49 protein-coding genes and 1 pseudogene (2 of these 50 cut by a window edge) are annotated in these 57,671 nt (G+C 52.6%); 42 read left to right on the top strand and 8 right to left on the bottom strand.

Annotation, left to right across the window (positions count from 1 at the left end; translation table 11 throughout):
• Positions 1–801: the 3' portion of a Gfo/Idh/MocA family protein gene (locus tag ACFQI7_RS02935; RefSeq protein WP_218096902.1), read on the top strand. Its footprint begins 204 nt before the window's first position; only the last 801 of its 1,005 coding nucleotides appear in the window; its start codon lies beyond the left edge, outside the window; its stop codon occupies positions 799–801.
• Here ACFQI7_RS02935 and ACFQI7_RS02930 read toward each other — a convergent pair.
• The gene (locus tag ACFQI7_RS02930; RefSeq protein WP_218096901.1) at positions 798–1,709 is read right to left on the bottom strand and encodes an AraC family transcriptional regulator; all 912 of its coding nucleotides are present in this window, start codon (positions 1,707–1,709) and stop codon (positions 798–800) included. The two genes, ACFQI7_RS02935 and ACFQI7_RS02930, sit on opposite strands and share 4 nt — an antisense overlap.
• A gap of 115 nt (positions 1,710–1,824) precedes the next feature.
• On the opposite strand from ACFQI7_RS02930, the gene ACFQI7_RS02925 reads away from it, so the two are divergent.
• The 4 genes from ACFQI7_RS02925 (at position 1,825) to ACFQI7_RS02910 (ending at position 5,975) form a co-directional block, all read left to right on the top strand.
• Positions 1,825–2,850 (top strand): Gfo/Idh/MocA family protein, encoded by a 1,026-nt coding sequence (locus ACFQI7_RS02925; protein ID WP_218096900.1) that lies wholly within the window; start codon positions 1,825–1,827, stop codon positions 2,848–2,850.
• Between the two features lie 37 nt (positions 2,851–2,887).
• Positions 2,888–4,222 (top strand): ABC transporter substrate-binding protein, encoded by a 1,335-nt coding sequence (locus ACFQI7_RS02920; protein ID WP_218096899.1) that lies wholly within the window; start codon positions 2,888–2,890, stop codon positions 4,220–4,222.
• A gap of 636 nt (positions 4,223–4,858) precedes the next feature.
• On the top strand, positions 4,859–5,749 hold the full coding sequence (gene rpoD, locus ACFQI7_RS02915) for an RNA polymerase sigma factor RpoD (protein ID WP_218096898.1): 891 nt from the start codon (positions 4,859–4,861) through the stop codon (positions 5,747–5,749).
• A 130-nt stretch (positions 5,750–5,879) separates the two neighbouring features.
• Positions 5,880–5,975 (top strand): YjcZ family sporulation protein, encoded by a 96-nt coding sequence (locus ACFQI7_RS02910; RefSeq protein WP_230414599.1) that lies wholly within the window; start codon positions 5,880–5,882, stop codon positions 5,973–5,975.
• 99 nt (positions 5,976–6,074) lie between these two features.
• Here the strand turns inward: ACFQI7_RS02910 and ACFQI7_RS02905 are convergent, their stop codons facing one another.
• Positions 6,075–6,203: a hypothetical protein gene (locus tag ACFQI7_RS02905; protein WP_268966794.1), complete on the bottom strand. Its 129-nt coding sequence runs from the start codon at positions 6,201–6,203 to the stop codon at positions 6,075–6,077.
• A 3-nt stretch (positions 6,204–6,206) separates the two neighbouring features.
• Positions 6,207–6,278, bottom strand: a pseudogene (locus tag ACFQI7_RS02900) (zinc-ribbon domain-containing protein); the annotation flags it as partial.
• 532 nt (positions 6,279–6,810) lie between these two features.
• On the opposite strand from ACFQI7_RS02900, the gene ACFQI7_RS02895 reads away from it, so the two are divergent.
• The 16 genes from ACFQI7_RS02895 (at position 6,811) to ACFQI7_RS02820 (ending at position 26,589) form a co-directional block, all read left to right on the top strand.
• Positions 6,811–8,124, top strand: coding sequence for an ABC transporter substrate-binding protein (locus ACFQI7_RS02895; RefSeq protein WP_218096896.1), 1,314 nt, complete (start codon positions 6,811–6,813; stop codon positions 8,122–8,124).
• Between the two features lie 117 nt (positions 8,125–8,241).
• Positions 8,242–8,781 carry a MarR family winged helix-turn-helix transcriptional regulator gene (locus ACFQI7_RS02890; RefSeq protein ID WP_218096895.1) on the top strand — a complete coding sequence of 180 codons (540 nt, stop codon included), beginning with the start codon at positions 8,242–8,244 and terminating at the stop codon, positions 8,779–8,781.
• Positions 8,782–8,816: 35 nt separating this feature from the next.
• Entirely contained in the window at positions 8,817–10,547 is a 1,731-nt protein-coding gene (locus ACFQI7_RS02885) for an ABC transporter ATP-binding protein (RefSeq protein ID WP_218096894.1), read from the top strand.
• Complete coding sequence (locus tag ACFQI7_RS02880; RefSeq protein WP_377516594.1) at positions 10,540–12,399, top strand: ABC transporter ATP-binding protein; 1,860 nt, start codon at positions 10,540–10,542, stop codon at positions 12,397–12,399. The genes ACFQI7_RS02885 and ACFQI7_RS02880 overlap by 8 nt, the downstream gene beginning before the upstream one ends.
• Before the next feature lie 69 nt (positions 12,400–12,468).
• Positions 12,469–12,861, top strand: a complete 393-nt coding sequence (locus ACFQI7_RS02875; protein WP_218096893.1) for a hypothetical protein — start codon at positions 12,469–12,471, stop codon at positions 12,859–12,861.
• A 323-nt stretch (positions 12,862–13,184) separates the two neighbouring features.
• Positions 13,185–13,625 (top strand): DUF1641 domain-containing protein, encoded by a 441-nt coding sequence (locus tag ACFQI7_RS02870; protein WP_218096892.1) that lies wholly within the window; start codon positions 13,185–13,187, stop codon positions 13,623–13,625.
• A 31-nt stretch (positions 13,626–13,656) separates the two neighbouring features.
• Positions 13,657–14,835 carry an NAD(P)/FAD-dependent oxidoreductase gene (locus ACFQI7_RS02865; protein WP_218096891.1) on the top strand — a complete coding sequence of 393 codons (1,179 nt, stop codon included), beginning with the start codon at positions 13,657–13,659 and terminating at the stop codon, positions 14,833–14,835.
• Positions 14,836–14,951: 116 nt separating this feature from the next.
• Positions 14,952–15,695, top strand: a complete 744-nt coding sequence (map, locus tag ACFQI7_RS02860; RefSeq protein WP_218096890.1) for a type I methionyl aminopeptidase — start codon at positions 14,952–14,954, stop codon at positions 15,693–15,695.
• Between the two features lie 196 nt (positions 15,696–15,891).
• Positions 15,892–16,770, top strand: coding sequence for a C40 family peptidase (locus tag ACFQI7_RS02855; protein ID WP_218096889.1), 879 nt, complete (start codon positions 15,892–15,894; stop codon positions 16,768–16,770).
• Positions 16,771–16,966: 196 nt separating this feature from the next.
• Positions 16,967–18,262, top strand: coding sequence for a Gfo/Idh/MocA family protein (locus ACFQI7_RS02850; protein WP_218096888.1), 1,296 nt, complete (start codon positions 16,967–16,969; stop codon positions 18,260–18,262).
• Between the two features lie 380 nt (positions 18,263–18,642).
• Positions 18,643–19,491 (top strand): hypothetical protein, encoded by an 849-nt coding sequence (locus ACFQI7_RS02845; protein WP_218096887.1) that lies wholly within the window; start codon positions 18,643–18,645, stop codon positions 19,489–19,491.
• Positions 19,492–20,114: 623 nt separating this feature from the next.
• Complete coding sequence (locus ACFQI7_RS02840) at positions 20,115–21,344, top strand: PucR family transcriptional regulator (RefSeq protein WP_218096886.1); 1,230 nt, start codon at positions 20,115–20,117, stop codon at positions 21,342–21,344.
• Positions 21,345–21,458: 114 nt separating this feature from the next.
• Complete coding sequence (gene ald, locus ACFQI7_RS02835) at positions 21,459–22,571, top strand: alanine dehydrogenase (protein WP_218096885.1); 1,113 nt, start codon at positions 21,459–21,461, stop codon at positions 22,569–22,571.
• A gap of 27 nt (positions 22,572–22,598) precedes the next feature.
• Positions 22,599–23,798, top strand: a complete 1,200-nt coding sequence (gene alr, locus ACFQI7_RS02830; RefSeq protein WP_218096884.1) for an alanine racemase — start codon at positions 22,599–22,601, stop codon at positions 23,796–23,798.
• Between the two features lie 37 nt (positions 23,799–23,835).
• Positions 23,836–24,837 (top strand): serine hydrolase domain-containing protein, encoded by a 1,002-nt coding sequence (locus ACFQI7_RS02825; RefSeq protein WP_218096883.1) that lies wholly within the window; start codon positions 23,836–23,838, stop codon positions 24,835–24,837.
• A 492-nt stretch (positions 24,838–25,329) separates the two neighbouring features.
• Entirely contained in the window at positions 25,330–26,589 is a 1,260-nt protein-coding gene (locus ACFQI7_RS02820; protein WP_218096882.1) for an ABC transporter substrate-binding protein, read from the top strand.
• 109 nt (positions 26,590–26,698) lie between these two features.
• Here the strand turns inward: ACFQI7_RS02820 and ACFQI7_RS02815 are convergent, their stop codons facing one another.
• Positions 26,699–27,625 (bottom strand): phosphotransferase family protein, encoded by a 927-nt coding sequence (locus ACFQI7_RS02815; RefSeq protein ID WP_230414598.1) that lies wholly within the window; start codon positions 27,623–27,625, stop codon positions 26,699–26,701.
• Positions 27,626–27,656: 31 nt separating this feature from the next.
• Positions 27,657–28,493 (bottom strand): AraC family transcriptional regulator, encoded by an 837-nt coding sequence (locus tag ACFQI7_RS02810; protein WP_218096881.1) that lies wholly within the window; start codon positions 28,491–28,493, stop codon positions 27,657–27,659.
• 155 nt (positions 28,494–28,648) lie between these two features.
• On the opposite strand from ACFQI7_RS02810, the gene ACFQI7_RS02805 reads away from it, so the two are divergent.
• From ACFQI7_RS02805 to ilvD, 13 genes are all read left to right on the top strand, one after another.
• Positions 28,649–30,004: an ABC transporter substrate-binding protein gene (locus tag ACFQI7_RS02805; RefSeq protein ID WP_218096880.1), complete on the top strand. Its 1,356-nt coding sequence runs from the start codon at positions 28,649–28,651 to the stop codon at positions 30,002–30,004.
• Positions 30,005–30,036: 32 nt separating this feature from the next.
• Positions 30,037–30,918 carry an endonuclease/exonuclease/phosphatase family protein gene (locus ACFQI7_RS02800; RefSeq protein ID WP_218096879.1) on the top strand — a complete coding sequence of 294 codons (882 nt, stop codon included), beginning with the start codon at positions 30,037–30,039 and terminating at the stop codon, positions 30,916–30,918.
• A gap of 200 nt (positions 30,919–31,118) precedes the next feature.
• Entirely contained in the window at positions 31,119–31,748 is a 630-nt protein-coding gene (locus ACFQI7_RS02795) for a hypothetical protein (RefSeq protein WP_218096878.1), read from the top strand.
• A complete protein-coding gene (locus tag ACFQI7_RS02790) occupies positions 31,733–32,533 on the top strand; it encodes a hypothetical protein (protein WP_218096877.1) in 801 nt (266 codons plus the stop codon). The genes ACFQI7_RS02795 and ACFQI7_RS02790 overlap by 16 nt, the downstream gene beginning before the upstream one ends.
• A 100-nt stretch (positions 32,534–32,633) precedes the next feature.
• Positions 32,634–34,583: an ATP-dependent DNA helicase gene (locus ACFQI7_RS02785; RefSeq protein ID WP_218096876.1), complete on the top strand. Its 1,950-nt coding sequence runs from the start codon at positions 32,634–32,636 to the stop codon at positions 34,581–34,583.
• 375 nt (positions 34,584–34,958) lie between these two features.
• A complete protein-coding gene (locus tag ACFQI7_RS02780) occupies positions 34,959–36,296 on the top strand; it encodes an ABC transporter substrate-binding protein (protein WP_218096875.1) in 1,338 nt (445 codons plus the stop codon).
• A 56-nt stretch (positions 36,297–36,352) separates the two neighbouring features.
• Positions 36,353–37,240, top strand: a complete 888-nt coding sequence (locus ACFQI7_RS02775) for an AraC family transcriptional regulator (RefSeq protein WP_218096874.1) — start codon at positions 36,353–36,355, stop codon at positions 37,238–37,240.
• A 41-nt stretch (positions 37,241–37,281) separates the two neighbouring features.
• Positions 37,282–38,772: a CehA/McbA family metallohydrolase gene (locus ACFQI7_RS02770; protein WP_218096873.1), complete on the top strand. Its 1,491-nt coding sequence runs from the start codon at positions 37,282–37,284 to the stop codon at positions 38,770–38,772.
• A gap of 10 nt (positions 38,773–38,782) precedes the next feature.
• Positions 38,783–41,029, top strand: a complete 2,247-nt coding sequence (locus ACFQI7_RS02765) for an extracellular solute-binding protein (RefSeq protein WP_230414616.1) — start codon at positions 38,783–38,785, stop codon at positions 41,027–41,029.
• A gap of 167 nt (positions 41,030–41,196) precedes the next feature.
• On the top strand, positions 41,197–42,537 hold the full coding sequence (locus tag ACFQI7_RS02760) for a GH39 family glycosyl hydrolase (RefSeq protein ID WP_218096871.1): 1,341 nt from the start codon (positions 41,197–41,199) through the stop codon (positions 42,535–42,537).
• 45 nt (positions 42,538–42,582) lie between these two features.
• Positions 42,583–44,097, top strand: coding sequence for a M81 family metallopeptidase (locus ACFQI7_RS02755; protein WP_218096870.1), 1,515 nt, complete (start codon positions 42,583–42,585; stop codon positions 44,095–44,097).
• Positions 44,094–44,855, top strand: a complete 762-nt coding sequence (locus ACFQI7_RS02750; RefSeq protein ID WP_218096869.1) for an SDR family NAD(P)-dependent oxidoreductase — start codon at positions 44,094–44,096, stop codon at positions 44,853–44,855. The genes ACFQI7_RS02755 and ACFQI7_RS02750 overlap by 4 nt, the downstream gene beginning before the upstream one ends.
• A 37-nt stretch (positions 44,856–44,892) precedes the next feature.
• Complete coding sequence (ilvD, locus tag ACFQI7_RS02745) at positions 44,893–46,629, top strand: dihydroxy-acid dehydratase (protein WP_218096868.1); 1,737 nt, start codon at positions 44,893–44,895, stop codon at positions 46,627–46,629.
• 153 nt (positions 46,630–46,782) lie between these two features.
• On the opposite strand, the gene ACFQI7_RS02740 is transcribed toward ilvD, so the two are convergent.
• From ACFQI7_RS02740 to ACFQI7_RS02730, 3 genes are all read right to left on the bottom strand, one after another.
• Positions 46,783–47,805 (bottom strand): phosphotransferase, encoded by a 1,023-nt coding sequence (locus tag ACFQI7_RS02740; RefSeq protein ID WP_218096867.1) that lies wholly within the window; start codon positions 47,803–47,805, stop codon positions 46,783–46,785.
• A 6-nt stretch (positions 47,806–47,811) separates the two neighbouring features.
• Complete coding sequence (locus ACFQI7_RS02735) at positions 47,812–48,960, bottom strand: glycosyltransferase family 4 protein (protein WP_218096866.1); 1,149 nt, start codon at positions 48,958–48,960, stop codon at positions 47,812–47,814.
• A 375-nt stretch (positions 48,961–49,335) separates the two neighbouring features.
• Complete coding sequence (locus ACFQI7_RS02730; protein WP_218096865.1) at positions 49,336–49,491, bottom strand: hypothetical protein; 156 nt, start codon at positions 49,489–49,491, stop codon at positions 49,336–49,338.
• Between the two features lie 269 nt (positions 49,492–49,760).
• On the opposite strand from ACFQI7_RS02730, the gene ACFQI7_RS02725 reads away from it, so the two are divergent.
• From ACFQI7_RS02725 to ACFQI7_RS02690, 8 genes are all read left to right on the top strand, one after another.
• Positions 49,761–50,495: a YheC/YheD family protein gene (locus ACFQI7_RS02725; protein WP_218096864.1), complete on the top strand. Its 735-nt coding sequence runs from the start codon at positions 49,761–49,763 to the stop codon at positions 50,493–50,495.
• A gap of 219 nt (positions 50,496–50,714) precedes the next feature.
• Entirely contained in the window at positions 50,715–52,787 is a 2,073-nt protein-coding gene (locus ACFQI7_RS02720; protein WP_230414597.1) for an acyltransferase family protein, read from the top strand.
• Between the two features lie 86 nt (positions 52,788–52,873).
• Positions 52,874–53,872, top strand: coding sequence for a zinc-dependent alcohol dehydrogenase family protein (locus ACFQI7_RS02715; protein WP_218096863.1), 999 nt, complete (start codon positions 52,874–52,876; stop codon positions 53,870–53,872).
• 35 nt (positions 53,873–53,907) lie between these two features.
• Positions 53,908–54,555 (top strand): HAD family hydrolase, encoded by a 648-nt coding sequence (locus ACFQI7_RS02710; RefSeq protein ID WP_218096862.1) that lies wholly within the window; start codon positions 53,908–53,910, stop codon positions 54,553–54,555.
• 18 nt (positions 54,556–54,573) lie between these two features.
• The gene (locus ACFQI7_RS02705) at positions 54,574–54,903 is read left to right on the top strand and encodes a DUF1904 family protein (RefSeq protein ID WP_218096861.1); all 330 of its coding nucleotides are present in this window, start codon (positions 54,574–54,576) and stop codon (positions 54,901–54,903) included.
• A gap of 72 nt (positions 54,904–54,975) precedes the next feature.
• The gene (locus ACFQI7_RS02700; protein WP_218096860.1) at positions 54,976–55,440 is read left to right on the top strand and encodes an NUDIX hydrolase; all 465 of its coding nucleotides are present in this window, start codon (positions 54,976–54,978) and stop codon (positions 55,438–55,440) included.
• A 391-nt stretch (positions 55,441–55,831) separates the two neighbouring features.
• A complete protein-coding gene (gene aroC, locus ACFQI7_RS02695; protein ID WP_218096859.1) occupies positions 55,832–56,887 on the top strand; it encodes a chorismate synthase in 1,056 nt (351 codons plus the stop codon).
• Between the two features lie 261 nt (positions 56,888–57,148).
• A protein-coding gene (locus tag ACFQI7_RS02690) for a phosphotransferase family protein (protein WP_218096858.1) crosses the window boundary here: on the top strand, positions 57,149–57,671 show its 5' portion. 281 nt of this gene lie beyond the right edge of the window; 523 of the gene's 804 nt are visible here — the first part of the coding sequence; the start codon lies at positions 57,149–57,151; its stop codon lies off the right edge, out of view.

Below are 57,671 nucleotides of genomic sequence, written 5' to 3'. Positions count from 1 at the left end.
GATGTCGTATGCCTGGCGACGCCGAGCGGCGTGCATCCGCAGCAAACGATCATGGCGGCGCAAGCCGGCAAGCATATCGTCTGCGAGAAGCCGATCGCCATTCGGCTGGACGACGTGGAGCGGATGATTTCGGCATGTGCCGAGGCCGGCGTTCAGCTGGCTACGATTTTCCCGAGACGGGTATCGCCGGCGGCTATCTACGTGAAGCGGCTGCTAGACGATGGCAAGCTCGGCAAGCTGAGCCTGTGCTCGGGTTACGTCAAGTTTTACAGGTCCCAAGCGTATTACGACAGCGCCGGCTGGCGCGGAACCTGGGCGATGGACGGCGGGGGAGCGATGATGAATCAGGGCATTCATACGATTGACCTGCTGCAGTGGCTAGCCGGACCGGTCCGATCGCTCTTCGGTTACGCCCGTCCCGTGCTGCGCAATATTGAAGTGGAAGATACGGCCGTCGTCAGCCTGCAGTTCCAAAGCGGTGCGCTCGGCTCCATCGAAGCGACGACGACGGCTCACAAGCAGCCCGATCACCGGATCATCATCCACGGTGACCGCGGAACGGTCGAATTGACCGGCGACGAAGTGACGGCGCTGGCCATCGACGGGGAGCAGCTTGAACTCCCGCAGTTTGCTCCGTTCCAGGTTGTTCCGGACGGGCATGCCGTGCTCATTCGGGATATGGCGCTGGCTATCCGCGATCGCCGCCGGCCGATGATTACGGGTGAGGACGGCAGGCACGCGCTGGAGATCATTCTCGGCACCTACGAGTCTGAACGTTCCGGGCAGCCCGTTCGCTTCTAACCGGGAATGTTTCGGCTGAAGCCGCGCGAAAGCATTTTGCCGTATTCCGAAGGGGTCATCCCGGTCGTTTTCTTGAACTGCCGCGAGAAGTAATGCACGCTGCTGTAGCCGAGCAGCTCTGCGATTTCCGTCAAGTTGTATTCCTCCTCGCGGATGAACGTTTTGGCTTTATCGATTTTGACGCGGTTCATGTATTCGATGACGCCGCAGCCGACGCCCGACTTGAACAATATGCTGAGCTGCGTGCGGCCGATGCCGAATCGGCTGCACAGCTGCTCCAGCGTCGGATTTTGCGCCACATAACGCTCCATATAAGCAATGACCTGATCTAAAGTGGACGCTTGCGGATGATCCGTCGATGCCGGCGCCTGAGGCACGATCGGTTTAATATCCGTATGAGCGTAGCCTTCACGAATCAGCTCGATCAGTAAAATCTCCAGATAATTGACAAACAATTGTTCGCTTCCGAATGGCGCATTCGCTCTCGGATGCAGCCTCGCTTTGCTCCCTTTCGGACCCGGTCCGAAAGCGTTTACGCTTTCCTGCATAATTTGCTTCAGCAAGGATCTCTGCATATCGTTCAAGTGGAAAAGTTTGGTCGTTTGGAAAAATTGGATCGCCGGCTGGGCGCACTCGAAGGTAATGACGAATACGTTGGGAGCGATTTTCCCGTTGCTCTTCGCGTTATGAAATTCATTCGGCTCGTGAAAGAGCAGGTCACCCTGCTTCAAATGGAAATGACCGCAATCGGTATCGATCAGAATCTCGCCTTTGTCGACGTAGAACAGCTCCCAGAAATCGTGCTTTTCACCGTGATACAAGTAATTTTTGGCCAACTCGAAGTAATAGCACGTAATTAATTTCTCGATCACGATGGACGGCGTAACGGCGTAACGGGGAAAATCCATTCATGACCACCCTTTCCATAAAAATATGTATTTGTTTTCGACAAGGATGCGCTAATTCCTGTGTGATTCATTTTGAAATTTTAATATTTCGTAAAAAATGGGGAGGAATGAACCGATGCTGAACGTCGGTCTTGTCGGAATCGGCTATATGGGCCGGATGCATCTGCGCAACTACATGCGCCTGACGCAAGAAGGGTATCCGGTCCGAGTGACGGCGATTTGCGATAAAGATGTCAAGAAGTTTCAAGGCGTGTTTGCCGAAGGGGATGTGAAGCTTCCGGGTACCGATATCGATTTCCGTCCGTACCAGTTGTACTCCGATATGGAGGAGATGCTGGACAAGGAACGGCTCGACGTCATCGACCTGACGCTGCCTACGTTTTTGCACGCGCCTCTGACCGTCGCCGCGCTCGGCAAAGGCGTTCACGTCCTGTGCGAAAAGCCGATGGCGCAGGATGCGGAGGAAGCGAGAACCATGGTGGAGGCGGCAAAACAATCCGGGGCCAAGCTGATGATCGCGCAGGTGCTGCGATTTTGGCCTGAATACGAGTACTTGAAGGAAACCGTCGACAGCGGGCGATACGGGCGCGTCATTTCCGCTTCCTTTTTCCGGGGCGGCACGCCGACGAAGCATACGTATGAAAATTGGATGCTGCGGTCCGCAACGAGCGGCGGCGGGCTTCTGGATATGCATATTCACGATATCGATATGGTGTACTGGCTGTTCGGCAAGCCGGACGCGGTATCTACGCTGTCGATCGACGTGCTGGATGAGTGTTCGTTCGATGCGATGTCCACCAATTATTTTTATTCGGATTCGAAGGTCGTCAACTCGCAGGTCGACCGGGTCATGTGCGGCGAATTCGGGTTCCAAATGAGCTACCGCGTCAATTTTGAACGGGGAACGCTTGTATACGAAAAAAGAGAGCTCCGCGATTATCCGCATAACGGCAAAGCCTTCGTGCCCGAGCTGTCCAAAGATTCCGGGTATTACCGGGAAATCAAATATTTCCTTGAAGCGGTTCGGTCGGGCTCGCCGGTGGAGCGTGCATTGCCGGAGCATACGCTGGATTCGCTGCTTCTCGCGGAAGCGCAAAGACATTCAGCGCTGCAGCGCGGCGCCGTAGTGACGATTGCGTGAGCAGGCAATAAACTATATCGAATTGGGGATGGTTCAAATGGTAAAGACAAAGATTACAAGGAATGTCACGTTGTCGGCCGCATTGTCCTTAACGATGCTGTCGGGCTGCGCGGGCGGTTCCAGCGGAGCTGCGCCTGGAGCAGATCCGGGGGATCATGCGAAAAAATCGGATAAACCGGCGGAGCTCGTATTTTATTCGTCCAACGGCGACCCGGCGGAGAGCTTCAACTATCGTTTCGGCGATTCCCTGCGCAAAAAATTCCCGAACTATACGTTCAAGTATATCCAAAGTGCCAAAGGATCAACGCTTCCTGAGCTGATCACGGCCGGTACGAAGTTCGATATTTTCTTCATCTCGACAGGCAACTATGAACAGATGATGCTTGATAATAACTTGCAGATCGATATGGACCCGCTCGCCAAAAAGCATAACGTCGACTTAAGCCGGCTCGAACCGACGGTCGTCGAATCGATCAGGCAGTCGTCGGGCGGTAAACTGTACGGCATTCCGGTACACACGAACAATATGGTGCTGTACTATAACAAAGCGATTTTCGATAAGTTCGGCGTACCGTATCCGAAAGACGGCATGACATGGGACGAAACGCTGGCTACGGCCAAAAAGTTGACGATGATCGACAACGGCGTGCAATACATGGGCTTTTCGACTTCGCCCAACCATATTCTTCGGATGAACCAGCTTTCCATCCCGAATGCGGACTTGGCGACCAACGCGCCGACCATCAATAAGGACGAGCGCTGGAAAACATTTTTCCAAACTGTGTTCCAGGAACCTTATCAGGACTTGGGGTATCAGAAGCGAATTGCCGAAATGAAGAAGATCGCCGACTTCAACGTATTCATGAAAGATCAGACGCTGGCGATGTACGCTTATTTGTCCAGTCTCGTCTACGTGCTGCCGGAAGATTTGAAGAAAATGAATTGGGATATGGTGACGCTGCCTACGTTCAAAGATAAGCCGGGGATCGGTTCGCAATCGTACCCGTTCTACTTCGGCATTACCCGGTTGTCGCAAAATCAGGACGAGGCGATGGAAGTGCTGAAGTATATGATCTCCGACGAATTCCAGACCGAGCTGGCAAAGAAAGGCATTATGCCGGTGCTGAAAAACGAATCCGTCCAAAAGCAGCTGGGCCAAGATTCGCCGTTCAAGGATAAAAACTTCAAAGCGGTATTCCTGAACAAATTCGCGCCGATTCCGCCGAAAGCGCCGTACGATGCAACCCTTGTCACCAACTATGCCAAGTACGCGGATCAGTTGATGAAGCAAGGGGCGGACATTAACACGGCGCTGCGCAAAGCGGAGGAAGATTCGGTAAAAACCATTGAAACCTATATAAAGAGCAAATGATACTACCATACCGGCTGCCGGGAAGCAGCCGGTATTTTTTTGCCGCAATGGTCCGGAGGACGATTTATTTAACGATCTGAACAGCCTGCTATGAAACATTTCTCTTATTTTCATCGTCTAATCGTTTGGTAGAACATGTGTTTCATCAGAATGAAAGATAGAAGAAAACGATCGGGTTGAAGGGGGCGCCGCGTGTTCATAGAATAGATTGTACCGAGAAACAAGGAATTCAAACATGCGCATCGAATAATTAATAAATATACGGCGGTTTTCTTTGACAAATTTCGATAAGGCAGCCTAGGGACGATGTTCTATGTGTTCGCGAACCGATGTCTGCGGCACCGACACGAAGGGATAGGATACGGGTGGCGCGGTCCGGATTCTGGCATCCAGGCTTCGGGAGTTATCGGCTGGGAACGGTGCGCTGCATAAATAGCAAGAGCCGTCCTGCAAAAAATGCAGAAAGGCTCTTGTATAATAAATTAAGTTATGGTAGAATTTCAAACGCACATATTTTTTGGCTAGCCACTTCATATAATATCATGTCAGTGAATATTTGTCAAGTGGAAATCAGGTTATCATAAGAACAAACAGTGATTGCCGCTCATTGTTTACAAATAAAAGGGGGTTGCTACGGTGAATGATCAAGAGCACGATAAGCTTCAGGCCCAGGACGATCTGATTTTGCCGCCAGGGATTGCAACGAACGATCCCGTACGCATGTACTTGAAGGAAATCGGCCGCGTTCAGCTGCTTACCGCAGAGGACGAGATTGATTTGGCGAAGCGGATCGCGGAAGGGGACGAGGAGGCGAAACGCAGATTGGCCGAAGCGAATTTGCGGCTTGTTGTGAGCATCGCCAGAAGGTATGTCGGCCGCGGCATGCTGTTCCTGGATTTGATTCAGGAAGGCAATATGGGGCTGATCAAAGCGGCCGAAAAGTTCGACCATACGAAGGGCTTTAAATTCAGCACCTACGCAACTTGGTGGATTCGTCAAGCCATTACCCGCGCCATCGCCGATCAAGCGAGAACGATTCGGATACCCGTACATATGGTGGAGACCATCAACAAATTCGTACGGGTAACCAGACAGCTGGTACAGGAGCTTGGGCGCGAGCCTTCGCTAGAAGAAATTGCTAAAGAGATGGAGCTCAGTCAGGAGAAAGTTAGGGAAATTATGAAAATCGCGCAGGAGCCGGTTTCTCTCGAGACGCCGATCGGAGAGGAGAACGATTCGAATTTAGGCGATTTTATCGAGGATCACGAAGCGTTGGCTCCAGCGGACGCCGCGGCTTACGAGATGCTGAAAGAGCAAATCGAGGATGTGCTCGACACGCTTACGGAGCGGGAGGAGAATGTGCTGCGTCTTCGTTTCGGACTTGACGACGGCCGGACGCGCACGCTGGAAGAAGTAGGGAAAGTATTCGGCGTTACCCGCGAACGGATTCGCCAGATTGAGGCAAAGGCGCTTCGCAAGCTGAGACATCCGAGCCGGAGCAAGCGGCTGAAAGATTTCATGGATTAACAACCGCACGGACCGCAGGAGCGGAGCGAAATGCGGTTCATTTATAAATTGCGAGCGACCGTGACAGGAGCACAGGCATAATGACCCTTCCGCCATATGCTATCGTATAAGGATTGTGGAGGTGAACATAATGAGCTGTGTAGGAGGTCTTGGTTTTACTAGCACAGGTGTTATCCTTGTACTTTTTATCCTTTTGGTTATCGTTTCTCAAGCGTTTTTAATCTAGTTTCGAACGGCAATGCGTATACCCCCTGGTCGAATGGCCAGGGGGATTTATGCGCGTACGAAGGGGTGGCTCTGGCCGCCCCTTTCGCGTTGCCTGCTATTATTTGAACACGAGCACAAGCGCAATGATGATAATAACGATCAGCACGATCCAAACTGTCAGACCGGCTTTTCCCCGACGGTTGCCGCTGCCCTCCTTTGTATTGCTTCCATCCGAGCTGTTTCTCACGGTACCGCAATACCTGCAAATATAAGCGTTCTCATCGAGCTTTTGATTACAATTCGAACAAAATTTCCCCTCCATCTTGCTTCACCCGCAATCTGATGAGATTTTTGTTAAATGTAAATCATTTGTAAATTTTATGTGAAAAATGATTCGTTATTAATCCCGCTTTGAGATCGGACAAAGGTTTAAACATCGATAATGCATATAAAATTTAGGTTTACTAACTATTCGATTGTGTAATGCAGTCGTGGTTCTATTAACGAATAAAAACAGAGGGGTCATATTTTCTATCGTAATGAAGTCGCTTACAGTGTCTTTATATGTACGATAAATGAAACTGTAATTGACAACTAATTGATTGTTTTTCTAATATTAAACTATGGTTCATGAAGATTGTGTAAACCGCATCTGTTCGTAACGGTTCATCTCCTACATGCGCATCCAGAGCAGTCACCCCCCGTTAAGTCTTCCAGCAATAAATCGATTTCTTCTAGGTTGTTCCGTTTCCGCTGTTCCCTCACGTTTGACCAACGGCATATCCGTTATCTCCGTTCAGGAGTGCGATGGGCCTTCACATATATACATTTCTACAAAAGAAGGGTGTATTGAAATGGCGAAAAAAAGCTCTTATTTGCTGCTTGCAGGCATGATGTCTGTCGTTGCGCTCTCCGGGTGCGGTGGACAGGGTGAAGGAAAGGGGACTGCGCAAGACGTCCAGGATAAGAAAAAAGATCCGTATACGATGACCATTTATACGAGGGGCGTTTCGTCGGAGGAATTTGACGACAGGTTCAGAAAGGCGATCGAGAAAAAATTCCCGCATATTACGTTCAAATACATTATGGCGGGAACGGGGACGCAAATTACGGACCTGGTGTCGCAGGGTACGATTCCTGACATAATGCGCATTGACGTCCCTTCCATGAATACGGAATATATCGACGTCGGGCTTGCTTACGGTCTGGGCGATCTGATCAAGAAGTACAATTACAACCTGAAACGGTTTAATTCCGTATTCATCGACGAGATGATCAATGCCGGACGGACAGGCGAGCTGTACGGATTGCCGGTACCGCCATATTTTCCGATGGTGCTTTATTACAACAAGGAGCTGTTCGACCGATTCGGGGTTCCGTATCCGAAAGACGGCATGACTTGGGATGAAGTGTACGAGATTGCGAAAAAGATGACCCGTGTCGACGGTGAAGTGTACCGCGGCTTCAGTGCCAGCACGAATGCGATGCTGCGCGACAATCCTTTTTCGCTTCCGATATTGGACCCCGCGGCGGATAAGCTGGCGGACCCGGAAAAGTGGACCCAGATTTTCAATAACTACTTGCGGTTTTACCAAATTCCGAACAATGTCATGGAGAAAACGGCGACGCTTGAAGGCAATGCGTTCGGCAAAGGAAAAGTCGCGATGATGGCCGGGCAGCAAAATATATATTTTATTATTCCGCCGGAAGTGAACTGGGACATGGTAGCCTACCCTACGATGACCGGTGCACCCAAGCTTATGGGGCAGCGCGGTCCGGCTTATTGGTCGATTACAAAGCAGAGCCAGCATAAGGAAGAAGCGTTCGAGGTCATTATGGAAATGCTGTCTGACGAAATACAAATGGAGGACTCGAAGAAAGGAATCGCAACGACGCTGGTGAATCCCGATATTAAGAAAATGCTCGGAAAGAGTCACCCCGTCTTTAGTACGAAAAATATGAACGCGGTCAACTTCTACGAGCCGACGGCTCCTACGCCGAAGCGCAAGCCGGAGCTCGTCGATATCCCGGGCCGTACGCAAGAAGCCGCGGTTCTAGATGCGTTCACGAGCGTGGTCACGAATCAGGCGGACGTGAACAGCGCTCTAAGACAGGCGGAAGAGAAGCTGAAAAAGGCGATCGAGGCCGAGAGGGCAGCGAAGAAATAAATACAGGGGATGACGCCGTGAATTCGGACGTCATCCTTTATTTGTAAATCAGAATTGACGCAAAATGGATGGACAATTACAATATACTTTGACGACTAATTAAAAAAGGAGGAGAAAATGGACATTCATCAAACCCATTCACTGGAGCTTGTATTTCATAAGGTCGCGAGGATGCACAGCCATGCCGTGCATGCGCTGCTGTCGGGCAAAGAAGTGTACCCCGGACAGCCCCCGCTGCTGAAGGCGCTCATGGAACGGGACGGGCAAAGCCAGAAGGAGCTTGCGGAGCGAATGAACATAACGCCGGCGACGCTGACGGTCATGCTCGGCCGCATGGAAAGGACGGGAATGGTCGCGCGCAAGCCGGATGAAGCGGATCAGAGAGTGTCCAGGGTGTTTATTACCGAAAAGGGCCGGCAGGCGCTGGACAGTCTGGAAGAAACGCAGAAGCTGATGGAGGCCACCTGCTTTGCCAATTTTACGCCCGAGGAGCAAATCATCTTCCGCCGGCTGCTGCTGCAAATGTTCGATAATCTCAAGCGGGCTGATTTCAGGCAGGAGGAACGCGACGACATGCCTCAAGACGAGTCGAAGGGGCATGGACGGAAACACGGCAAGCACGGCGGCCATCCGAAACGGCATCGTTCGAGAATATGATTAGCCGACTAACTAAAGAGGTGAAGAAAACGTAGATGTGGAGACTGCTGACGAAGTATTTAAAACCTTATTGGAAGGCAACGTTATTGGCACCGCTCTTGATGCTCATCGAGGTGTACATGGATTTGCTGCAGCCGAAGCTGATGGCCAGTATCGTTGACCATGGCGTACTTGCCGGGGACCTGGCGCACATTCAATCAACGGGCGCACAGATGCTCGGCGTCGCTTTGATCGGGCTGGTCGGGGGCGTAGGCTGTACCGTTTTCTCCAGTATTGCCTCGCAGCATTTTGGAGCGGATGTCCGCAACGATTTATTTCAGAAAGTGCAAACGTTCTCTTTTCGCAAACTGGAGCAATTCAAAACCGGCTCGCTCATTACGCGGCTGACGAACGACGTGTCGCAAGCCCAGATGTTCGTGCAAATGCTGCTGCGGGTTATGGTGCGGGCGCCGCTGCTGTCGGTCGGCAGCTTGATTATGGCTTTTACGATCAGCATCAAGCTGGCTGTCATTCTGATTATCGTCATCCCGATTTTGTTTGCTGTTTTGTTCGTTATTATCCGAAAAGGTTTTCCGTTATTTTCCATAGTTCAGAGCAAGCTTGACGGGGTTAACAACGTGCTTCAGGAAAATTTGTCCGGCATTCGCGTCGTCAAAGCGTTCGTTCGCTCCGATTACGAGCGCGGGCGGTTCGGCGCCGCCAACGATGATTATATGGCCATTGCCGTGAAAGCGAACATCGTCATGGCTTCGATGATGCCGATTATGCTGTTTTTGCTGAATACCAGCGTTGTCGCGGTGCTCTGGTTTGGCGGTCATCGCGTTTGGGACAATTCGATCCCGGTCGGGGACCTCGTGGCGTTTATTAACTACGTGACGCAAGTGTTGTTTTCGATGCTGATGGTCGGCATGATGATGATGAACATTTCCCGGGCGAAAGCGTCTTCCGATCGGATTCAGGAAGTGCTTGACGCGGATTCGGAAATCAAAAACAAGGAGCATGCCAAGGAGAACGCGGTCGAATTCGGACGCATCGTCTTTGACGACGTATCGTTCGCTTACGACGAAGACGAGGTGCTGCGCCATATAAGCTTTCAGGCCGAACCGGGCCAAACGGTGGCGATCCTCGGGGCGACCGGCTCCGGGAAGTCGTCATTGATCGGTCTTATCCCGAGACTGTACGAGACGACCGAGGGCCGGGTGCTGATCGATGGAACCGATGTGAAGGACATGAATATGCGCAGCTTGCGGAGCCGGATCGGCATGGTGCTTCAGGAAGCGATCCTGTTCAGCGGCACGATCCGGGACAATATCGCCTTCGGCAAGCCGGATGCGACGCAGGAAGAAGTGGAAGCGGCGGCGCAAGCGGCCCAGGCTCACGAATTTATTATGAAAATGCCGGACGGCTACGACACGGTTATCGGCCAGAGGGGGATTAATTTATCCGGTGGTCAAAAACAGCGAGTATCGATCGCAAGAGCGCTGCTGATCGATCCGGTCATTCTGATCCTGGACGACAGCACCAGTGCGGTCGACATGGGTACGGAATCGAGGATTCAAAAAGCATTGAAGGCGCAAATCCGCAGAAGCACCAGCCTCATTATCGCCCAACGCATCTCCTCCGTACTCGAAGCCGATAAAATCATCGTGCTCGACGAAGGGGCCATCGTCGCGGAGGGCACGCATCGGGAGCTGCTGCAAAGCTGCGGCGTTTATCAGGAAATTTACAGATCGCAGCTTGGAAAGGAGGACGTTCTCAATGTCTGATGCCAGAAATGCGAATCATGGCGGCGGCCAGGATCGGCCGGCAAGCCCGCCTCCCATGTTCGGACCGGGGATGGGCGGAGGGCCGGGCCGGGGGATTATGCCGAAAGTCCGCCCCAAAAATACGAAAGAAACGTTGAAGCGGTTATGGACGTACCTCAGCCGGCAGCGAAAAGGCTTGATCACCGTGTTTATCATCACGGCGCTGAATTCCGGACTCGGCTTGGTCGGGCCTTATTTGATCGGTACGGCCGTCGACCGATATATTATACCGAACGATTATTACGGCTTGCTCTGGCTATGCTTCGCCTTGTTCGCCGTCTACGCATTCAGTTCGATTACTTCCTGGGTTCAAGCGTACGTCATGGCCAAAGTGTCGCAGCGCACCGTATGGGTGATGCGTAACGACATGTTCGCCAGGCTGCAAAAGCTGCCGCTCCGTTTCTTTGACACCCGAACGCACGGGGAGCTTATGAGCCGGACGACGAACGATATCGAGAATGTGGCCAGCTCGCTCAATCAAAGCGTAACGCAGCTGTTCTCCAGCGTGCTCACCGTCGTCGGTTCGCTCGCGATCATGTTGAGCCTGAATATTTGGCTTACATTGCTCAGCCTGATCACGATACCGATCGTTATGATCGTCACGCGCAAAATTGCCGCGAACACGAGAAACTTCGTCTCCGGACAGCAGAAGCAACTCGGCGAGCTGAACGGGTATATTGAAGAGACCGTTTCGGGTCAAAAGGTGCTCACGACGTTTTGCCGCGAGGAGAAAGCGGTCGCCGAATTTAGCGAGATCAACGCAAGGCTCAGAAGTTACGGGACAAAGGCACAAATCTATACCGGACTGATGGGCCCGGTCATGAACGTCATCAATAACTTCGGCTTCGCGGTTATTGCTTGCGGCGGCGGCTGGATGGCGCTCATGAGCATGACATCTGTCGGAGTCGTCGTCAGCTTTCTGAATTATTCCAAGCAGTTCGGCCGCCCGATCAACGAGCTGGCAAACCAGTTCAATATGATCCAGACGGCGATCGCCGGCGCCGAGCGCGTATTCGAGGTGATGGACACCGCGTCGGAGTACGAAGACGAAGCGGGCGCCAAGAAGCTGACGCATGTGAAAGGCGAAGTGCGTTTTGACCATGTCGCTTTCGGCTATAAAGCGGATATTCCGATCATTAAAGATCTTTCCTTTACGGCAAAGCCGGGGGACACGATCGCGTTGGTCGGTCCGACAGGCGCAGGGAAGACGACGATCGTCAATTTGCTGACCCGGTTCTACGATATTGACCGGGGAACGATCACGATCGACGGCGAGAACATTCGTCATATGGAAAAGGACAGCTTGCGAACGAAGCTCGGCATCGTGCTGCAGGACGCTTATGTCTTCTCCGATACGATACGTGAAAATATTCGTTACGGCCGGCTGGATGCAACCGATCAGGAAGTGGAAGCCGCGGCGAAGCTGGCCAATGCGGACGGGTTCATCCGGAAGCTGTCTCATGGCTACGATACGGTACTCACGGCCGAGGGCGGCAATCTAAGCCATGGACAACGGCAACTGCTCACGATTGCAAGAGCGATATTGGCCGATCCGGCCATCCTGATATTGGACGAAGCGACGAGCAGCATCGACACGCGGACCGAGATGCATATCCAAGAAGCGATGAATACGCTGATGAAAGGACGCACCAGCTTCGTGATCGCTCACCGTCTGAGCACGATCCGGGAAGCCGACATGATCCTGGTCATCAACGGCGGAGAAATTATCGAGCGGGGCACGCACCTGGAACTGCTGGAGAAGCGCGGATTTTACTACGAATTGTATACAAGCCAGTTCAAGCGTGTAGGTTAACCGCGCCCCCGAGTCAAAAATGGAATCGAATATTGGAATACGCCGCTGTTTCGAGATCCGATCAACGACGTGACGGCCGATCCGACACTGATCTGGAACAGGAAGGAGCAGCACACGAGCAGCAATGAGTGGGATTGGGAGTACCGGTCGGTGCTCCCGCTCAGCTCTGCGCGACCGGCAAGCTCGGCTGCGACGGAATCGGCCGCTATCGAATCCGTCTTTTGCCCGGTGAATGATACGAATAAATTTGCAAAGATGGTAAAAACTACGAGGGTACATCCAGAAAAAGAGATTAAATCGATGGAGAACAATGATATCGAATTGCAGGTAACGGCAAAAAATGAGCTCTATGACAACCGGAACATCGTCGAGGATGGCAAAGACGTGATCAACGACTCGGAAGAGGACGCGATTGCCGCGATCAAAGGCCATATCGAAAAGCAGGATCAGGAAGGGCTTTAAATAAGCGTTAGCCGGCGAAACGAACGCCAATCCATAGATCCCTTTCGCGGACAGAGGATTCTCGGTAACGACCTTCCGAAGCGGTCGGTCGAGGGGGTCTTTGGAATATTTCATAAAATAACTTTTTATAAATGAAAGCGATACCATGTAAAAAATTTGCTTTGACTTTTTTTTGGAAAGGTTTAGAATAAATGAGTCAGAATAGAACGCCTAACTACAGATATTATTCTTGTCTTTAATGTGAATATAATCACAACAACGAAGAGGAGTATAGTATTGGGTTGTAGGTACTAACATTGTTACACGCAAAGGAGGCTTTTTTCATGTCCGAAACATCAACGCAACAACCGGCAAGCGTAGAAGCCGCGGCAAAAAACGTACGCGGTGAATTGGACGTGCTCGATCAGCTGCTCAAGCCCGAGGTTCAAAAATCTCTTACCGAACTGGTAGAGCAACTGCCTAAGCTCGCTGAAATGGTGACCCTGATGACGAAAGCGTACGACTTGGCGCAAACGGTTGCGAACGACCGTGTGCTCATCGACGATCTGAAAGGCGGACTCGAAGAATTCGTGAAGCCGATCGGCGAGAAAGCCAAAGGCATCGCGGCAGCAGCGGTGGAAGCAAGCGACCGCGCTCAGAGCGAATCGACGACCATCGGTTTGTTCGGTATTCTCAAAATGCTCAAAGATCCTCAGGTCCAAAGCACGTTGCGTTTTACGCAAGCTTTTTTGGCAGTCATGGCGGAGCGTCAAAATCAGCGCTAATCCGTAAGCAGAACTAGAATGGAGGATAAGTATGGCTAAGCAAATTTTAATATTAGGCGGCGGCTACGGCGGTTTGTTGACTGCTTTGACGACACGCAAACATATATCGGCGGATGAAGCCGCCATTACCGTAGTCAACCGCACTCCGTATCACCAAATCGTAACGGAACTGCACCGTCTTTCCGTCGGCGGTTTGAACGAAGGCAACGTGGCGCTCCCTCTGGACAAGCTGCTGCGCGGCAAATCGGTCGATTTGAGAATCGGTACCGTTCAATCGATCGATCTCGCGAAAAAGAGCGTGGAGCTGGAAGGCGGCGCACTGCTCGGCTACGATACGCTGGTTATCGCGATGGGCAGCGAAACGGCGTTCTTCGGAATCCCGGGTCTGGAAGAGCACAGCTTCACGCTGAAATCGGTTGAAGACGCGAACAAAATCCGCGCGCACGTGGAAGCGCGCATCGAAACTTACGGCAAATCGAAAGACAAAGCGGACGCCACTTTTGTTATCGGCGGCGGCGGTCTTTCGGGCATCGAGCTGATCGGCGAGCTTGTCGACACGCTGCCAGCCGTGTGCCTGGAAAAAGGCGTCGACTTCCAAGACGTTTCCCTGTACTGCGTAGAAGCGGCGCCTTCGATTTTGGCCGGGTTCTCCGCAGACCTGGTGGAGCGTGCCAAATCGAGTCTGGAACAGCGCGGCGTAAAGATCCTGACCGGCGTAGCCGTAACGGAAGTGCAAGGCAAGAATGTCATCCTGAAAGACGGAACGACGATCGAAGCGAACACGCTCGTATGGACGGGCGGCGTTACGGGCAACACGGTCGTAGCGAACTCGGGCATCGAAGCCGTTCGCGGACGGGCAACGGTCAACGAATTCCTGCAATCCACTTCTCATCCTGACGTATTCCTGGCCGGAGACAGCGCGGTCGTTATGTCGCCGGAAGGCCGTCCTTACCCGCCAAGCGCGCAAATCGCATGGCAAATGGGCGAATCGATCGGCTTCAACTTGTACGCGTCGTCCAAAGGGCTGCCGATGAAGCCGTTCAAACCGGTATTCTCCGGTACGCTCGCCAGCCTGGGCCGCAAAGACGCGATCGGTACGATCGGCGGCAGCCAGCTGAAACTGAAAGGTACGCCGGCTTCGCTCATGAAGGAAGCAAGCAACGTGCGGTATCTCACTCATATTAACGGGCTGTTCTCATTGGTGCATTAATATAAACGGCGAGTCCCCTTCGGGGCGGGAGGAATATCGCATTCCGCCGCACGGAGGGGATTTTTCCTATCCTGATTACGGATAGGAGCGGGCTGGAAAGGAGCTTGTGCGAACGTATGATTACAATTAAAACGCCGCAGGAAATCGGATATATGCAAGAGGCCGGCAAAATTCTCTCTTCCTGCCACAGGGAATTGGAACGCTTGATCAAGCCGGGGGTCACGCCGATGGAAATCGATCGGTTTGTGGAAACGTACTTGGCCAAGTCCGGCGCAACGCCGGAGCAAAAAGGATACAACGGTTACCCGTTCGCGACCTGTGCTTCGGTGAACGACGTTATCTGCCACGGGTTCCCGAATCACACGCCGCTCAAAGACGGGGATATCGTAACGATCGATATGGTCGTCAATTTGAACGGCTGGCTGGCGGATTCCGCTTGGTCGTACGCCGTAGGAAACGTCTCCGAGCAGGCAAGCCATTTGCTGCGCGTGACGAAGGAATCGCTGTTCAGAGGGATTGAGCAGGCGATCGACGGCAACCGGATCGGCGATATCTCCCATGCCATTCAGACGTATGCCGAAAGCGAAGGCTTGTCGGTGGTGCGCGATTTCGTAGGCCACGGCATCGGGCAGAAGATGCACGAGGAGCCGCAGGTTCCCCATTACGGACCGGCGGGGAAGGGGCCGAGGCTCAAGGAAGGAATGGTCATCACGATCGAGCCGATGCTCAATACGGGAACGTTCCGCACGAAACTGGATGACGATGGGTGGACGGCCAGAACGTTTGACGGCGGATTGTCGGCGCAGTACGAGCATACGATTGCCATTACGAGCAACGGTCCGGTCATCATCACGGAATAGAACGAATGTTCTTGTTCCGGCTTTGAAAGCGATTTTCAATATTCGTAAAATATATCGCCAAATAGGATGAAAGCCTATAACGACAGCCGGTTTCGCACAATGCGGAACCGGCTGTTTGCCGCCTGTGTCCGCTTCCATAAATTGCGTGATGAATTGATTTCCTAAGAAGGTTACAATTTCATCAGGAGGGGATTTAATGAAAAAGTTTATTAGTTTAGTATCAATGACGGCACTAGCATTGACCTTATCGACATCCGCATTTGCAGCGCAGGGCACAGTTGACCGATCTGTAAACTTCCGTTCGGCTCCTTCCACGGACAGCAGCGTCTATAGTTTGTTGAAGCCGGGAACCACTTTTGAAATCATCGATGACGTGAATCAGTACTGGGTAAAAGCGAAGGTGAATGGTAAGGTCGGGTACTTATCGACCAATTACATAAGCGAGAAATCGTCATCTGGTACTTCCGGGGCTACGGGAACCGTCAGCCGCTCGGTCAATTTCCGCTCAGGGCCATCAACGGATAGCAAAGTGTACGGCTTGTTAAAAGCCGGATCGAAGTTTCAAGTACTGGAGAAAGTGAACTCGTACTGGCTGAAAATTTCAGCAGACGGTAAAGTGGGTTATGTGTCAACCGATTACGTCACTACCTCGGGCACACCGGCACCGTCGAATCCGTCTACGTCGCAGCCTGGCGCGGGCACTGCCGATCGAATCATTCAACAAGCAAAAAAATTGCAGGGCGTCACGCGTTATGAGTTTGGAGTGAATAAAGCCCCGAACGTCATGGATTGCTCCGCGTTTACGAAATATGTTTTCGGAAAAGAAGGCGTAGAGCTTAGGTGGGGAACTCGATATCAGAAGGACGCCGGGAAAGCCGTATCGAAATCGAATTTGCAAAAAGGCGACCTCGTCTTTTTTGGGACAAGCAGTAAAGACGACATCAATCATGTAGGGATCTACATGGGCAACGGCCAATTCATTCACAATGCGCCATCTACGGACGGGGTTACGATCTCATCGCTTACATCAGGCTACTGGAAAGACAAGTACATATCCGCCCGTCACGTATTATAAACCGCATAACCGTCATTATTCCAAGCCCGGCAGCTATGCCGGGTTTTTTCAAATTTGGTGAGCTGGAACGCATTTAAAGACAATTTAAAGATATGTCGTTAACCGTGTGATTCCTTATAATAAAATACAGGATGCATACAAGCTGGGAATAAGCACTCCCGGCCGCAACGAATACGTCGTCCCACGGAGGTCTTACATGGAAACGAACCGTTCCAGCAATAACCCGATTACCGCCATCATCGTCGGCGCCGGTCATCGCGCGGTGCTGTACGCATCTTATGCGAACTCGCATCCGGAAGAGCTGCAAATCGTCGGCGTTGTCGACCCGGATCCCATCCGGCGCAAGCAATGCGCGGAAAAATTCCATATTGGAGCAGACGCGGTATTCGAAAGTATCGAGCAGCTGACGAGCCGCGGGAAAATCGCAGACGCCGTCATCAACGGCACGATGGACGCGCAGCACGTGGAAACGTCGCTTCCGCTGCTGCGCGCCGGATACGATATTTTGCTCGAAAAACCGATCGGTACGTCCGCCGAAGAAATCATGGAGCTGCATGATTGCGCCCGCGCCCACGGCCGCAAAGTGATGATCTGCCACGTGCTGCGTTATGCGCCATTTTATGTAGAGATCCATAAGCGGCTCGCTGCCGGGGAAATCGGCGATATCCAGAATATGCAGACGACGGAGCTTGTCAGCTACCATCATATGGCGATGGCGTTTGTCCGTGGCAAGTGGGGCAGCAAAGAGAAATGCAAGTCTTCGATGCTGATGGCCAAATGCTGCCACGATCTTGATTTGCTGACCTGGATGATGCGCGGCGTCGTGCCGGAGAAAGTGAGCAGCATGGGCGGCTTGACGTATTTTCGGCCGGAACGCGCGCCGGAAGGGGCGGGTACCCGATGTTTGCTCGACTGCCCGATCGAGGCATCCTGCGTCTACTCGGCCAAAAAGCACTATGTCGAGCAGGGACTGTGGAAATCGTACGTGTCGCCGCACTACCATCTCGGGGTTCGATGGACGGAGGAGCAGCTCATTGAGTCGCTCCGTACCGATAATCCGTACGGCCGCTGCGTATGGAAATGCGATAACGACGTAGTCGACCACCAATCCGTGGTTGTGCAGTTCGCCGACGGTTCGACGGCGACCCACAATATGGTCGGCGGCGCGTCAAAGCCCGGCCGACGCATCCATATCATCGGCACGGAAGGCGAGATCGAGGGTTTTATGGAAGACGGCTATTTCATCGTCCGTCATCCGGATGCCCGCCGCGGTCACGAATATACCGAAGAACGCGTGGAACTCAACGTCAGCAAAGATATGCACGGTGGGGGCGATTTGCGGCTCGTTGCCGATTTCGTACGCGTCTTGCGCGGAGAGACGCCGTCGATATCCTCGACCGCGTTGGAACAATCGATTTACGGCCACTTGATCGGATTCGCGGCGGACCGGGCGATGGAGTCCAATCGGGTAATGGACATCCCGCGGCTCTAGGATTTGTTAATTATAATTGCCAAACTTAGGATTTCTTGATTTGCTGCATGATGCAAGCAGGAGGCCTTGCGGCAAGCAGCACCTTTCACATTCGTATGCGAAAGCATGCGTATGAGAAAGGTGCTTTTATTTTTTATACATTGAAAAAAGTTGAGGTAATTTAAACGTGGATGAAATGTAACATCGGACTTGCACTCTATGAAACGGCAAGTAAGGAAGCAGGCAAAAAGACCCATGAGAATATGTATTATTAGAACTATAAAATCGATACAAATGCGATCGTGGATCGATCTAAATTACTAATAAAATAGTTGACTTGATACATTATGTATCATAATATAGGGGTAAATGTATCTAATCTAACGATAAGGAGATGTGTCATGAAACGGATTTTGTGGTTAATGCTGACTTTCATACTATGTACAACGATATTCGCTTCGACAGTTTTTGCGAAAGATGATAAGGGTGGAAACAGCGGACAATCGGGCACGACGCTGTCGGCTGCAGTAACAGGGGAAGGGTTCCGAATTAAAAAGCAAGTACATGATTGGAACATTACGAAATCAGTTAATATTTCACGTCCAGTTATTGAACGTAATAAAACCTTCACTCTTTTATATACGCTTCAAGCCATCCGGTTCCTTGTGTCAACTAAGGAACAAGTCGGTGTACGCGGGACAGTTACTGTGACGAACGGCGGAGGAAAAGCAACCGAAAACTTAAAAATAGTATCGTCTTTGGAGAATATTTCCGGAACAACGGTTACAATCGTACCGACGGACCAACTACAACCAGGTCAAACTCAAATGTATCCGATAGAAATTTTACTAGCCGACGGCAATGCGTCTTCTTATAAGCTTAATACGCAAATCACCATCACGAACCACTCGGGGAGTCTGGGGACGCCGAAGGGTCCGAATCCGAAGCAGGGTGGAATTAACATTCCCATCAATGTTAAGGTGGAAACGGTAGACGCGACCGCAACAATTACCGATGTTGCCGTATGTCCGGCAGGGTTTACTTGTACTCCCAGCGACAATGGACCGTGGACATTGAATGATAGCGGCACAATTAGCTACTCAACGATGGTTACCAATATTTCGGCACCGTCTTCCAGATTATTCACGCTTACGAATACAGCAACCTTGACAGAAAGTACTTCGAATCAGCTAAGACCTGGAACTGCAAACTCGTTGATCTTTACGGGGTGCGGTTGTACTAAGCCATAAGATTTAAAGAAAAGAGAGGGATATTGATGGATCAATTAGAACATAAAATTACTAAGAAGAAGTACAAAAAACCTTCAATCCTAATGCACACGCATATCGTATTTGAAACCGCATTATCGAATTGTTGTCCGGCTTATGACGAAAACAATAATCTTATATACGTATGTCTAAATCCGGATGGCACATGGAGTCCGAAATAGGAACAAACGGGGAAAGCCTATACCCATCCCGCCCCACGCACAAACGTATGGGTTTGCACACAAAAGGACCTAGCGGAGATCTTTCCGCTAGGTTTTTCTTATAACATCAGAATGTATAAGTTTTCAGCGAAGCTGAACCATTCTGATGGTTCAAAAAAAACTGCTTTGACATACTCAGATAGGAGTTTTTGTTATAACCGATAAATTATCACGTCAACACGTTAATGTTGTATGATTATAGCGAAAAATCAAACATCCGAAGCTTGAGCCATCAAGCTTTTTTGGTCGTGAGCCGTGTAAACGGCCGGAGACGCTTGTCGAGCGTACGGATCAGGTCTTGTACAGCGTGCCGAGATGCGGTATATTTTTATACGAAATTTTTGTGCGTAATCGTATTTTAACAGGCAGGGAGCCGGCGAATTTATGACCGAGAAAGATCCGTTTGACCGGAGTTTTGATAGTTTCACCGAATTGGCGGACACGCTGTACGAAGTGCTCGGCTGTCCAGTAACGATCGAGAATGCTGCTCATCAGTTGATCGCATACAGCTCGCATAGCCCTCAGACGGATGCGGCGCGGATCGCTACGATCGTCGGCCGCCGCGTTCCGGAGAAAGTGATCAGCACATTGTGGGAGAGCGGGGTCATCAAGCAGTTGACGGAAAGCGACGATCCTGTTCGCATCAGCGCCGTGTCCGAAGTCGGGCTCGGCGACAGGGTGGCCGTCTCGATCCGGAATCATAACGACGTGCTCGGCTACATTTGGGCGTTGGAGGAACAAGGCGTGCACAACCCGCGCCTGTTTCCGCTGCTGAAGAAAGCGGCCGAAGCTTCAAGAACGCTGCTGCTGCAGCTGCAAATCCAGAAGCGCAAAGAAGAGGAGAGCCAGCAATCGTTTTTTTGGCAGCTGCTCACGAGCGGTCTTGCGTCGGGATGGCTGATCCGGCAAAAAGCGGAGCAGCTGCATATTGTGCTCCCGCCGCAGTATCGCGTCACCGTATTTCAATTCGAATCCGATGTGACCGGAAAAGCGTACCGTGAAATCCAGTATATGATCTCCGTGACGCAAAGCGTAAAAATTGTGTTTCATGCGCTGAACGGCAGGCATTTGGTACTGCTCGCGTCGACGTCCGACGCCGAACAAGCGTCAACCCGCTTTAACGCGTTCATCGAAACGTTCATTTCTCAGATGGAGGAGAGATTCAGCGTGTATCCGATCCGGGGCGCCTGCGGCAGCCGGCATCATGATTACACGATGGTCGAGAGCAGCTACCGCGAGGCGCTAGCGGTATTGAAGCTCAAACCGCGGTTTCGGCAGCTCCAGCATACGCATCTGTACGAGGAGTTGGGTTTTTACCGCTATTTGCCGGTAATGGCCGAGGTTACGCATGACGATACGTTCGAACAGCGGTGTCTGCATAGGCTGAGCACGTATGACCGGGAACACAACAATTGTCTGCTGGATACGCTGGACGTTTTTCTAAACAACGACAGCAACATTAAAGATACGGCCGACGCGCTTCATATTCATATCAACACGCTGAATTACAGACTGAAGCGCATAGCGGAAATCGGTGGCATCGATTTGAAAAATACAGATCACAAAGTCTCGCTCTACCTCGCTTTGAAAATGAAAAAACAGTCGGACGGGTAGCATTTCGTTAAAATCCACAAAGGAGTCGGCAACTTTTGTCATTTTTACACGAAGCGTTCCGTTTCCTCGCGTTCTATACTTTTGAAGTAAAGAACAAACGAGGGGGATACTTCCATGAGAATCGGATTGCCGAAGGAAATCAAAAACAACGAATATCGCGTCGCATTAACGCCGGCCGGCGCTGCGGCATTCGTGCGCAGCGGCCACGAAGTATGGGTGGAACAGGGAGCCGGAGCAGGGAGCAGCTTCCCTGACAATCAGTATGCGGCAGCCGGTGCGAAACTCGTTGAGAAAGCGGCCGACGTGTGGGCAAGCGCCGATATGATCATGAAAGTGAAGGAGCCGCTTCCTTCCGAATACGCGTACTTCCGCAAAGGACTTGTCTTGTTTACGTACTTGCATCTTGCGGCGGAGCCGGCGCTCGCTCGCGCGTTGACGGACAAGCAGGTGACCGCAATCGCTTATGAGACGGTGGAGTGGAACCGCACGCTCCCGCTGCTCGTACCGATGAGCGAGATTGCCGGCCGGATGTCGGCGCAGATCGGGGCGCAATTCCTCGAGAAGTCCCGAGGCGGCAAAGGACTGCTGCTCGGCGGCGTGCCCGGGGTCAGCCGCGGCAAAATTACCATCATCGGCGGAGGCGTCGTCGGCATCAACGCGGCCAAAATCGCGCTTGGGCTCGGCGCCGATGTCAGCATTATCGACGTGAACCCGGAACGGCTTCGTTATTTGGACGACATCTTCGGTTCCTCGATTCAAACGCTGATGTCCAATTCGTCGCAAATCGCGGAAGCCGTTGCGGGGTCCGACCTGGTCATCGGTGCGGTGCTCATTCCGGGCGCCAAAGCGCCGAAGCTGGTCACCGCGGACATGATTCAGGCCATGAGCCCGGGTTCGGTGATCGTAGACGTCGCCGTGGACCAAGGGGGCATCTTCGAAACGGTAGACCGGATCACGACGCATGACGATCCTGTGTTTGTGAAGCATGGGGTGCTTCATTATGCCGTCGCCAACATGCCAGGAGCGGTGCCGAGAACTTCGACGCTGGCGCTGACGAACGCAACGCTTCCTTACGGGCTGGAAATCGCCGGACGGGGCGTGACGGAAGCGATAAGGAGCAATGCGGCTTTGCGCACTGGGGTCAACGTGATGGGCGGAACGATAACGCATGCGACGGTAGCCAAAGATCTCGGATACGTCTTCGTCCCTGTCGATCAAGCGGGATAAGCGCTTAAGGCGAGGGTGAGAGACGGTATGCTGGAGAGCAGTTACAGAGACACATGGGCAGAAATATCGCTCGATGCGATATATCGCAACGTTACATTATTTAAGCGGAAACTTGAGCCTTCCTGCAAGCTGATGGCTGTCGTCAAGGCGGACGGCTACGGGCACGGCGCGGTGGAAGTGGCGCGGACGTCGATGGAGGCCGGAGCCGACTATTTGGGCGTTGCGTATGTGGACGAGGCGCTGCAGTTGAGGGCGGCCGGCATCGGCCATCCGATTCTTGTCCTCGGCTACACCCCGCCGCGCTCCGTTGAAGCCGCCGTTAAGCACGGCATTGCAATAACCGTCTGCTCGCAAGATGTGCTGGAGCAGGCAGTTGCTTCCGCGCAGCGTTGGAAACGGACGGCCGTCATCCATATCAAGATCGATACGGGGATGAGCAGACTTGGCGTAGGCACGTATGAGGAAGCGGCAACACTGATCCGCGAAGCGTCGCGTTCACCGGCGGTCGTGGTCGAAGGGTTGTTCACGCATTTTGCGGACGCGGATAACATTGCGGACGACGCTTACACCCGCAAGCAGTTCGGACAATTTACAGCCTTTGTCCGGGAGCTTCTCAGCGATGGCCTTGCCGTACCGCCGCTTCGTCATTGCTGCAACAGCGCGGCCGCGCTCCGGTTTCCGGACATGCATCTGGATATGGTCCGCATTGGTATCGGCCTGTACGGTTTGCCGCCGTACGATCAAGCGGATGAAGAAGCTGCTAATCCCTTGGAGCAGGCACTTCATCTGAAGAGCCGCATCATCGCGCTGCGAACGATTGCGCCGCGGCAGCCGGTCAGTTACGGCTGCACCTTCCGCTCGGAGCAGGAGCGATTGATCGCGACGATTCCGGTCGGATACGCCGACGGCTTGTCGCGGGCGCTGTCCAATCAAGGCCGCGTGTACGTTCGCGGAGCCTGCACGCCTATTGCAGGCACAATCTGCATGGATCAGACGATGCTAGACGTTACGGACGTCCCCGGCGTAGCCGAAGGGGATGAAGTGACGTTATTCGGCGGGTCGGGGCCGGCGTTCGTATCGCTCGGCCAGGTGGCGGCAACCATGCGAACGATTCATTATGAGGTAGCATGCTTGCTAGGCAAAAGAGTTCCGCGTCTGTATATGCGGCACGGGAAACCGGTTCGTGCCGCAAACGCGCTTTTATATACGGAAAGCTTGTCGATTTAAGCTTGTCTTTTGATCTAAGCGAGAGGAGCGTGCATGATTGCGAACGGAACAATTATCGGCGCATTTTGCCGACTATGTGAAGGAACAGCAGTACAGCGGCGTCATTGCCGTCGCCCGTGCCGGTGAAATCGTATTTCAGCAAGCCTACGGAACGGCCAATTACGAGCATCGGGTTCCGGTGCGCACGGATACCAAGTTTTACATTGCCTCGATCACCAAGCCGATGACGGCGATGGCCGTACTGATGCTGAAGGAAGCGGGCAAGCTGGAACTGAATCAAAGCGTTCGCGCCTGCCTGCCGGAAGTAACGCAAGTTGATGAGCGGATCACGCTTCACCAGTTGTTGACCCATACATCGGGTCTCCCGGATTTTGAGCTGTTGGGGGATTTTCAGGTGCAGAAGCAAAAGCTGCTTTACCGCGATCAGCACATTTTGGAGCTGGTCGAAGGGCTGCCTCTTGACTTTGAACCGGGTACCGGCTGGAAATATTGCAACACCGGCTACAATCTGCTCGGCATGGTCATCGAGCGGACGTCCGGCACAAGCTACAGCGACTTTCTTCGAGCACGGATATTGGAACCGCTCGGGATGAACGATACGGGGTTCGGGAAGGCGCAAACCATCGTCGCCGGCCTGGCATCGGGGTATACCCAGTCCGAGGGAACGGACGGGCGCCTCGTCAAAGCGACCTACTTTGAAATCGAAAATTTCAAAGCTTCGGGCCACATGTATTCGACGGCGGCGGATTTGCTGCGCTGGGAGGAGGCGCTGCGCACGACGCGGCTGGTGAGTGCGGACACGCTTGCGCTCATCTTCTCGCCGCATGCGCCGGCTAGCCCGGGCCGTCATTACGGCTACGGCTGGTCGATCTACGGGAACAGCTTCGGGCACGGCGGCTGGCTGCCGGGATATTGGTGCAAATTCAGACAGTATCCTGCCGAGCGACTGACCGTCGTTATGCTCAGCAACCATGATCATACGAAAGAAAACGACATACTCGACCGGACGTTCCGTCTTTGTTGCGACAGTAAGGATTAAGCGAAAACTTGCGGTTTATTGAAATATTACATCTTTTCAGCGTTAACTGGAATGGCGATCTCCAGGCTTATACGCACAAATATGTAACTTCATCGAAAAGCTTCGATTCAGAAGCTTTTTTTTGTTTTTGTCACTTTGCATCGGAAAACGGTTACACCTATTGGATTGTATGGTAATATATTACTCGAATGAACAAATGGTATAAAATGAGCGAATGTTCATAATGAAATTCCGCACATCAAAGATCGACCCGATATATGGTTTAACCAAGTTACGATAGCCTGAAGCGGGGACGCTTTGGGAATGTCCGACCGGGGGGGAGATGCGAAAAAAACGACCGCGCTGTGCGGATTGTACGTTCATCCGGGTTTGCCCCGTCATGCGAGAAGCAAGGGGTATGGTATGGTTGGAAATCGAAACGATCATGGGGAGGAACCATATGAACAACAATTAAAACCAATGGCATGGCTGCCTAGCCTCGTCATGTTGTAATTGGCCGGGTGTGCACCTGCAAAGCAGGAAGAAGTAACCCAAGCTGCGGATTTCGATCAAACGGTATCTACGCAACCGGTCACGTTAAAGCTGCTTGTCAATGCGGTAAGACTGTCGGATCTCGAGTTTCAAACGATTTTTTATGAACCGGTGAAAAAGAAATATCCGCACATTACACTTGAGAAGGTTACGGGGAAATTGGATCAGCTCATCGTTTCCGGCAATGTTCCCGATTTGATCGTATCCGATAACGATTGGCATATGCGGCTGCAGGACGCGGATCTTCCGATGGATTTAACCGATTTGGTCTCCAAATCAAAACTCGACCTGCGCAAGTTCGTACCGGAGACGATTCAAGCGGTGCGTAATCTCGATCCGAAAGGGAAGGAGCTGCAAGGGATTCCGTACAGCTTGAATGCAGGAGCGTTATTTTACAACAAAGACCTTTTCGGCAAGTTCGGCGTTCCTTATCCGAAGGACGATTTGCTATGGAGCGATGTGCTCGAACTGTCCCGCAAGCTGACCCGAATGCAGGACGGCGTGCAATATATCGGTTGGGACCCACGATATCCCGATGTGTATGTAAGCCCATACACGCAGCCATTTGTAGATCCGAAGACGAATAAAGCACTCGTTGACATACCGCTTTACAGGAAGACGCTCGAATTGTTCCAGAAAGTGTACGAGCAGCCGGGTTTTGTATCGGGGAAGACGTACGCGTACGGTCCGGAAGGATTTATTGGAGAGAAAAGAGTGGCGATGATGGCGGATTGGGCGTCCAAACTGATCAGCGACTTCCTTCAAGCGGAAAAGGATGGCGTGGCTTCGAATTGGGATATGGTCACGATACCGAATTTCGAAGATAAAGCCGGAAAAGGACGTCACACGTTGACCGATATTTTGCTCATTACGAAAAACAGCCCTTATAAAGAACAAGCAATGCAGGTGATCCAGCTTGTAACGTCCCGAGAACAGCAAATGGCGATGAGCAGAAGCTCGAGGGTCACCGTGCTAAACGACCCGGAGGTTATCAAGGCATTCGGCACGGATAACCCGTCGCTCAAAAGCAAAAATACGGCAAGCATCTTCAAATACAAATCTTCTCCGGTTGCGCAGCCGAACCGCTACGATAAAGAAGTGCAAAATCTGATTCGCGCCATGCGCAAGGAAATGGCCATCAATAAAAAGGACATTAACACGGTTCTCAGGGAAACGCAGGAGGCCGCCGACAAAAAAATCGCCGAATTGATGAAGCAATAACGCGCCACGGCCCATGACCATGCCCGGTTAAGACAGAAGACTGCAGCGGAACACATTCCGAAGCAGTCTTCTTTGTTATTGTATGAGAACGCAAGGGATGAGGCCAACGTCACTTTCCCTCTGTTCGTTTAAGGAGGCTGGCCGTGTATAACTCCAGCCGCTCCTCCATCAGCCTGTCCGTCAGTCCGGTCACGCCGAATGCCGTCCAGCCTTCATCGACGGTGGGCGGTCCGAACAGCGTATCCACCACGGAGAGCAGATCCCAATACGGATCGTAGCGGAATGCCGGCCCGGCGTACCGCTCATACGCGGACAGGAATGCGTCGGCTGCTTCTATGCCAAACAGCTTCGCCAAATCGACCCGGCAATGGCCAATGTCGATCCCGGCCGGTCCTTGGCAAGCGTTCACCCAATCGACGACGCCGCTGACGGCACCGCCGCTCCACAGCACATTCGCCGGATGGTAATCGCGGTGAATGAAGCAAGGCTTCGTTTCGGGACGAGGCCCTCTCACGATTTCGAAGACGGCGCCCCACATCTCGGGTGCGTTCGACCATGCCGGGATTTCCAACGAGTCCAGGTCGATGTACGTGAAATAGTTCCAACTGAAGCGGTCTGCTTCCACCGCATGAATGTTCACGAGCGTTTGCGCCAATCCGTCCAGCCACGGTTCCATCCGCTGAGGGTTAAGGTCCACCGATCCTTCTAGCAATGTCATCAGTACGGCCGGTATGCCGCACTCGCTTCCCGATATGTCATAAGCGACGATTTGCGGCGTGTTCAGGCAGGTCTTGGCCGCCCAACGGAGACTTTCCGCCTCGTGCCAAGCCGCATCCGGCTCTTCCTGCAGCCATTCCTCGTTATCGAGCTGACGCAGCACGTAATCGGTTACCTTGTCATTGAATTGCAGCGAGATGCAGTGGATGGTCGACGAGGTTCCGCCATGCAATTGACGAATCGACACAACGGCGGCATGTGGATTTACGGACCGGACAACCCATTGCAGGAGCCGGTCGGGGAGTTCGTTTTCAATCATGAGGTATGTATTCCATTCCTTTCCATATAAACTATTTGTCGCGCGCCGACAGCTGCATCTCCCGAATGTTGCTGCGGAATACCGCCGGGGTGACGCCGTACTTTTCCTTGAACGCCTTATGAAAAAACGTATAGCTCCGGAAACCGCAGCTGTCGGATATTTGCCCGAGCGTCATGTTCGTATAGTTCATCCGGTCCACCGCTCCCGTGAGGCGTATATCCATCGCATACTGGATCATTGTTTTTCCGTAGCTTTCCTTGAACAAGTGGGCGGCCCGGGAAACGCTAAGACCGACGTATTTGGCCACTTCTTCGACCGTGAACGTTTCGATCGCATGCGCTTCGACGTAACGCTTCATGCGTGCAGCCATGTAAGGCTTATGGTATGCAGGACTCGTCTCGGAGATGATCCGTTCCAGGTACAAGCATAGCGCACGCATCAGATGGGAGATCAGCTCGAAATTATCTTCCTTGATTCGGCATTTTTCCAAAATAATTTGCTTCCACAAGGACAATATCGCATCATTCGGCTCGATCTTCACGCGCCACGGCTTCTCGGTGCCGTTCCACCACGCATCCAGCCATTCTCCCTGCGCGAACATATAATAGTCCCCGCTGATGATTCGCGGAGTCTCCTCCAAAGCCGTGTTTGCCGCTTCCTCTTCAATCCGCAGCTCGTATACGGTACCGGGCCGAAGCAGCAGCAAATCGCCGGGCACCAGTTTGTATTCGCGGCCTTCCACGATCACGGTGCAAGTTCCTTCCGTCTGCAGCCGAATCAAGTAACTGCTCAGACCCGGGTCGGCGTGAGACTGGTAGAATCGTTTCGTATGAAAGGTGCAGCCGCAGAGCAGCACTTCCGGTTTCATGCAATCACCCTAAATTAATAGCAGAATAGTTGATATATTTTATACTATCGATTATTTACCGGCAACGCAACGTTCATTTAGAATGAACCTAAGCTTGAAACGCATTACAGTATCACGAATGCAGCTAAATGAACACGAACATGGGGGAATCAAAGATGAAATCGGTCCAAAAAACATTAGGGATGTCGCTTGCGTTAGTCATGCTCGGCGCATCGCTTGCCGGGTGCGGCAGCACCGCAGAAAAGCCGAAGGAAGAAGCCGCCGCTCCTGCGGCGAGCGACCCGGCTTCCGATAAGCCGGTGGTTACCGAGCCGATCACTTTAACGTTTTATCGTTTTTACGCCGGTCTTAGCGACAAGGAGTACGATCAATATTTTGTGCAGCCGCTGCAAAAGAAATATCCGAACGTCACGCTCAAGTTCATTTACAGCGGACTGACCGGCCCGTTGTCGGCGGAGAATATTCTCGTCTCCGGCGAAAATCCGGACCTGATCTATACGAGCAACTATTCGCTGCCGATCTTTAAACAATTGAAAATGCAGGAAAATTTAACGCCGATGATCCAGAAAACGAAGTTCGATATGAAGCGTTTCGACCCGGCGATTCTGGAAGCGTTAAGCAAATACAGCGATGACGGCAACACATACGCCGTTCCGTTTTCCCTGAACTTTGCGCCTCTGTTTTACAACAAAGATATATTCGATAAGTTCGGCGTGCCGTATCCGAAAGATCAATCCACTTGGGACGACATCATCGCCTTGCAGAAACAGCTAGTACGTATGGATAACGGCGTTCAATTCCGCGGCATCATCTCTCCGGTTGCCAAGCAGTTCGGCGATCAATTGGCGCTCGCTTATGCCGATAACAAGACGAAGAAAGCGACGCTGCAAACCGAACAGTGGAAAAAAGCGCTTGGGGTCCTCAAGCAGTTATATGAGGTTCCGGGCGCGACGGAAACGGCCGACAAGCTTCCGACGGACACCAAAACGTTTTTCCAGGACCAAACGACGGCGATGTATACGAACTGGGCGGACTCGGCCTTGGGGACGCTTACGGATTTGGCGGATAAGGGCAAGCCGATGAACTGGGACATGACGACGTATCCGAGCTTCGCGGATGCGCCCGGGATCGGTCGCCGGGTCGATTTCCATCTGATGATGGTATCCCCGACGAGCAAGCATAAGGAACTGGTGTTTGACATCATCCGCTACCTCACTTCGGAAGAGCTTCAGCTGAATATGACGAAAAACGCCAGAATGACCGCATTGAACAATGAAGTCATGAAAAAGCAGTTCGGCGAAAATCTTTCCGTCATGAAAGGCAAAAATTTGACGGCTGCGCTCAAATCGAAAATGGCGGGCATCACGCCGTCCGATTATGACGTGCCGGTATCCAACATCGTCAACAAAGCGGGATCGAGCGTCGCGCTGAACAAGAAAGACGTCAACACCGCTCTTCGGGATGCGCAAGAGGAAGCCGATAAGGCGATTGCGTCGGAAGCGATTAAATAGCAACAGCTTCAGTTGCAGGAGGTTATCACCTAATGATAAAACGAGGAATATTTTTAACCGTCGTGCTCGGCATTACAGCCGTAACCGGCTGTACGAATGAAAAGCCGGCTTCGACCGGCGCGAATCCGGTTCGGGTCATGACCTTCAATCTGCGAACGGCTGCAGCCAAAGACACGCATCCGTGGGAGAAGCGTTGGGCCGTCGCCAAAGCGCTGGTGAACAAAGAAAAACCGGATATTATCGGCACGCAGGAGGGACTCCATAACCAACTGACCGATCTGGAGGTCGGTTTGCCCGATTACAAATGGATCGGCGCAGGTCGCGACGGAGGCAACCAAGGGGAATTTATGGCGATCTTCTATAACAAAACGCGCTTCAAACCGTTGAAGCAAAACCATTTTTGGCTGTCGGATACGCCGGATGTGCCCGGCTCCAAAAGCTGGGGCAACAACTACGTGCGGATGGTGACGTGGGTGCTGTTCGAGGACTTGACGAATCAATCGAAGTTTTACGCGGTGAATACGCATCTCGATCACCAGTCCGAAACGGCGCGTCAGCGAAGCGCGGAGCTGATCGTGAAGACAATGGAAACATTCGAGCCGAACGTACCGGTATTTTTGACCGGTGATTTCAACGCACCCGTAGGCAGCGCGCCGTACAAATACTTCACGGTGAACGGGAAAATGAAAGATGCCGTCCTGGAAGCAAGCGAGCGGGTGAATCATGCGACAGGCACGTTCCACAATTACAAAGGCGGCGGCACGGATACGATCGACTGGATTTTGTATCGCGGCGACGTATCGGTCAAACGCAGCGAGAAGGTTACCTTTCAACTGAACGGAGAATATCCGAGCGACCATTATCCGGTTATGACCGATATCGTGCTGAATAAAACGGCTGTGAATGTGAAATAATTGGATCAACATCGCCTGCCAGGGCAAGGTCGAGGGATGGTTACATAAGCGGAATTGAATAATAGTGACACCCCATGGTGAGGATGCGACATAGTGCGTCCGATTCGTGGGGTGTTCTCGTTCGGGCCGCAACCTTACGACCGATCCGTGCGTCTTACTTTTTATAAAAATGCTCTGTCTCGGGGAGGCGCTCCATCCGAATGAAAAAGCTGGCGTTTACCACCGCGGCCCTAATGGCCGTTATATCCGTTTCCTCCGTTGTCCCGGCAAACGCTGCGGCGAAAGAAGTGACGGTGCGTCTGCCCGCACCGCCGATCGTGTATAAAGACATCGTCTACGTGCCGATGACATGGAATAACGGGGTTCGTTTGAACCTCAGCGTTGAATGGAACGAAGAAGAAGGTCTCTCCATTTCGCGCGGACTAAAAGGAGCTTACGTTCCGACCTACGAACCGCCTGCTCCCGAATCGAATGACATGAACCGCAATTACAAGGCGACCGTCGCTGATTATCCGATTATGGTCAACGGACATACCATCGTTAATGCGAACGAACCGTATCCGATATTATCGTTTCGCGATATTACGTATTTTCCGCTGACATGGCGGTTTGCCCATGATGAATTCGATTGGACGACGGACTGGAATCCTGAAGACGGGTTCGGCTTAATCGCAGGTGGCCACGGCAACCTCATGAGCCGCATTTCGTTGGACGACGATAATGCTCTGTACATTGGCACCAACATTTACGGAACGCTGCGGATCAATAAATCGCTGCAGGGACGTTGGAATCGTTCAAGGGAAATAATGAAGCGATGGAGGATGCAGTAAAAAACAACAAAATGATGCAGGATATTCGATTCACGCCTGACATCGGCGTCCAGTCGAATCAGACCCGGCTCGACGGAAACCGCGTCATGCTGGATCAATTGGAATTGCTGTCCGTACAGCCCGCCTTGGATCGGTTGAATCAGGAAGGTTATAACTTGACGATCAAAAACGTATTTCTTGAAGATACGGTCCTTCCCCTTGGCACTGACGACTCCATGCGGCTCGTCAGCGTGTCCGCCGGTTTGCCGAACAGTACCGCTCTGTATCTTGTGAAGGGCACGCAAGCGACAAAGCGGGATGATTATGAGATGTACCGGAAAAAGGATAACCCTGACGGGTCGTATTGGGTGACGAGCGCACAAAAGTACAGCGAAGCGCATCACTATCATTGGACCGAAAAGCATCTTCTTCACATCAATAAGGACGGCAACACTCAGCTGATGAATGAACGACTAGGCGCGAAAGCGCTGCAAGTGTTATCCACACCTGACGACGGTTCGGTGATCGTGCTCGCTTCGCAGGAAGATTCTGCCGCAGACGATATCGCCCGCGATATATACCGGATCGGGCCGGACGGGACGGTTACAAAGCAGTACGGCTCCGTAAAGGGCAACGTGTATGCGGACGGCACTGGCGAAGTGTACATGCTTAACACGGCGGATAACCGGATTACGAAGCTTGGCAGCGGCGAAAGCGTCCGGCTTACCGAGAAAATGATCTTTCTCGCATCAAGAGGCAAGCCGCAGCAGTTGGAAGCAAGCCATGACCATGAGAGCCCTGAATAGGGGCTCTCATTGCTTTTGCGCAGCGTTCGTGCCATAATAGCTTTTGTTTCGTTGTTTCGGATGATCGAATAGATAACCATTATTGGGGGCCGTGTAACCTGTGGAACGATATCCTTTTGCCTTTGATCATTCTTATCCTTATGTACGTCAAGCGGGTGAGTGGATAGCGGATCAACTGTACGACGTATTGCCGGAACACGGCTTTGAGGTTCGCGACGAACAAATATATATGGCATTTCAATTGGAACGGGCGTTTGCGGACAAGCAGACGATTTTCGCCGAAGCGGGGGTCGGGACGGGCAAGACGCTCGTTTATTTGCTGTATGCGATTTGCTACGCCCGTTACCATCGCAAACCTGTCATTATCGCCTGTGCGGACGAATCTTTGATCGAGCAGCTCGTCAAGCCGGAGGGGGATATCGCCAAGCTGCAGCGCCATTTGGGATTGTCCGTCGATGCGAGGCTGGCCAAATCCCCGGATCAATACGTATGCCTCAATAAGCTGGACGAAGCAAGACTCGGGCACGAAGAAGCGGAGCTGTACAAACAAGTGCATATTGAGCTGCCCGAGTTCGTTCATGCCCGCGACGGATTGCAGTCGTTTTACGCGTACGGCGATCGGAAGCAGTATCCGCACATGAACGATACGCAGTGGAGTCGAATGAGCTGGGACGTCTTCCAGGATTGCTTCGCATGCGACAAGCGGCATCGATGCGGTCAGACGCTATCCCGGGACGACTATCGTAAAGCGGCCGATCTTATCATTTGCTCCCATGATTTCTACATGGAGCATGTATGGACATATGAAAGCCGCAAGCGGAAAGGGCAGCTGCCGATGCTGCCGGACCACTGCGCCGTCGTGTTCGATGAAGGACATTTGCTGGAATCCGCTGCCCAGAAGGCGCTCACCTATAAACTGAAGCATGTCGTGTTCGAGGAATTGATTACCCGGCTGCTAAAAGGAGAAATACGCGAATCGCTAGCGTATCTGATCGAGGATGCGATCGCGCAAAGCGAAACGTTGTTCGATTTGCTGGAAAGCCGGAGCGAGGCGATTCCCGGCTCAGACCGGAAGCGGATTGTATTGGAGGAAGAGCTACTCGAGGAGATCCGCAAGTTCAGGGACGTGCTTACGGTGATCGAAGACGAGCTTGTATTTGAGAGTGAACTGTTCACCATCAACGAGTACCAGCTGCGCATCGTCGAGGAGCATCTTGAGATGATGCAGAAGGCGCTGAAATTGTTCGATCAGCCCGAGAAGCTGATCTGTTGGGCGTCGGAGAGCGTGAACGGCTTGTCGCTGGTCATTATGCCGCGAACGGTGCAGGAAGTGATGCGGGAGCGGGTGTTATCCTCGGCGATGCCGATTATTTTCTCGTCCGCGACGCTTTCCGTAAACGGATCGTTCGACTATGTTGCCGACAGCCTCGGCATTTCCGATTATTTGTCGTTCAGTGTGGATTCCCCGTATGAATACGAGCGCCAAATGAAGGTCGTCGCCCCCAAATGGACATATAGGGCTACCTTCTCCGAGAAGATGAAAACGGCAGCCTGCTTGCTGCAGCGTTCGGAAGGAAGAGCGCTGATCCTGTTCCCGAGCAAGGAAGAACTGCTTGGATTCAAACGGGAAATTGCCTATTACTCCGAATGCGCGGTGATGCGCTTTTTGTTCGAGGGCGATAAGGAAATCAGTCATTTGATCGCTTCGTTCCAGCACGACGAGCCAAGTATCTTATGTGCGGTTACGTTGTGGGAAGGGCTGGACGTACCGGGCCCGTCGCTGTCGAACGTCATCATCTGGTCCTTGCCGTTTCCGCCTCGGCAGGACCCCGTCTTTATGGTGAAGCGGCAGTCGTCGGCCTCGCCGTACGAAGAAGTGGATTTGCCATATATGCTGCTGCGGCTCAGACAAGGGTTAGGACGATTGATCCGTTCCCGCAACGACTGGGGGACGGCTGCGATTTTGAGCGAGGATCTTCACGAGCAGCCGCAGCTGCGCGAGCATATTGAGAACCTGCTGCCGGAAGGCGTCGCGCTTTTGGAGCAGTGAGGGATAAAGCATAGCCGAACATCGAGGATGACGGCTGTGCTTTTTTTTATTTACAACATTTTCATATGCCGCAAAAAGGAAAAATCGCCGGAGGAATGGAATCATTTTTTAAGATCTCATCAGCATAGCTACCCGAATGAACTTAGCCGTTTTTGAGAATAAAATGGACGCTGCATAGACGATACAAAATAGCATTGTTGCTACAATCGTATTGAACAGGATAGGCGATCGCGGAACATCTGCAAGTCGAATACCGCGTCGGAAGAGAGAAACAATGGCGGGGAAACCGAACGATAGGCAGCCGTTAACGAAAATAGGGCGGTGTGATGCTGTGCAGCCCGTTTTCCGATAAATTCCATATGAGGGGGAAGAACTATGGCACGTCGAATGCTGAAATGTATCGCTTCTCTATCTTGTATTCTCTCCATGACCGCAGCTTGCAGCGGACAAACCGCTCCGAATCCGGGAGCGGACCCGAAGTCGCCGAATCCGCCGGGGGCAACCAAGGAACCGGTAGAACTTACCTTTTACTACATGTATGCGGATTCGAACGAAGAGCAGTTTATGAAAGAACATGGCAGTCTTATTCAGAAGAAATACCCCAACTTCTCCTTCAAGTTTCTCCAGAACACGAAAGGCAACTCCTTGCAAGACATCATCGCCTCGAAGACAAACATCGACGTATTTATAACCATTAATCCCAGCATGATGTCCATTAAAGACGTAGAGCTCGACGGAGACATATCCGATCTTGTCAAGAAATACGCGTTCGATCTGGGCCGATTTGACCCTGCGATTATCGAAGGATTAAGGAAGGTCGGCGAAGGGAAGCTGCCGGGGCTGCCGTTTAAGGTCAATACGCTCGGGCTGTTTTACAACAAGGACATCTTCGATAAATTCGGCGTTCCCTACCCGAAAGACGGGATGACATGGGACGAAGTGAACGAAACGGCGAAGAAATTGACCAGGGTCGACGGCGGCGTCAATTACCGCGGGTTCGGTATTCGGACGTGGGGGCAGCTGCTGCAGCTGAACCAAATGTCGCTCAAGCTGGTGGACGCGGGAACGAAGAAATCAACGGTCAACAACGAGATGTGGAAGCAGTACTTGGCGAAATTTACGCCGTTGTTCCAGATGTCCGGCTACGAGCCTACCTCGGCATTGCTGCAGGATGCAAAGCAAAACGATTTGTTCTTTAAAGAAAAAAGCTTGGCGATGCTTGTGCAAATGAATTCGGATTACCCGAAGGCATACCAGAAGCTCGATATCAATTGGGACGTCACGACATTCCCTACATTCAAAGAAAAACCGGGCGTCGGACCACAGCCGGATGTCGTCTATTATGCGCTGTCGGCGAATAGCAAGCACCGGGACGAGGCGTTTCTCGCGATGGCGGAGATGACGACCGATGCCGTTCAACTGGAAAGAAGCCGGCTCGGCAACCCATCCGTGCTGAAAAGCCCGGCGATCCGCGATGCGTTCGGAGCGGACGCACCCGACTTGAACGGTAAAAACAAGAAAGCGCTCGTACCGGAAAAATACGCCGAACCAACCCAGTACACGAAATATAATTCGAAGGTGGTCGCGCCGCTTGCTGGCGGGTTCCGAAATATCATATTGGGTACGAAGGATGCCAATACGGCTTTGCGGGAAACGGAAGAGAAAGCGAACAAAGACATCGAGACGATGGACGGCCCGCAGCCTGCGAAGTAACAAGCGAATGTAACAGTTGAACGACAGCATGCAGAAAGCGCAGGTGTCATATCCAGATGAAGATCAACTTTACGATCGACAAACAATCGTCCCTTCGAATCATCTTATACACGCCGGAAGTTTATGTAGAACCGACGCACTGGCATGATTGCATAGAAATCGGGTATTGCCTTTCGGGAAAGGGACGGTTTTATTTTGGCGATAAAACGTACGCGGTTCAACCGGGCGACGTGTATGTCGTCAATCATTTGGAGCGGCATATTGCCGTGTCCGAGCCGGAAGATCCGAGCACGTTTCTGTTCCTGCTGTTCGAAATGGTGACGCTGGAACAGATTGACCCCGACCTCACGATGCCGTTCATTTACAAACCGGAGGAGTTCGACAACCGGATTGACGCCGAGCATCCGATCGCCCAGGAAATCGGGGTATTGATGAAGCGAATTTGGCGCGAAAACCAGCAGAAGCAAACCGCTTATCCCAAAATTATGAGAAGCGTCCTGCTGCTCATCTGCTCGCTGCTCGACCGCTATTCCAGGGAAACCCGGATTCTGTCGCAAACAAGCCGCGTACTCTCGAAATACAACGCGATCCAGCCGGCATTGACGTATATACGGAAAAATTATCACGAGGAGCTGAGCCTGGAAGATGTGGCCGCCCAGCTCTCCTTAAGTCCGTCGAGAACGCGCCATCTGTTCTATGAGACGATCGGGGAAGGCTTCAAGACGTATTTGCTCCACACGAGAGTCAACGAGGCGAAGCGGCTGCTCCTTCAGACGGACAGGTCGATCACGGACATTTACTTGCAGTGCGGCTTTCAAAGCACCGCATCGTTCTATCGCGCGTTCAAAAAAAATGCCGGCATGTCCCCCGTCGAATATCGGGAACGGTCGTTAACGCGAGCCTTGACTCACGATTATGAGAAAATGGAAGTTTTGCTGCAGTAACGCGACAAAACCAGATCGGCATAAGCACAGGAGATGAACGTATGAACAATAAATTCGTCACCACGATGGAAAATGGGGCAAACGCTGTTGCGCTTCGCATCGATCGGGCATGCGACTGGCTGGCGATCCGGTTTGAATACGACCGGGAACGATCCTGGATCTGTATGCAGCTGTGGGACCCTGCCGGCAGGCTGCGCTATACGCATCTTGATTTTTATCAGGATCGTCATGCGGTCATTCATTGCGATCCGGGCCGCACGGATTTGATGGGGGTACCCGGACCTGTGGACGCCGGGGAATGGAAGCTGACTTTCGCCTTCAAAGCGCCGAAGACGTTCACCCTCGAGTGGGAAGCGGGGGACGGCATGCCGCCTGCGGAACTAACGGTTCCACCCCAACGGCTGCGCCGCTGGTGCGATGCGGGCGGGGAGACCGGCGGAGGTTATGCACTGAATCGGTACGATTGGAATGAAAGCGTAGAAACCGGCAGCCGCTGGTACAAGGGGGATTTTCACACGCATTCGCGGTTATCCGACGGGAAAATGTCACCGGAACAGCAGATGCGGCAAGCGCATGTGAGAGGTCTCGATTTCTTCGCAGTTACCGATCATAATCTTCTTCCGGCTTCATGGCCGGAAGGCGGCGTGTTGGTCATTCCCGGAATCGAATTCACATCGCTGAAGAAAGGCCACTGGAACGCGCTCGGATTAAACCGGTGGCTTGATTGGACGGAAGGACTGACGGAAGACGGTGTGTTCACACAGGAATTGCAAAACCGTTTAATGGAACAAGCGGGACGGCTTGGAGCGATCCGGTCGATCAACCATCCGATGATGGCGCATTTTTCGTGGCTTTATACGGAAACGCCGCTTGCTTACATCGATACATTGGAGATTATGAACAGCCCGAACTGCTCGGGCGGTCCCGGCTTCACCGAGCGAGCGCTTGCTTTATGGGGGACGTTATGGAATGAAGGATACTGCGTCCCGGGCATCGGGGGCTCCGATACGCATATGCTGCCGAGCGAGCTGTATAAGGAAACGGGGCTGCCTTCTTTCATCGGCGATCCGGCGAATTACGTCTATGCGGATGGTCTATCCGCCGCCTCGATTCTGCAAGCCGCCCGCAGCGGGCGCGTATACGTGTCGCGGGGGCCTGAGCTGGATATCGGCATATCCGTGGGGAACCAGCCGTATATGCTGGGTGACGATCTGACGAATGCCCTCCGTGCTTCGACGGACGGATTGGTGCGTTACCGACTAACCGTACGGGGTGCGGCGGAGTGTGAACTGCATTTGGTCGAAAACGGCACCATAACGGCCAAGTATCCTCTTAGGACGAACGAGGAAACGTTGGAATTTCCATTGGATTGGGGACACGAGCCATATGTTTGGGGAAGAGTGGACATCCGCTCGGCGGAAGGGAGACTTGTTGCTTTCACAAATCCGGTATATAGCGGCGCCAGGAAACCGGATATCAAGACATGGGGGGAGCTGCTCACGATAGCGCAGTCGTTATCAGCCAGTGAGTAAGCGCGTGAAGATGAGAGGACCGGCATGGTTGGGGCTTGCTCTTGTTTCCGTCGTTATTGCGCTCGGGGTGTGGTATCTCACCGTGTCATCCGGTTCGTGGATAGTCGATTCTTCGCTTCCTTCGGACGTTCGGTCTGGACGGCAGACGGCGGCATCACCCGTGAATACGGATGATGTGTTCGACGTGAAGAAATACAAGGATCAGCTAACGATTCGTTATTTGTATATGGACGGCAAGGTGCATTCCGGCGATGCCATTGTCATCCAAACGCCTGACGGAAAGACGATGATGATTGACGCCGGTTTACCGGAAGCCGGGGGGCAGGTCGTTCAGCATTTGAACCGGCTCGGCATCGGGAAAATCGATGTCGCGGTCAACACGCATCCGCACATTGACCACATCGGCGGCTTTGAGTCGGTCATTTCGTCCAAGCAAGTAGCGCAATTTTATATGCTCAACACAAAGAACAGCCTATGGGGAGCGTATTACCAAAACGTACTCAAAGAGATGAATCAAAAAAACGTACCGTTGTCCTTTCTGGAGGAAGGCGCGTTGTTTGCGCTCGGCAGCGATGTGATGGTGGAGATCCTTAGTCCGGAAAAAGGCGTGCTGCCTGCGGCAATCACAGGCCGCGATCTTCAAGTCCCCGTCAATATGAACTCGATGGTTTTAAAAGTGACCTATAAAGCGCAGAGCTTTCTGTTCACCGGCGACATTTATAAGGACCGGGAAGTCGAACTGATTGCCAAGTACGGAAGCAAGCTGCACGCGGACTTGCTCCACGCGCCGCATCACGGGATGACGACATCGAATACGCCACAGCTCTTTCGTACAGTCGCACCGAAAGTGGTGATCATGAGCTCGAATTTGTTCTCGAACATCCGGCTAGCCAACGATTTGAAGCAGCAGGGCATGCAGGTGTATTCCACGGCTGAGAACGGAACGATTCTCATCACGTCGAACGGCAAAGACATGCAGGTGATTCCAGAGAAAAGCGGACGTTCCGCACAGACGGCGAGCGCGAGCGGTACGGGAAATCAGAGCGATCCGAAGGTGAATCTCACTTTTTATTATGCGTATTCCGGGTCGAGCTTCGAGATTTTCATGGAAAGCTACGGGAAGTTCATCCAGAAGAAATATCCGAACTTCAGTTTTACTTTCATACAAAACGAAAAAGGGTCTACGTTGGATGATCTGGTGAAAACGGGAACCGGCGTTGACGTTTTTATCACAAGCCATCCGGCGATGATGCAGATCAAGGAACGGCAATTGGCCGGCGATATTTCGGGGATGGTCAGCTCTCATCCGTTTGACTTGGAACGGTTTGAGCCGGTAGCCATCAATGCGGTAAAACAGATGGGCGAGGGCGGTAAACTGCCCGGACTTCCATTTCGTCTCAATGCTTTGACGATATTCTACAATAAAGATTTATTCGATAAATTCGGCGTTCCTTATCCGAAAGAAGGCTGGGTATGGGAAGAAGCGTATGACACAGCCAGACGGCTAACGAAGGAAGACAATGGCATCCAATATCGGGGACTAGGCGGACGAACGACCGGGAATTTGATGCAGTTGAACCCCTATTCGTATCCTCTCGTCGATACCGCAACGCATAAGGCTGTCATTGCCGATGTCAACTGGAAGCGATACTTGGATACGATCATCCCGTTCTACCGAATGCCAGGCTACGATCCGACAGCCGACTTGCTCGAAAGCGCAGCGCAAACGGGGCTGTTTCAAAAGCAAAAAACGCTCGCGATGCTGATCGCCATGAATTCCGACTACCCGAGAGCCGCGAATGTACCAGGCTTGCAGTGGGATGCGGCGCAGCTGCCGGAATTTCCGGATCGGAAAGGCATCGGCTCCCAGCCGGATGTCGTCTACTTCGTTTTATCGGCAACAAGCAAGCATAAGGAAGAAGCATTTCTAGCCATGGCGCAGATGACTACGGATGAAGTGCAGACGCAGCTTGCAAGAAACGGCATTGCGCCTGTGCTTAAAGGCGCGGCGATCCGTGACGTGTTCGGCCAAGACAATGCGGACTTGAAGGGCAAAGATGCGAAAGCGATGCTTCCGGTCCGCTATGCCGAACCCGCGCCGTATACGCCTTATAACCCGAAGGCGGTTTCAGCGATTTCAAGCGCGTTTAACAGCATCGTGCTGCAGCAGAAAGATACGGAGACGGCACTCAAGGACGCGGAGGCCAAGGCGAACCGGGATATCGCTGCCCAGCTCCCGGCACAAACGAAACCGTAGCGTGTTTGCCTTGAGAGAGGCACGCTTGCGAATTGTGACCGGCGTCGGCCGGCATTCGCGATGAAGCGGGTACAGCCGCTTCCGCTCCGTTTCGTGAACGAGCGGGGCGGAGGCCGCGCTTCTACTTGCGGTCGCATACTCGGAATAAACATTGGAGGTTCATCGAAATGGCACATATGACGATTCGCGCAGATAGGATCATCGGTACGTTTAAGCCGCTTCACGGCGTCAACAACGGTCCCGTATGCTACGGCTCCCTGATCGATGTTTCGCATTATTATGCAAAAACGGAAATTCCGCTCGTCCGGCTGCACGATCCGAACTGGCCGCATGCGTGGGAGGTGGACATTCATACGATATTTCCCGATTTCTCGAAAGACCCGGCCGATCCGGCGAGCTACGATTTCTCGAGAACGGACGAATATATCCGTACGATCGTCGCGACCGGCGCGGACATCGTCTACCGACTCGGGGAAAGCATCGAGCATACGGCAACCAAATACTACATTCATCCTCCGGAAGATTACGGCAAATGGGCGCAAATCTGCATCGGCATCATCCGCCATTACAATCAAGGCTGGGCGGGCGGATTTCATTACGGGATCAAGTATTGGGAGATATGGAACGAACCGGATAAAGTCGTCGGTCCAAAGCACAAGATGTGGTCGGGCACCTGGGAACAGTTTTATGAACTGTATGCTGCGGCGTCGACCGCCATTAAGCGGTTTGACCCGCAGCTCAAGGTCGGCGGATATGCCGCTACTTCCGTGAATCGCGACGATTTTTTGAACGAGTTTTTGACCGTTTGCCGTGATCGCCGGCTGCCGCTGGATTTCTTCTCTTGGCATGTGTACTCCGCCGACCCGCAGCAAATTGTGAAGGATGCCCGCTTTGCCCGCGAGAAGCTGGATGCGTACGGGTATCCGCAGGCGGAAAGTCACTTGAACGAATGGAACTATTTCGAAGGAGACTTCCGCACGATATGGCAGCCCGGCAACGAGCATATCCGCAGACTCGTGTTCGAACGGGCCAAAGGAAGCGTCGGCGCCTCGTTCGTTGCAACGGTGCTGATGCTGATGCAGGATTTGCCCGTCGATGCCGCCAACTACTACGACGGCCAGCCTACGGCGTTGTTCTGCGGGTTATTCGACTACTATGGCGTGCCGCAGAAAGCTTACTATGCTTTCGAAGCGTTCCACGAGCTGCTGCAGCATCCGCAGCGCGTGCACGCAGCCGTAAGCGAAACTGCTCCCGGCATCACGTGCTGCTGCGGAGCGGATGCGTCGGGCCATATCGCGCTGTTGATCAGCAATTATAACGGGAAGAGCGGCACGTATCATATCGAGGTTCAAGGCATTGCGAGCGGAAGCGAATTCCTCCTGCAAACGTATGTGTTGAACGACAAACAGGAGCTTGATTTGCAGGAGGAGAGCACCCGGAACATTGCAAGTCTGGAGCTGTTCATCCCTCAGCATACCGTCCTGCTGTTGAAAGCTGCGCCGGTATGAGCGCCACTTCATCAGCGGATATGTTTCGAGGAAGGGAGCGGGGGTATGAAAGTACTGGTCGGCGGCATTATTCAGGAGAGCAACACGTTCAGTCCGATGAGAAGCACGATGGAAAATTTCCGGCGGCATCACTTGGTTATGGGCGATGACATGCTGGCGATGCGCACGGAGAATGAAATCAAAGGCTTTTTGCAAGCGGCATCGGAGCAAGGCGTCGGCGTCATCCCGACCTTCTCGGCTAACGCCGTATCTTCCGGAGTATTTAAGGATACGGCATTAAGCGAATTGCTGGGTATGGTGGAGGCTCATCTTCAATCCGCGAGCCGCTATGACGGCGTCTACTTCGCACTGCATGGCGCCATGGCGGCGGAGGGCTGCGACGACGTGGAAGGCGAGTTGATCGAGCGGATTCGCAGCCATATTGGGAAAGCGATTCCGCTGGTCGTATCGCTCGATCTTCACGCCAATGTAACACGGCGTATGGTGAATGGCGTGGACGGTCTCGTAGGCTTTCGCACGTATCCGCATACGGATTTTGTCGAAACCGGCTACCGTTCGGCACAGCTGCTGTTCTCGATCATGCGCAAGGAGCTCCGGCCTTGTAGCGCCTTCCGCAAGCTGCCGATGATCGTACCTGCGGAAAACAGCCAAACGTCAAGCGGACCATTTGCCGATTTGTGGAAGGAAGCGGAAAACGGAGAAGCCGAGGGGCATTCGGTCGTTACTTCGCTTTTCCCGGTGCAGCCGTGGCTCGACGTGGAAGAAATGGGTATATCGGTAGTCGTTGTAGGGAAGGAGCCGGAGCATGCCGAGCGGGAGGCTGACCGGATGGCCGAACTGTTTTGGCAAAAACGCCGGGAGTTTGAGATCGAACTGTTCCAGGTGAAGGAGATCGCGGAGCGGGCGCTTCAGTCACGAGAGGAAGATGGCTTGAACCGATACCCTTATATCATATCGGATTCGTCGGATAGTCCTGGGGCAGGAGCGACAGGAGACAGCAATTTTGTACTTCGTGAGCTTCTGGAGCTGGGCGTTCACAACCGGCTTGCGTGCTTGTTGACGATGGTCGATGCGCCGGCCGTCGCAAAGGCGATTGAAGCCGGTGTCGGGTGCAGCGTGACCATGGAGGTAGGGTACACGCTCAATCCGAACCGTGCTCACGGCAAGCCGGTGCAACTTACCGGCACCGTGCGCAAAATCGGCGACGGACGATTTCAGCTGCAAGGCGGATACGCCAAACATACGACGGCGCACATGGGGCGGTGCGTTGTGCTTGACATTGGAAACGTGTCCTTGCTCATCACCGAGAAGCCGACCTTTACCGGCGATCCGGCGATGTACCGCAGCATGGGGCTTGAGCCGTCGAAAGCGGACATCGTCCTCGTCAAATCGGCCAATCAATTCCGCGCCGATTACGAGCGGTTATCAGACCGGATCTTCATCCTCGACACCCCGGGCTGCAGTCCGGCCAATGTGCGGCGTTTGCCATATAGCAAGCTGCCTCGCCCGTTTTATCCGTTCGACGACGATTTCATATGGAGTGGAGGAAGCGTACGATGAGACTCGAAGGTAAGGTTGCTGTCGTTACCGGGTCGTCCCGTTCCATCGGTGCCGCCGTGGCGAAACGGTATGCAAGAGAGGGCGCCAAGGTCGTGATCAATTACCGTTCGCATCCCGAGCTGGCCGATCAGGTTGTTGCGGACATTAAAGCCCAAGGCGGCGAAGCATTCGCGTACTGCGCGGATGTTTCGAAGGAAGCGGAAGTCATCCGTATGGTTGATGAAACCGTAAGGCAGTATGGCGGCATTCACATCCTGGTCAATAACGCGGCGATGGACCCAAGGAGAACATGGAATGAAATTACGGTCGAAGAGTGGGATCACGTGATGGGAGTTAACGTGCGATCCCAATTTTTGTGCGCAAAAGCCGTATTTCCGTATATGCAGGAGCAAGGATACGGGAAAATCATCAACGTGTCCTCGGTCACGTTTTTTACGGGGCAGAAGCAATTTTTGCATTACGTGACTTCCAAAGGCGCCATCATCGGCTTTACCCGTGCGTTGGCGCGTGAGGTGGGCGAGCATGGCATTACGGTGAACTGCATTACGCCGGGAGCGGTTCTAACGGAGACGGAATACGAGAAGGTCAGCGCGGAGACGATCGAGGAAAGCGCGCGGTTTCTTGCCAAAGCGCAATGCTTCTCCCGCCGTGAAATCGCCGCCGATGTGGAAGGCGCGTTCGTGTTTCTCGCCTCGCCGGACAGCGATTTTATCAGCGGGCAGACGCTCAATGTCGACGGCGGCTGGATGATGCATTGACGAGTTTATGATGATGTCGGAAAAGGGGGGACCGGTCGTGAATAAGAGGAACGAGACGATGGCGAGTCAGAAAGTTCGGCAAATAAGCTTCGAGGGCGACGCGCTGCGGATGTCAATGGACTGGACCGTGGACGATCTCGACAAAGTTCAGGTGCTCGTGGAAAGCACGGAAGGCTCCAGCCACCCGAGCTCATATCATCTGGGGGAATTAGCGGCGGAAGCGGAGAAGGGCGTTTTGCAAATGGGGGGCAAGCCGGCGCGCTATACAACAACCGATATTTGCGACGGAATTGCGCAAGCGCATGCGGGGATGCATTATTCCTTGGCATCGCGCGATTTTATCGCGTCCATGGTTGAAATTCATGCGCTTGCGACGCCGTTCGATGCGATGGTGCTCAGTTCGGCCGGCGATAAAGCGGTTCCGGCACATTTGATGGCGATCGCACGGCTCGACATTCCGGCCGTTCACGTTCCGGGAGGCGCGATGGGAGCCGGCCCATGCTTGAAATCGAATGAAGAATTATGGCACATGAGCGTCGAAGTGAAGGAACAGAAAATGTCGAAGGACGAATTTTTGGCGTTCCAGCGGACGTGCTGCCCTACTTGCGGCGCGTGCCAATATATGGGGACCGCTGCGACCATGCAGGTGATGGCGGAAGCCCTTGGCCTGGCGCTTCCATGGTCTGCGCTTATTCCGGCGACCAACGCGGAGATTCGCCGCATGGCGAGGGCCGCGGGTCATCATGTAATGAAGCTGCAGCTGGAAGGCATTACGCCGTCTCGCATTTTGACGAAGGAAGCGTTCGAGAATGCGATTATGGTTCATTCCGCCATCGGCGGCTCTCTCAATGCCGTGATGCACCTGATCGCCATCGCCGGGGAAGTCGGGATTGCACTCGATGCGGAGCTGTTCGATCGAATCCACCGCGACGTTCCGGTGCTGGTCGATACGAAGACGGCCGGGAAATATCCGACGGAGCTGTTCTGGTATGCAGGCGGAGTCCCGATGGTCATGAAGGAGCTGAAACAAAGCCTGCATCTCGACTGCTTGACCGTGACGGGACGAACCGTCGGCGACAACCTGGACCAATTCGAACGGAGCGAGATGCCGAACTTTGCCGAGATGTTTCTGGCGAACTACAAGCTGAACAAGCGCGATGTCATCTATCCGTTAGCGAAGCCGTTGAAAGCGGAAGGATCGATGGCGCTGCTGCGAGGCAACCTGGCACCGCGCGGAGCGACGATCAAAAAATCGGCCGTCGTCGAAGACATGATGGTGCATCAAGGGCCGGCCCGGGTGTTCGACGACGAAACATCGGCTGTGGATGCTTATTTGAGCAAGGCGATCCTGCCCGGCGACGTCATCGTCATTCGTTATCAGGGACCGAGAGCGGTCGGCATGCCGGAAATGTTTTACATGTCGGAACTGATCGCTTCCGACCCGGTTCTTTCCAAGACGACGGCGCTCGTCACGGACGGCCGGTTTTCCGGCGCTACGCGCGGGCCCTGCATCGGTTACATCTGTCCGGAGGCGGCGGACGGCGGAGCGATTGCGCTGCTCGAGAACGGCGATATCGTGCGGATCGACATTCCTGCACGCAAGCTGGACGTCGTCGGGACGGAAGGGGCGCTGCGGGAAGATGAAGAGATGGGGCGAATTATGGCCGATCGGAGAGCGCGCTGGGAGCGCCCGGTCTTTCGCCATTCGGGCGCGCTTGGGCAGTATACCCGTTTGGCGAAGCCGGCGCTGGAAGGCGGTTCCATCCAGCTGTAACGAACGGATGCTGGAGGAAGGCGTGCTGCTTCGCCCGAACGGACTGTGGTATATTTCCGCCGTTCACGGCGAGTGCGAAGTGGAACAAACGTTGCGTGCCGTAGACCGGGCGCTTGCGAAGCTGTAACCATAGTACGTTCCAATGTTCTAGTCCTAGTTGGCCCCACACTGCTTTCTGTATGCTTCCAATTGCTTGAGAAATAGCAGGATTCTCCGCTCATCCTGGAGTGCCCGGAGAAATCCGCGCTCGGCTGCCGATTTATCTCTCACACTCTTATGGTTGAATGTGCGGAGTAGGAGGTATACGGTCTGAGGAAATCGCAGCCAGACTTTAAGAAAAGAAAAGTCCTTTCGCGTGAGCTTGCTAACGGATTGATATCCGTCAAGGAACGAGCGGGCAATGGTAAAATTCCATTTATGGTCCTTGCAGGAATTATAGATGACTCTATACAAGTCGTATGCACGCAAATCGAGTCGGAGGGTTTCGAAGTCAATGAGATGTACGCCTTTCGCATTGATGAGAAAGTTTGTCGGGCCCCCATCCCCGTGACATAATTGCGCTTTACTTCGATGGGCCTGGCAGACGGCTTTATAATTGGATTGTTGTAAGAGACGGCGCGCCTCCTCGGAATAGCCTAGAATCTCGCTGCCATGCTGCTGCAGATAACGATCCATGGCCCGATGATATCCATTTCGTCGGGCAGTGAATACGAGCTTCTTTAGAAGAGCATGCTGACTTGCGAGAACGCCAGGCCATTTTCCGATCATGTTGAAAGCTCCCGCTTTGTAAGGGCCCATATGACACGCTCGGTGAAATTGTGCGAGGGCTGCCCCGCAGGCCTGCATATCTTTACGCGAATGAACAGCTGGCCATCTCCCTTGAAGCCATGGTGAGAGGATAAAGCAGCTACGGCTATTCGTCTTGACGAATAGCCGTTTCCCTTGCCTTTTGAGCGGGTCTCGCCAAGCGACTTTGGTGAACCCGTTTTTTTTTACGGCAAGGAGTGTCTTGTCGATCCAACGCAAACGGGATTCGGAGCAAGGCATCCGCTTCAAGCAATAGGATTCGCGGTTAGGCAGGACGATGCGATAAACCCCTCGTTGCACGAAGGCTGTGCGTGCGGCTCTTACCCCGAATCGGGCAACAAGCCCAGCTGCCGCAGAAACAGATTTCATAACTGTTCACTTCCTTCTGTTCGATGTCGAGGCTTGAAGGTTCTTGAAAAGTTTGATATACCGTTTTGCTGCATCCGGCCACCTATTGCGGTTAGCTACGATACGGGCCATCCGGATCCTCTTGTTTGTTCTTTCTGGGTTAGCCAATACTTTTTTAATCGCTTTTGCGATAGACTTTCCTGTCACACTGGGAATGATCTCCGCATTGCGATGATTGACAAAATCTCTTAGCCCGCCGGCAAGCGTGGAAACGAGCGGGTTCCCGTTCGCCATCGCTTCAAGTGCGACAAGGCAAAACGATTCTCCTTGCTTGCTTGGGACGACGACGATTCCCATGGAAGCATAGATTCGTTTCATGTTATGTGGCGGAAGAAACCCGAGAAAACGGATTTTCGAAGCAAAGCCTTTACGGTGTGCGATGGAAAAAAGCTTTCTGCGATATTTTTGAGAGCCTTTTCCAACAATGGTAAGCCGAAGCTTTTTATGGTTACGGGACAGCTTGCCGGCCGCCTCGACCAGAGGATCGACGCCTTTGGAGGAGATCAGCCTTCCGACATACAGGAGCTCATGCCGTGGAGCTTTTGTGATTCGAGAGGGTATCTCAACTCCGTGAGGGATGACAATCGTTTTGGTTGAAGCCGTAGGAAACCGCTGTACGATCTGGTTTCGCAGCCACCCGCTGGGAACGACGATTCGGTCGGAGCCGAGTATCAGCGCTCTCTGGATGTTTTTTCTGCGTACGGCGGAAAGGGTATTCGTTTTTTCTGAAAGGATGAGTGAATGGCACGTATACAAGATAGGAGTTCGATGTTTTTTCTTGTACGATAGCGCCTCATTCGCATACTCCAGACTATGCACATGAATGATATCAGGTTTTCGCGAAGCAAGTGTAGAAGCAGCGCTTACCAGTGAACCCGTTTTGTAGGAACCATACTCGTAATAGCGTTTGGTCTGCGGAATCCGAATGATTACCATACGAGGGAGTCCCGCAAACGCGACTTGCTTTGAAGCGCTTTTGCTCCATACGATAACCTTCACGTTTTCCTTGCTTATCGCCTTCGAAAGCTCAGTCGCTACTGTTCCAAGGCCTCCAACGATGTAAGGACTAAACTCCGTGGTCAAGACCCAAACGCAAGTAGAACGGCTTTCTCCCATATCCGTAACCTCCCTTTCGGAATAATTTGATCCGACTTATCTAGCCTGACCCCCAAGCTGCTCGGTTTGGTGATACAAAGGCCTGACGGGAATCTCGAAGAATAAAGCAAATATATCCTTATTGGGATATGCGGCTGTTACGGTTATGGTATGGGTGGATATAAGCGCCTGTGGAAAAAAGGTTTTTTCTGTGTAACCGACTAAAGCGCTATTCAATCTTTAATGACAACCCCCGATTCGTCTCCCTCTTCGTCCACGCGATGAAGTCTAAACGTGTCGCAAAAATCATCATTGCAGCCGTAAAATACAAAAAGACAGCAAGTCGTCGCTGTCTTTTTTCTGCCTTATCGCTTGTCAACTCAATTCATTAGGCGGTTACGCCTTCTCGTTGTTCTCCTGATACTCATCCTGGTCGCTGCCATAAATAAAATCGACGCCCGGCTCAATGCCGGGATGGTAATTCGGGTATTCGACCTGCTGCTGTATGTCCGTGCTTATTTCTTTACCTTGCTCCTGTTGCTGCTCCGCCATGTGCTGAACCTCCTTCATTTATCATTGCGTTAGCTTTCGCCGATCAGAGGAAAAATATGCATATCGTACAGGTTTCCATTATAGCTGTAACTGGCTTTCACGTTTATGGGGGTTGTACGCTCGGATTGGGGATCGGCTGTCATGGCATACGAAGGAACCATATTTTTTATGAGTTCGGGCCATAGCCTAGCCCGGAAGGCTGCCGAAATCATACATTAGTGTAGTTGACTGAAATAAGTATCTCATGTCCACGATAAAGGAGCAGGAGTATGTCGAAGTTAAGCTGGTCGAAATGGACCAAATATCAATTGCTCGGAAAACATCGGAAGCTGGCCAAGTATTTGCCGGAAACGCGCCGACTCGATTCAAAGAATTTAAGCCGAATGTTGAACAAATATGGCGATGTGATCATTAAGCCTTCGGCAAGCTTCGGGGGGAAGGGCGTGATGCAAGTATCTGCGGAAAGAGAAGGACGATACTCGCTTCATTCCGACAAGAAAGTCAAAGTTTTCGGCAGCCTCAAAGAGCTGAGTGCCTACTTGAAACGCAAACATCTTCACAGTTATATCGTGCAGCGGCGCATCTCGCTGGCTAAAGCGAACGGCCGTCCGTTCGATTTGAGAGTCATGGTGCAGCGCCGTAAAAAATCGGATTGGACGGTAACCGGAAAACTTGCTAAAATTGCAGGAAAAGGGTATATCGTTACCAACATCGAGCGCAGTAAAGGAAAAGTCGTTTCGGTAAAAAAAGCGATACAGAGCTCGAAAATCAGCGGCAAATACAGCAAAGCTTTGATGTCAAAAATCGACAAAGTGGCTCTGCGGACTGCGAAGCATTTGCACAAATATTACAAGTGGATTCACATGACCGGAGTGGACATGGGATTGGATCATAAAGGGAGAATATGGATTATCGAGGCGAATTTCGATCCAGCGACTTCTTTGTTCCTCAAATTGAAAGACAAATCGATGTACCGCAAAATCATATCGTACAAAAAAAAGTGAGCCAGATGTTAAAATAAAATAAAATTTATGCTGTCGATAATCGGACAACGCTTGAAATGGAATGAGGCCGCATATGCTTTAGCGGTCTTTTTATTATGCGACCTGCCGGCGATTAGCGTACATTCGCTGTTGTTACGGGAGCCTGTTTCACTTACTATTGCGCTCCCGAACCCCCTCATCATCAGGACACAACTTTGAGATCGAAAGGACAGAGTACGCATGAGCCGAGTCATAACGGAGTCCGAACATTCCGGACCGTCAGCACAGCGGGAGCGCTCAACCGGGCAAGAGCGGAGTGCCGATTCCTTATCCCCGGGCGAAAAAGGGATGCGCCGCTACATGCCGGGGCTTGACGGCCTCCGAACGCTAGCGGTGTTCGCCGTCATTGTTTATCACTTGAACCCGGCATGGGCTCCCGGCGGTTTGCTTGGTGTCGGCGTGTTTTTTGTGCTGTCAGGCTACCTCATAACGGATATTTTGATTGCACAGTGGAAGAAAAAAGGGAAGATTGATCTGAAGGACTTTTGGCTCCGTCGTATGAGAAGATTGCTTCCATTGTTCCTGGTCATGCTTGTAGCGGTCGGAGGATGGCTTGTATTCACCAATCCGTCGAGATTGCCCATGCTTCAAGGGGATATTATTACATCGCTTCTGTACGTCAACAACTGGTGGCTAATTTTCCACAAAGTATCGTATTTCGAAAGCTTCGGCCCGTTATCTCCGTTCGGCCACCTTTGGTCGCTTGCGGTAGAGGAACAGTTCTACATTGTATGGCCCTTCCTGCTTTGGCTAGGGCTTCGTTTCGCACCGCGCAGGGGACGGCTTGCGGCAATCATAACGGTCGGAGCTGCGGCCTCGGCGATCGCCATGGCGCTGCTGTATGTGCAGGGAACCGATCCGAGCCGGGTGTATTACGGCACGGATACGAGAGCTTTCGCTTTGCTGATCGGCGCTGCGCTTGCCGTGCTTTGGCCGAGCTGGAAGCTTGCTGCCCCCACATCGACGCAAATGCGCAACGTGATCGATTCGGTCGGCAGCGCGGGATTGATTGTCATTATTTTCATGATTTGGGCAACGAGTCAATACGACGATTTTTTGTATCGCGGAGGCATGGTCGTGTTATCTTTGGCGGCTGCAGCCACGATCGCCGCACTCGTACATCCGGCCAGCCGGCTGGGTGCCATCCTTGGCTGCAAACCGCTGCGATGGCTCGGAGTCCGTTCCTACGGAATATACATATGGCATTATCCGATTATCGTACTGACCGATAATGCGGCTCCGGAAACCTTTGGGATCAGCGGCATGACGCAAGCGGCATGGCAAGTTGCGGCGGCCGTCGGGCTTGCAGCCTTATCGTGGCGTTTTGTCGAAGAGCCTATACGAAGAAGGGCATGGGTTCGGAAACCGTCGCGAAGAAGGGTACGGACCGGGAAGAGCGGGCTGATGTCCTATTCCATGGTATATTTATCGCTCGTCTTGATCATCGGCGTCATCAGCAAGCTCGAACCGCCCCACGGGACGACGGTCGTCAGCTCCGCGCCGCAAACGGTAATTTCCGATCATCCCGCGGGTCCGGAATGGATTTCACCGGATCGGCAGGCGCCCGGACCATCACAGGCAAGTACGGACTTTGAGGCGGTGCTGCCTGTCCAAGCGCAGCCGGAGCCTCCGGATGATACCGCCGCAGCAGGTCCGGTTCAGGCCGACATCGGGACCGATACCGCTTCGCCCGAGCAGCCTCCGGTTTCCGCGGTGCGCCCGCCGGAAGCCGAATTAAGCGTAACGGCGATCGGCGACTCCGTAATCCTGGATGCGGCTCCGTTCCTAAAACAGCAGGTGCCGGATATCATCATTGACGGAAAGGTCGGTCGACAATTTTCAGAAGCCAAAGAATTAACAATCCAATTGCAGAAAGATAAAAAGCTGGGCACTGTCGTTGTCGTGGAATTGGGTACGAACGGGACGTTTTCCAAGGAGCAGCTGAAGACGCTGTTGGAAACGATCGGGAGCGAGCGGAAGGTAGTGCTTGTAAATACCCGTGTACCTAGACCGTGGGAAGGGAACGTTAACGAGAATTTGAAGGAGGCTGCCGACACGGCCTCCAACGTTACGCTGGTGGACTGGTACTCGGCGAGCGCGGGCAAAAACGATTACTTTGCCGCGGACGGCGTTCATTTGAAGGAAGAGGGGGCCCGTTTGTACGCCTCTTTAGTCATAAAGGCGATCGGGATTCCCGCACGTGCGGAAGCGGCGGCTGCAAAGAGCGGGACCGATACAAATATCGCAAGCTGAGCGGTTCGCAGGACAATTGTTTTAACATGCAAGCGCAAATGGTAATATTACTTTAGGAAATTCAACACCGAAGGGGATTCGCCGCGTTGGAAGGCAAATGTGTAACCTATGAAAAATTCGGAAGTCCTGAACAAGTATTGCGTATCGAACATAAAAGCATCCGTCGTCCGGGAATAGGCGAGCTGCTGGTGCGCATGACGTCCCGGCCAATAAATCCGTCGGACCTCATTCCTGTAGGCGGAGCGTATGCGCATCGCATTGGTTTACCGGCCATCCCCGGTTACGAAGGCGTCGGGATCGTCGAAGAAACCGGGCCTACTGTTTCCCGGAATTGGCTCGGCAAGCGAGTGCTTCCACTGCGGGGGGAAGGCACATGGCAGCAGTTTGTAAACGCGCCCGCGGAGCTTGCCGTACTGCTGCCGGATACGCTGGACGACGACACGGCGTCTCAGTTATATATTAACCCGGTGACGGCGTGGGTTACATGTACGGAAGTGCTGCAATTAAAGCCGGACGATGTAGTGGTTGTGAACGCTTGCGGTTCATCCATCGGTCGTATTTATACGCAGTTGTCCCGCATTCTCGGCTTTCGGCTCGTTGCGGTCACGAGAAGTCGTTCCCACACGGCCGAACTGCTGGAGCACGGCGCCGTCGCCGTTATCCAAACGGACGACCCGTTAAATCCACTGCTCCATTCTACCGTAATGCAGCTGACGAACGGAGTGGGAGCAAACGCTGCCATCGATTCCGTCGGCGGCGCTTCCGGTATGGCATTGGCGTATAGCGCCCGGCCGGGCGGCAAGCTGCTCAGCATCGGTCTTCTGTCGGGAAAACCGCTGCAGGCCGCAGAAATCGCTCAAAAGACAGGGGCGAAACTGATGTTGTTTCACCTGCGTCATTGGAACAAGCAGGTATCCGCCGAGACGTGGCAGCGAACGTTTCGGCAGCTTATGTCATTCATCGGCAGCGGGCAATTGCGGCTCTGTGCGCCAAGCGCCCGTTTCGATTTATCGGATGTGAAGGAAGCCGTTCGCGCCGCTCAATCGACGGAGAAGGGCAACGGGAAAATTTTTTTGACCGGTTGAACGGAGCAATGCAGAGCGGAGAGGAGCGGATCGGAATGATTGCGCCAAAGGAAAAAGGCATTATATTCGACATGGACAATACGATACTCCGTTCGAATATCGATTTCAAACGCATGAAGCTTCAAGTGCATGCATATTTGGTCGGCCATCATATCGTGAGCGAATCTATCGCTTTGGACGAGTTTACTTCATCCACTTTAATCGAGCTTGCCCGCTCCTCACCGCGATTCACCGCACAAGCGGAACAAGCGGTCTGGGACATCGTCACGGAGCTGGAGCGGGAAGGGATGAACGATGCGGGACTTGAGCCGGGAGTTGAAGAGGTTCTGGAGCAGCTGCGGCCCGCTTGTCATTTAACGATATTGACGAACAACGCGAAGGATGCGGCGGTAAGAGCGCTGCGTACGACAGGGATTGAACATTATTTCGAACATATTGTCGGCAGAGAGCAGGCCGGCTTAAAGCCTTCTCCGGCCGGGGTGCAATGGATCGTCAATTCATATCCGCATGTGTCGAAGCAGCATTGGCTGGCCATAGGAGACGCGTGGATCGACGGGAAATCGGCGATCGATGCCGGTGTACGCTTCATAGCCTATCAAGCCAACCGTTCCGAGCTGGAGCGCAGAGGCGTCGTTCCTACCGCTTACATCGAATCGATGGCAGACGTTATCCAATACATTTGAATCGGGAGGATCATCATTATGCCTCAATTAACGGCAAGAGGAATCAGCGTTGAAATTTTGGCATCCATCAGCAAGCCGCTCGTGGAAGAGCTGGCCGATATTTGCAAATGCGGAACGGATAACTTTACGGTGGATTGTTTGAATGTCGTTTCCGTGTTTGACGGACAAGTGTGCGAAACGTTTCCGTTTATCGAAGTGGCCTGGTTTGAGCGGGGCAGTGAAGCGAGGGATCGCATAGCGGAAGCGATTACGAGATACGTCCGCTCGGTTGGTATTCTGGAGCTGGAGATTGCGTTTAAGGTGTACCGGGAAGACGGGTATTATGTGGGCGGCGTGCCGTGCGGATAAGACGGATATACATATGGCACTATATCGCGCGTCACCGATATTTTTGGACCAATACCAGCGGGGGGATCTTATATGGGTTATGTAGAAGATATTAGAGCGCTCGTCGGCCATCGTCCGCTTATATTGGTCGGGGCGGTCGTCATCGCTGTCGATTGCGATGGACGGCTGCTGCTGCAGCAGCGGAAGCATCCGTACGGATCATGGGGAATTCCTGGCGGGCTCATGGAATTGGGAGAATCGGTGGAAGACACGGCAAGAAGAGAACTGCTTGAAGAAACGAATTTGAAGGCCGGTGAGCTAAAATTAATTAACGTGTATTCCGGCCAAGGTCAATTCATCCGAGCGGCTAACGGTGATGAATTTTATGCCGTTACAACTGCCTTTTATACGAAAGAAATTACCGGGGAGCTCGTGGTGGACAAGTCGGAAGCGCTCGATTTCGTTTATTATAAGCCGGATGAACTCCCGCAGCAGATCGTCAAGAGCCACAAAAAAATAATAGATGAATTTATGTCGCGTCATTATCGCAATCTTTGATTTCGCTCCGCAGCATATGCTGCCCACGAGCGTTAATGGATGAACAACGTGCATAAGTTGATTTGAAGCAGCCCGGGCTACACCCGCACAAAGACCGCCGATGGCGGTCTTTGCATTTTCAGGACGACATCATATAAGCGGCGAGCCGAGCCGAATCTATCCGGTCGTTCACGAAAATGTAAGAGCAGGATGAATCTTCGTAGTAAGTTTCCAAGCTCTCTAATTCCTAGTGTTATTCAACAATAAAAACGGCTCTCAATTCGATTCTTGATATAAGCTCTCTCTATGGAGTCGATCGAAATAAACGATTTCATAAATAGCTTTCGAAATTTTATAATGAAATAAAGGTACCATTGAACACAACGGGACAAGACAGAAGGAGTGAGCTCAGATGGCTGGAAACAGTTTCGGAGAGTCGTTTAAAATTACAACGTTTGGCGAATCGCATGGGGCCGCGGTCGGCGTCATCGTCGATGGCGTTACACCGGGTGTGGACATTGACGAACAATATATTCAGATTCAAATGGATCGCAGAAAACCCGGTCAATCGACCGTTACTTCGCCGCGCAAAGAATATGACATCGTGAACATATTGTCGGGTACCTTCGAAGGCAAGACGACGGGAACGCCCTTGTTCATCATATTGTATAACAAGGATATGAGGCCTGAGGCTTACGACGATATTAAGCACAGCTTTCGTCCGGGGCATGCCGATTTCACTTATTTGGAGAAATACGGCATTCGGGATCACCGGGGAAGCGGTCGGGCTTCCGGCAGGGAAACGGCGGGAAGGGTGGCGGCAGGCGCCGTAGCGCGCAAAATGCTGGAGCGCAGAGGCGTGTCGATTCTCGCTTACACGAAGGAGATCGGCGGTATCGAATGCCGCGACTACGTCGAACAAGCAATTGAAACGAATCCCGTAAGAGCCTGCGATCCTGAAGCGGCCTTGAAAATGGTGGAGAAGATCGAAGCGCTTGCCGCGATTGGCGATAGCTGCGGCGGTATCGTGGAATGCCGGATCCGAGGCGTCAAGTCCGGCCTCGGCGAACCCGTGTTCGATAAAATGGATGCCGATTTGGCTAAAGCGATGCTGTCCATCGGCGCCGTCAAAGGGATTGAATTCGGAGCCGGATTCGCCGCGTCGAAAATGCTCGGCAGCGAGCATAACGATCAAATGAAGGCCGGCCATTTTATAACGAATCATTCCGGGGGGATGATCGGCGGAATCAGCACGGGCGAAGAAATTGTATTTCGGGTGGCCATCAAACCGACGTCTTCCATCTCCGTTCCGCAACAGACCGTCAATCAAAACGGGGAAGACCATATCATCGTTACGAAAGGCAGACATGATCCCTGCATTTGCCCTAGAATCGTGCCAGTGGTCGAGGCGATGGCTTGTCTGGTCATAGAGGATCACTACAAGCGCCAAGCCGCCACTCATTATTAATCTTCCTAAAACGTGGTGTATCCCGAAAGCGGGCTGCTCTTAACAAGCGGCTCGCTTTTTTTAAATTACCGTTCACTCGCTTGTTTATTGTGCGTCGGCATCCATCTGGAGATAGCAACCGGCTAGCCGCGTTCTGGATTATTTTGCATAAATCCGCAAACGGGAAAAGGAAAATGTCGATTTCCGACGAAATCACATAGAAGCGTTTTTCGTTCGCCACGAACAGTTACAGACATATGGCGCCAATTCGGAGGGAGCAAGATGAAGCAGATTGGCAGGGGCCGGACAGCGGACATTTTTGAGTACGGCGAAAATAAAATTTTGAAGCTTTACAGGAAAGGCTTTCCCGAAGATTTCATTCAACGGGAGTTTGATGCCAGTCAATTCGTTTGTTCATTGGGCATTCCTTCGCCGCATGCATACGAACTGGCGCGCAAAGAAGGCAGGCTGGGCATCGTTTTTGACCGCGTAAACGGCGTCTCCATGCTGAGCGCGATGTCTAAAAATGTTTGGTTGTTGGGCAAACACTCCACAACATTAGCCGCGCTGCATTATGATTTGCATACGCAAAGCGCGCCCGGACGCCTTAGGAAACAAAAAGCCGTTTTAAGCGAACATATCCAAGCGGCCCAGTTGCTAACCGAAGAAGAAAAAGGCCGCATTTTGCGTTACTTGAAGGCGCTGCCTGATGATGACAAGCTGTGTCATGGCGATTTTCATCCGGACAACGTGCTGGTTGGAGACGGGATCCGGATTATCGACTGGATGACCGGCATGTCGGGCA

It is taken from the genome of Paenibacillus allorhizosphaerae (assembly GCF_042659105.1).
Classification (GTDB): domain Bacteria; phylum Bacillota; class Bacilli; order Paenibacillales; family NBRC-103111; genus Paenibacillus_G; species Paenibacillus_G allorhizosphaerae.
This window is presented reverse-complemented; position numbering and strand designations above follow the sequence as displayed.

Excerpts from the sequence above, each read along its gene's own strand:
- ald (WP_218096885.1), top strand. The coding sequence starts at position 21,459 with ATGAGAATCGGATTGCCGAAGGAAATCAAAAACAACGAATATCGCGTC.
- ACFQI7_RS02920 (WP_218096899.1), top strand. The coding sequence starts at position 2,888 with ATGGTAAAGACAAAGATTACAAGGAATGTCACGTTGTCGGCCGCATTG.
- alr (WP_218096884.1), top strand. The coding sequence starts at position 22,599 with ATGCTGGAGAGCAGTTACAGAGACACATGGGCAGAAATATCGCTCGAT.
- ACFQI7_RS02790 (WP_218096877.1), top strand. The coding sequence starts at position 31,733 with ATGGAGGATGCAGTAAAAAACAACAAAATGATGCAGGATATTCGATTC.
- map (WP_218096890.1), top strand. The coding sequence starts at position 14,952 with ATGATTACAATTAAAACGCCGCAGGAAATCGGATATATGCAAGAGGCC.
- ACFQI7_RS02765 (WP_230414616.1), top strand. The coding sequence starts at position 38,783 with ATGAGAGGACCGGCATGGTTGGGGCTTGCTCTTGTTTCCGTCGTTATT.
- ACFQI7_RS02795 (WP_218096878.1), top strand. The coding sequence starts at position 31,119 with ATGAAAAAGCTGGCGTTTACCACCGCGGCCCTAATGGCCGTTATATCC.
- ACFQI7_RS02890 (WP_218096895.1), top strand. The coding sequence starts at position 8,242 with ATGGACATTCATCAAACCCATTCACTGGAGCTTGTATTTCATAAGGTC.
- ACFQI7_RS02780 (WP_218096875.1), top strand. The coding sequence starts at position 34,959 with ATGGCACGTCGAATGCTGAAATGTATCGCTTCTCTATCTTGTATTCTC.
- ACFQI7_RS02705 (WP_218096861.1), top strand. The coding sequence starts at position 54,574 with ATGCCTCAATTAACGGCAAGAGGAATCAGCGTTGAAATTTTGGCATCC.
- ACFQI7_RS02755 (WP_218096870.1), top strand. The coding sequence starts at position 42,583 with ATGAAAGTACTGGTCGGCGGCATTATTCAGGAGAGCAACACGTTCAGT.
- ACFQI7_RS02730 (WP_218096865.1), bottom strand. The coding sequence starts at position 49,491 with ATGGCGGAGCAGCAACAGGAGCAAGGTAAAGAAATAAGCACGGACATA.
- ACFQI7_RS02810 (WP_218096881.1), bottom strand. The coding sequence starts at position 28,493 with ATGAAACCGGAAGTGCTGCTCTGCGGCTGCACCTTTCATACGAAACGA.
- ACFQI7_RS02720 (WP_230414597.1), top strand. The coding sequence starts at position 50,715 with ATGAGCCGAGTCATAACGGAGTCCGAACATTCCGGACCGTCAGCACAG.
- ACFQI7_RS02930 (WP_218096901.1), bottom strand. The coding sequence starts at position 1,709 with ATGGATTTTCCCCGTTACGCCGTTACGCCGTCCATCGTGATCGAGAAA.
- ACFQI7_RS02910 (WP_230414599.1), top strand. The coding sequence starts at position 5,880 with ATGAGCTGTGTAGGAGGTCTTGGTTTTACTAGCACAGGTGTTATCCTT.
- ACFQI7_RS02895 (WP_218096896.1), top strand. The coding sequence starts at position 6,811 with ATGGCGAAAAAAAGCTCTTATTTGCTGCTTGCAGGCATGATGTCTGTC.
- ACFQI7_RS02750 (WP_218096869.1), top strand. The coding sequence starts at position 44,094 with ATGAGACTCGAAGGTAAGGTTGCTGTCGTTACCGGGTCGTCCCGTTCC.
- ACFQI7_RS02865 (WP_218096891.1), top strand. The coding sequence starts at position 13,657 with ATGGCTAAGCAAATTTTAATATTAGGCGGCGGCTACGGCGGTTTGTTG.
- ACFQI7_RS02850 (WP_218096888.1), top strand. The coding sequence starts at position 16,967 with ATGGAAACGAACCGTTCCAGCAATAACCCGATTACCGCCATCATCGTC.
- ACFQI7_RS02845 (WP_218096887.1), top strand. The coding sequence starts at position 18,643 with ATGAAACGGATTTTGTGGTTAATGCTGACTTTCATACTATGTACAACG.
- ACFQI7_RS02885 (WP_218096894.1), top strand. The coding sequence starts at position 8,817 with ATGTGGAGACTGCTGACGAAGTATTTAAAACCTTATTGGAAGGCAACG.
- ACFQI7_RS02840 (WP_218096886.1), top strand. The coding sequence starts at position 20,115 with ATGACCGAGAAAGATCCGTTTGACCGGAGTTTTGATAGTTTCACCGAA.
- ACFQI7_RS02710 (WP_218096862.1), top strand. The coding sequence starts at position 53,908 with ATGATTGCGCCAAAGGAAAAAGGCATTATATTCGACATGGACAATACG.
- ACFQI7_RS02805 (WP_218096880.1), top strand. The coding sequence starts at position 28,649 with ATGAAATCGGTCCAAAAAACATTAGGGATGTCGCTTGCGTTAGTCATG.
- ACFQI7_RS02880 (WP_377516594.1), top strand. The coding sequence starts at position 10,540 with ATGTCTGATGCCAGAAATGCGAATCATGGCGGCGGCCAGGATCGGCCG.
- ACFQI7_RS02770 (WP_218096873.1), top strand. The coding sequence starts at position 37,282 with ATGAACAATAAATTCGTCACCACGATGGAAAATGGGGCAAACGCTGTT.
- ACFQI7_RS02725 (WP_218096864.1), top strand. The coding sequence starts at position 49,761 with ATGTCGAAGTTAAGCTGGTCGAAATGGACCAAATATCAATTGCTCGGA.
- ACFQI7_RS02855 (WP_218096889.1), top strand. The coding sequence starts at position 15,892 with ATGAAAAAGTTTATTAGTTTAGTATCAATGACGGCACTAGCATTGACC.
- ACFQI7_RS02760 (WP_218096871.1), top strand. The coding sequence starts at position 41,197 with ATGGCACATATGACGATTCGCGCAGATAGGATCATCGGTACGTTTAAG.
- ACFQI7_RS02815 (WP_230414598.1), bottom strand. The coding sequence starts at position 27,625 with ATGATTGAAAACGAACTCCCCGACCGGCTCCTGCAATGGGTTGTCCGG.
- ACFQI7_RS02800 (WP_218096879.1), top strand. The coding sequence starts at position 30,037 with ATGATAAAACGAGGAATATTTTTAACCGTCGTGCTCGGCATTACAGCC.
- ACFQI7_RS02740 (WP_218096867.1), bottom strand. The coding sequence starts at position 47,805 with ATGAAATCTGTTTCTGCGGCAGCTGGGCTTGTTGCCCGATTCGGGGTA.
- ACFQI7_RS02735 (WP_218096866.1), bottom strand. The coding sequence starts at position 48,960 with ATGGGAGAAAGCCGTTCTACTTGCGTTTGGGTCTTGACCACGGAGTTT.
- ACFQI7_RS02925 (WP_218096900.1), top strand. The coding sequence starts at position 1,825 with ATGCTGAACGTCGGTCTTGTCGGAATCGGCTATATGGGCCGGATGCAT.
- aroC (WP_218096859.1), top strand. The coding sequence starts at position 55,832 with ATGGCTGGAAACAGTTTCGGAGAGTCGTTTAAAATTACAACGTTTGGC.
- ACFQI7_RS02870 (WP_218096892.1), top strand. The coding sequence starts at position 13,185 with ATGTCCGAAACATCAACGCAACAACCGGCAAGCGTAGAAGCCGCGGCA.
- ACFQI7_RS02775 (WP_218096874.1), top strand. The coding sequence starts at position 36,353 with ATGAAGATCAACTTTACGATCGACAAACAATCGTCCCTTCGAATCATC.
- ACFQI7_RS02700 (WP_218096860.1), top strand. The coding sequence starts at position 54,976 with ATGGGTTATGTAGAAGATATTAGAGCGCTCGTCGGCCATCGTCCGCTT.